This is a genomic window from Streptomyces sp. Y7 (assembly GCF_043195415.1).
Taxonomy (GTDB): Bacteria; Actinomycetota; Actinomycetes; order Streptomycetales; family Streptomycetaceae; genus Streptomyces.
This window is the reverse complement of record NZ_JBIDDQ010000009.1, coordinates 226,414-283,324: the sequence shown is the minus strand read 5'-3', so window position 1 is coordinate 283,324 and position 56,911 is coordinate 226,414. Positions and strand designations below refer to the sequence as shown.

52 protein-coding genes and 3 pseudogenes (1 of these 55 cut by a window edge) are annotated in these 56,911 nt (G+C 69.4%); 27 read left to right on the top strand and 28 right to left on the bottom strand.

Going from position 1 to position 56,911, the window contains the following annotated elements; all coding sequences use genetic code 11:
* From ACGFW6_RS24255 to ACGFW6_RS24245, 3 genes are all read left to right on the top strand, one after another.
* A protein-coding gene (locus tag ACGFW6_RS24255; protein ID WP_393513456.1) for an ABC transporter substrate-binding protein crosses the window boundary here: on the top strand, positions 1-957 show its 3' portion. 624 nt of this gene lie to the left of the window's left edge; the window shows 957 of its 1,581 coding nt (coding positions 625-1,581); its start codon lies beyond the left edge, outside the window; it ends in the stop codon at positions 955-957.
* 141 nt (positions 958-1,098) lie between these two features.
* The gene (gene ung / locus ACGFW6_RS24250; protein WP_393513453.1) at positions 1,099-1,782 is read left to right on the top strand and encodes a uracil-DNA glycosylase; all 684 of its coding nucleotides are present in this window, start codon (positions 1,099-1,101) and stop codon (positions 1,780-1,782) included.
* A 127-nt stretch (positions 1,783-1,909) separates the two neighbouring features.
* Positions 1,910-2,365 (top strand): hypothetical protein, encoded by a 456-nt coding sequence (locus tag ACGFW6_RS24245; protein ID WP_393513450.1) that lies wholly within the window; start codon positions 1,910-1,912, stop codon positions 2,363-2,365.
* A gap of 22 nt (positions 2,366-2,387) precedes the next feature.
* On the opposite strand, the gene ACGFW6_RS24240 is transcribed toward ACGFW6_RS24245, so the two are convergent.
* From ACGFW6_RS24240 to ACGFW6_RS24230, 3 genes are all read right to left on the bottom strand, one after another.
* Complete coding sequence (locus ACGFW6_RS24240; RefSeq protein WP_393513448.1) at positions 2,388-2,897, bottom strand: hypothetical protein; 510 nt, start codon at positions 2,895-2,897, stop codon at positions 2,388-2,390.
* Between the two features lie 112 nt (positions 2,898-3,009).
* Positions 3,010-3,522, bottom strand: coding sequence for a DinB family protein (locus ACGFW6_RS24235; protein WP_393513445.1), 513 nt, complete (start codon positions 3,520-3,522; stop codon positions 3,010-3,012).
* 19 nt (positions 3,523-3,541) lie between these two features.
* Positions 3,542-4,168, bottom strand: a complete 627-nt coding sequence (locus tag ACGFW6_RS24230) for a TetR/AcrR family transcriptional regulator (RefSeq protein ID WP_393513442.1) — start codon at positions 4,166-4,168, stop codon at positions 3,542-3,544.
* 84 nt (positions 4,169-4,252) lie between these two features.
* Here ACGFW6_RS24230 and ACGFW6_RS24225 point away from each other — a divergent pair, with 84 nt between their 5' ends.
* Positions 4,253-5,455 carry an FAD-dependent monooxygenase gene (locus ACGFW6_RS24225; RefSeq protein WP_393513439.1) on the top strand — a complete coding sequence of 401 codons (1,203 nt, stop codon included), beginning with the start codon at positions 4,253-4,255 and terminating at the stop codon, positions 5,453-5,455.
* A gap of 13 nt (positions 5,456-5,468) precedes the next feature.
* Complete coding sequence (locus ACGFW6_RS24220; protein ID WP_393513436.1) at positions 5,469-6,374, top strand: Gfo/Idh/MocA family protein; 906 nt, start codon at positions 5,469-5,471, stop codon at positions 6,372-6,374.
* On the opposite strand, the gene lnt is transcribed toward ACGFW6_RS24220, so the two are convergent.
* The 3 genes from lnt to ACGFW6_RS24205 all read right to left on the bottom strand — a co-directional run bounded on the left by lnt (position 6,298) and on the right by ACGFW6_RS24205 (position 10,037).
* The gene (gene lnt, locus ACGFW6_RS24215; protein WP_393513434.1) at positions 6,298-7,884 is read right to left on the bottom strand and encodes an apolipoprotein N-acyltransferase; all 1,587 of its coding nucleotides are present in this window, start codon (positions 7,882-7,884) and stop codon (positions 6,298-6,300) included. The two genes, ACGFW6_RS24220 and lnt, sit on opposite strands and share 77 nt — an antisense overlap.
* Positions 7,885-7,957: 73 nt before the next feature.
* On the bottom strand, positions 7,958-8,443 hold the full coding sequence (locus ACGFW6_RS24210; protein ID WP_393513431.1) for a nuclear transport factor 2 family protein: 486 nt from the start codon (positions 8,441-8,443) through the stop codon (positions 7,958-7,960).
* A gap of 364 nt (positions 8,444-8,807) precedes the next feature.
* The gene (locus tag ACGFW6_RS24205; RefSeq protein ID WP_393513428.1) at positions 8,808-10,037 is read right to left on the bottom strand and encodes a hypothetical protein; all 1,230 of its coding nucleotides are present in this window, start codon (positions 10,035-10,037) and stop codon (positions 8,808-8,810) included.
* A 286-nt stretch (positions 10,038-10,323) separates the two neighbouring features.
* Here ACGFW6_RS24205 and ACGFW6_RS24200 point away from each other — a divergent pair, with 286 nt between their 5' ends.
* On the top strand, positions 10,324-11,913 hold the full coding sequence (locus tag ACGFW6_RS24200) for a hypothetical protein (protein ID WP_393513425.1): 1,590 nt from the start codon (positions 10,324-10,326) through the stop codon (positions 11,911-11,913).
* A 249-nt stretch (positions 11,914-12,162) separates the two neighbouring features.
* Here the strand turns inward: ACGFW6_RS24200 and ACGFW6_RS24195 are convergent, their stop codons facing one another.
* The 3 genes from ACGFW6_RS24195 to ACGFW6_RS24185 form a co-directional block, all read right to left on the bottom strand.
* A complete protein-coding gene (locus ACGFW6_RS24195; protein ID WP_393513423.1) occupies positions 12,163-12,342 on the bottom strand; it encodes a hypothetical protein in 180 nt (59 codons plus the stop codon).
* A 203-nt stretch (positions 12,343-12,545) separates the two neighbouring features.
* Entirely contained in the window at positions 12,546-13,064 is a 519-nt protein-coding gene (locus ACGFW6_RS24190; protein ID WP_393513420.1) for a DUF1877 family protein, read from the bottom strand.
* A 17-nt stretch (positions 13,065-13,081) separates the two neighbouring features.
* The gene (locus ACGFW6_RS24185) at positions 13,082-13,957 is read right to left on the bottom strand and encodes an undecaprenyl-diphosphate phosphatase (RefSeq protein WP_393513417.1); all 876 of its coding nucleotides are present in this window, start codon (positions 13,955-13,957) and stop codon (positions 13,082-13,084) included.
* 326 nt (positions 13,958-14,283) lie between these two features.
* Here ACGFW6_RS24185 and ACGFW6_RS24180 point away from each other — a divergent pair, with 326 nt between their 5' ends.
* Both ACGFW6_RS24180 and ACGFW6_RS24175 read left to right on the top strand, forming a co-directional pair.
* Positions 14,284-15,489, top strand: coding sequence for a Gfo/Idh/MocA family protein (locus ACGFW6_RS24180; RefSeq protein WP_393513414.1), 1,206 nt, complete (start codon positions 14,284-14,286; stop codon positions 15,487-15,489).
* On the top strand, positions 15,486-16,415 hold the full coding sequence (locus ACGFW6_RS24175; RefSeq protein ID WP_393513411.1) for a PmoA family protein: 930 nt from the start codon (positions 15,486-15,488) through the stop codon (positions 16,413-16,415). The genes ACGFW6_RS24180 and ACGFW6_RS24175 overlap by 4 nt, the downstream gene beginning before the upstream one ends.
* Positions 16,416-16,493: 78 nt before the next feature.
* Here the strand turns inward: ACGFW6_RS24175 and ACGFW6_RS24170 are convergent, their stop codons facing one another.
* Positions 16,494-16,964 (bottom strand): winged helix-turn-helix transcriptional regulator, encoded by a 471-nt coding sequence (locus ACGFW6_RS24170; protein ID WP_393513408.1) that lies wholly within the window; start codon positions 16,962-16,964, stop codon positions 16,494-16,496.
* A 164-nt stretch (positions 16,965-17,128) separates the two neighbouring features.
* On the opposite strand from ACGFW6_RS24170, the gene ACGFW6_RS24165 reads away from it, so the two are divergent.
* Positions 17,129-18,298, top strand: coding sequence for a thiolase family protein (locus ACGFW6_RS24165; RefSeq protein ID WP_393513405.1), 1,170 nt, complete (start codon positions 17,129-17,131; stop codon positions 18,296-18,298).
* Positions 18,299-18,324: 26 nt separating this feature from the next.
* On the opposite strand, the gene ACGFW6_RS24160 is transcribed toward ACGFW6_RS24165, so the two are convergent.
* Positions 18,325-19,107 (bottom strand): TVP38/TMEM64 family protein, encoded by a 783-nt coding sequence (locus ACGFW6_RS24160; RefSeq protein ID WP_393513402.1) that lies wholly within the window; start codon positions 19,105-19,107, stop codon positions 18,325-18,327.
* A gap of 49 nt (positions 19,108-19,156) precedes the next feature.
* Here ACGFW6_RS24160 and ACGFW6_RS24155 point away from each other — a divergent pair, with 49 nt between their 5' ends.
* The 3 genes from ACGFW6_RS24155 (at position 19,157) to ACGFW6_RS24145 (ending at position 22,321) form a co-directional block, all read left to right on the top strand.
* Positions 19,157-19,879, top strand: a complete 723-nt coding sequence (locus tag ACGFW6_RS24155; protein WP_393513399.1) for a DNA alkylation repair protein — start codon at positions 19,157-19,159, stop codon at positions 19,877-19,879.
* A 328-nt stretch (positions 19,880-20,207) separates the two neighbouring features.
* Positions 20,208-21,377: an elongation factor Tu gene (tuf, locus tag ACGFW6_RS24150; RefSeq protein ID WP_393513396.1), complete on the top strand. Its 1,170-nt coding sequence runs from the start codon at positions 20,208-20,210 to the stop codon at positions 21,375-21,377.
* A gap of 98 nt (positions 21,378-21,475) precedes the next feature.
* A complete protein-coding gene (locus ACGFW6_RS24145) occupies positions 21,476-22,321 on the top strand; it encodes a spermidine synthase (protein WP_393513393.1) in 846 nt (281 codons plus the stop codon).
* Here ACGFW6_RS24145 and ACGFW6_RS24140 read toward each other — a convergent pair.
* From ACGFW6_RS24140 to ACGFW6_RS24110, 7 genes and pseudogenes are all read right to left on the bottom strand, one after another.
* Positions 22,283-22,570: pseudogene (locus ACGFW6_RS24140) on the bottom strand (MFS transporter); the annotation flags it as partial. The gene ACGFW6_RS24145 and the pseudogene ACGFW6_RS24140 overlap by 39 nt on opposite strands.
* Positions 22,571-22,612: 42 nt before the next feature.
* Positions 22,613-25,246, bottom strand: a pseudogene (gene rpsA / locus ACGFW6_RS24135) (30S ribosomal protein S1); the annotation flags it as partial.
* A 291-nt stretch (positions 25,247-25,537) separates the two neighbouring features.
* Positions 25,538-27,046: pseudogene (locus tag ACGFW6_RS24130) on the bottom strand (SAV_2336 N-terminal domain-related protein); the annotation flags it as partial.
* A 5-nt stretch (positions 27,047-27,051) separates the two neighbouring features.
* The gene (locus ACGFW6_RS24125) at positions 27,052-28,098 is read right to left on the bottom strand and encodes an AAA family ATPase (protein WP_393513390.1); all 1,047 of its coding nucleotides are present in this window, start codon (positions 28,096-28,098) and stop codon (positions 27,052-27,054) included.
* Positions 28,099-28,109: 11 nt separating this feature from the next.
* On the bottom strand, positions 28,110-29,630 hold the full coding sequence (locus ACGFW6_RS24120; RefSeq protein ID WP_393513387.1) for a hypothetical protein: 1,521 nt from the start codon (positions 29,628-29,630) through the stop codon (positions 28,110-28,112).
* A gap of 1 nt (position 29,631) precedes the next feature.
* Entirely contained in the window at positions 29,632-30,534 is a 903-nt protein-coding gene (locus tag ACGFW6_RS24115; protein ID WP_393513646.1) for a trypsin-like peptidase domain-containing protein, read from the bottom strand.
* Positions 30,535-30,584: 50 nt separating this feature from the next.
* Positions 30,585-30,989: a CU044_2847 family protein gene (locus tag ACGFW6_RS24110; protein ID WP_393513384.1), complete on the bottom strand. Its 405-nt coding sequence runs from the start codon at positions 30,987-30,989 to the stop codon at positions 30,585-30,587.
* A gap of 717 nt (positions 30,990-31,706) precedes the next feature.
* Here ACGFW6_RS24110 and ACGFW6_RS24105 point away from each other — a divergent pair.
* The gene (locus ACGFW6_RS24105; protein WP_393513381.1) at positions 31,707-32,621 is read left to right on the top strand and encodes a phosphotransferase enzyme family protein; all 915 of its coding nucleotides are present in this window, start codon (positions 31,707-31,709) and stop codon (positions 32,619-32,621) included.
* Positions 32,622-32,624: 3 nt separating this feature from the next.
* On the opposite strand, the gene ACGFW6_RS24100 is transcribed toward ACGFW6_RS24105, so the two are convergent.
* The gene (locus ACGFW6_RS24100) at positions 32,625-34,001 is read right to left on the bottom strand and encodes a sporulation protein (RefSeq protein ID WP_393513378.1); all 1,377 of its coding nucleotides are present in this window, start codon (positions 33,999-34,001) and stop codon (positions 32,625-32,627) included.
* Positions 34,002-34,235: 234 nt separating this feature from the next.
* Here ACGFW6_RS24100 and ACGFW6_RS24095 point away from each other — a divergent pair, with 234 nt between their 5' ends.
* Both ACGFW6_RS24095 and ACGFW6_RS24090 read left to right on the top strand, forming a co-directional pair.
* Entirely contained in the window at positions 34,236-34,769 is a 534-nt protein-coding gene (locus tag ACGFW6_RS24095; RefSeq protein WP_393513375.1) for an ATP-binding protein, read from the top strand.
* A gap of 321 nt (positions 34,770-35,090) precedes the next feature.
* On the top strand, positions 35,091-35,387 hold the full coding sequence (locus tag ACGFW6_RS24090) for a hypothetical protein (RefSeq protein WP_393513643.1): 297 nt from the start codon (positions 35,091-35,093) through the stop codon (positions 35,385-35,387).
* Between the two features lie 407 nt (positions 35,388-35,794).
* On the opposite strand, the gene ACGFW6_RS24085 is transcribed toward ACGFW6_RS24090, so the two are convergent.
* Complete coding sequence (locus ACGFW6_RS24085; protein WP_393513372.1) at positions 35,795-36,574, bottom strand: GntR family transcriptional regulator; 780 nt, start codon at positions 36,572-36,574, stop codon at positions 35,795-35,797.
* Between the two features lie 165 nt (positions 36,575-36,739).
* On the opposite strand from ACGFW6_RS24085, the gene ACGFW6_RS24080 reads away from it, so the two are divergent.
* The 4 genes from ACGFW6_RS24080 (at position 36,740) to ACGFW6_RS24065 (ending at position 40,251) form a co-directional block, all read left to right on the top strand.
* A complete protein-coding gene (locus ACGFW6_RS24080; RefSeq protein ID WP_393513369.1) occupies positions 36,740-37,087 on the top strand; it encodes a hypothetical protein in 348 nt (115 codons plus the stop codon).
* Positions 37,087-38,388, top strand: a complete 1,302-nt coding sequence (locus tag ACGFW6_RS24075; protein WP_393513640.1) for an FtsK/SpoIIIE domain-containing protein — start codon at positions 37,087-37,089, stop codon at positions 38,386-38,388. The genes ACGFW6_RS24080 and ACGFW6_RS24075 overlap by 1 nt, the downstream gene beginning before the upstream one ends.
* Positions 38,385-38,582 (top strand): hypothetical protein, encoded by a 198-nt coding sequence (locus tag ACGFW6_RS24070; protein WP_393513366.1) that lies wholly within the window; start codon positions 38,385-38,387, stop codon positions 38,580-38,582. Before ACGFW6_RS24075 ends, ACGFW6_RS24070 begins: the two co-directional genes overlap by 4 nt.
* Positions 38,583-38,877: 295 nt before the next feature.
* Positions 38,878-40,251: a replication initiator gene (locus ACGFW6_RS24065; protein ID WP_393513637.1), complete on the top strand. Its 1,374-nt coding sequence runs from the start codon at positions 38,878-38,880 to the stop codon at positions 40,249-40,251.
* 173 nt (positions 40,252-40,424) lie between these two features.
* Here ACGFW6_RS24065 and ACGFW6_RS24060 read toward each other — a convergent pair whose 3' ends face one another.
* Entirely contained in the window at positions 40,425-42,044 is a 1,620-nt protein-coding gene (locus tag ACGFW6_RS24060) for a recombinase family protein (protein ID WP_393513634.1), read from the bottom strand.
* Entirely contained in the window at positions 41,936-43,102 is a 1,167-nt protein-coding gene (locus ACGFW6_RS24055) for an MFS transporter (RefSeq protein ID WP_393513363.1), read from the bottom strand. The genes ACGFW6_RS24060 and ACGFW6_RS24055 overlap by 109 nt, the downstream gene beginning before the upstream one ends.
* Positions 43,103-43,302: 200 nt before the next feature.
* On the opposite strand from ACGFW6_RS24055, the gene ACGFW6_RS24050 reads away from it, so the two are divergent.
* Positions 43,303-43,740, top strand: a complete 438-nt coding sequence (locus ACGFW6_RS24050) for a DUF4442 domain-containing protein (protein ID WP_393513631.1) — start codon at positions 43,303-43,305, stop codon at positions 43,738-43,740.
* 70 nt (positions 43,741-43,810) lie between these two features.
* On the opposite strand, the gene galU is transcribed toward ACGFW6_RS24050, so the two are convergent.
* Complete coding sequence (gene galU / locus ACGFW6_RS24045) at positions 43,811-44,776, bottom strand: UTP--glucose-1-phosphate uridylyltransferase GalU (protein WP_393513360.1); 966 nt, start codon at positions 44,774-44,776, stop codon at positions 43,811-43,813.
* Positions 44,777-45,138: 362 nt separating this feature from the next.
* On the opposite strand from galU, the gene ACGFW6_RS24040 reads away from it, so the two are divergent.
* From ACGFW6_RS24040 to ACGFW6_RS24030, 3 genes are all read left to right on the top strand, one after another.
* Positions 45,139-47,046: a ricin-type beta-trefoil lectin domain protein gene (locus ACGFW6_RS24040; RefSeq protein ID WP_393513357.1), complete on the top strand. Its 1,908-nt coding sequence runs from the start codon at positions 45,139-45,141 to the stop codon at positions 47,044-47,046.
* A gap of 289 nt (positions 47,047-47,335) precedes the next feature.
* Positions 47,336-48,880: a carboxylesterase/lipase family protein gene (locus ACGFW6_RS24035; protein WP_393513354.1), complete on the top strand. Its 1,545-nt coding sequence runs from the start codon at positions 47,336-47,338 to the stop codon at positions 48,878-48,880.
* A 72-nt stretch (positions 48,881-48,952) separates the two neighbouring features.
* A complete protein-coding gene (locus ACGFW6_RS24030) occupies positions 48,953-49,597 on the top strand; it encodes a DedA family protein (RefSeq protein WP_393513351.1) in 645 nt (214 codons plus the stop codon).
* Between the two features lie 63 nt (positions 49,598-49,660).
* On the opposite strand, the gene ACGFW6_RS24025 is transcribed toward ACGFW6_RS24030, so the two are convergent.
* Positions 49,661-50,191 carry a gamma carbonic anhydrase family protein gene (locus ACGFW6_RS24025; protein WP_393513348.1) on the bottom strand — a complete coding sequence of 177 codons (531 nt, stop codon included), beginning with the start codon at positions 50,189-50,191 and terminating at the stop codon, positions 49,661-49,663.
* Between the two features lie 109 nt (positions 50,192-50,300).
* On the opposite strand from ACGFW6_RS24025, the gene ACGFW6_RS24020 reads away from it, so the two are divergent.
* Entirely contained in the window at positions 50,301-51,122 is an 822-nt protein-coding gene (locus tag ACGFW6_RS24020) for an acyltransferase (RefSeq protein ID WP_393513345.1), read from the top strand.
* 1 nt (position 51,123) lies between these two features.
* Here ACGFW6_RS24020 and ACGFW6_RS24015 read toward each other — a convergent pair whose 3' ends face one another.
* A complete protein-coding gene (locus ACGFW6_RS24015; RefSeq protein ID WP_393513343.1) occupies positions 51,124-51,981 on the bottom strand; it encodes an EamA family transporter in 858 nt (285 codons plus the stop codon).
* Between the two features lie 108 nt (positions 51,982-52,089).
* Between ACGFW6_RS24015 and ACGFW6_RS24010 the strand changes: the two genes are divergently transcribed.
* Complete coding sequence (locus tag ACGFW6_RS24010) at positions 52,090-52,662, top strand: helix-turn-helix domain-containing protein (protein WP_393513340.1); 573 nt, start codon at positions 52,090-52,092, stop codon at positions 52,660-52,662.
* Between the two features lie 43 nt (positions 52,663-52,705).
* Positions 52,706-53,266: a YbaK/EbsC family protein gene (locus ACGFW6_RS24005; protein WP_393513337.1), complete on the top strand. Its 561-nt coding sequence runs from the start codon at positions 52,706-52,708 to the stop codon at positions 53,264-53,266.
* Between the two features lie 4 nt (positions 53,267-53,270).
* On the opposite strand, the gene ACGFW6_RS24000 is transcribed toward ACGFW6_RS24005, so the two are convergent.
* Positions 53,271-54,509, bottom strand: a complete 1,239-nt coding sequence (locus tag ACGFW6_RS24000) for a cation diffusion facilitator family transporter (protein ID WP_393513334.1) — start codon at positions 54,507-54,509, stop codon at positions 53,271-53,273.
* 62 nt (positions 54,510-54,571) lie between these two features.
* Here ACGFW6_RS24000 and ACGFW6_RS23995 point away from each other — a divergent pair, with 62 nt between their 5' ends.
* A complete protein-coding gene (locus ACGFW6_RS23995) occupies positions 54,572-54,973 on the top strand; it encodes an ArsR/SmtB family transcription factor (protein WP_393513331.1) in 402 nt (133 codons plus the stop codon).
* Between the two features lie 29 nt (positions 54,974-55,002).
* On the opposite strand, the gene ACGFW6_RS23990 is transcribed toward ACGFW6_RS23995, so the two are convergent.
* Both ACGFW6_RS23990 and ACGFW6_RS23985 read right to left on the bottom strand, forming a co-directional pair.
* Positions 55,003-56,226: a 4-hydroxybenzoate 3-monooxygenase gene (locus ACGFW6_RS23990; RefSeq protein ID WP_393513328.1), complete on the bottom strand. Its 1,224-nt coding sequence runs from the start codon at positions 56,224-56,226 to the stop codon at positions 55,003-55,005.
* A 68-nt stretch (positions 56,227-56,294) separates the two neighbouring features.
* Positions 56,295-56,702 carry a CoA-binding protein gene (locus ACGFW6_RS23985; protein WP_393513628.1) on the bottom strand — a complete coding sequence of 136 codons (408 nt, stop codon included), beginning with the start codon at positions 56,700-56,702 and terminating at the stop codon, positions 56,295-56,297.
* Between the last annotated feature and the right edge of the window lie 209 nt (positions 56,703-56,911).

The window sequence follows — 56,911 nt, the reverse complement described above, 5'->3', positions numbered from 1 at the left end:
GAACTGGTCAAGAACGACAGCTACAAGGGTGCTGCCGAGCGCAAGAACAGCGCCGTGACCATCCGCTACTACCAGGATTCGGCCACCATGGTCGGCGCGCTGCGCGACAAGAAGCTCGACGTCGCCTTCCGTGGTCTCGCCGCCGACGACATCGTCGAGATCCAGGCCGACGACGATGACGAGCTCCAGATGATCGAGGGCTCCGGCACCGAGATCAACTACCTGGTGTTCAACCCCAAGGACCCGATGGCCGGCAAGGCCGCGGTCCGCAAGGCCGTCGCCCAAGTCGTCGACCGCCCGGCCATCGCGCACAAGGTCTACAAGGACACCGTCGAGCCGCTGTACTCCATGGTCCCCAAGGGCCTGACGGGGCACACCACCGGCTTCTTCGACGACTACGGCGACCCGAGCACGGCCAAGGCCCGCAAGATCCTCACCGAAGCGGGCATCACCACCCCGGTCAAGCTCAACTTCTGGTACACCAGCGACCGCTACGGCTCGGCCACCAAGGCGGAGTTCGAGGAGCTGAAGAGTCAGCTGGAGGAGTCCGGCCTCTTCGAGATCACCCTCAAGAGCCGCCCCTGGAAGGACTACGTCACCGGCTACCAGAAGGGCGAGTACCCGGTGTTCGGGCGTGGCTGGTTCCCCGACTTCCCGGACGCCGACAACTTCATCGCGCCGTTCGTCGGCGAGCAGAACGCCCTCGGCACGCCCTACGTGACGCCCCGCATCACCGAGGACCTGCTGCCCAACTCCCGCGCCCAGAGCGACCGGGCCAACGTCGTCAAGGACTTCGAGGACGCCCAGCGCATCCTCGTCGACGACGCGCGGCTCCTGCCGCTGTGGCAGGGCCGGCAGTACGTGGCCGCGAGCGCCGAGGTCTCCGGTGCGGAGCGCGCCCTGGACCCGTCGACGATCATGTTGATGGGAGAGCTGTACCGCAAGACCAGCTGGTAGGGGAGACCCTCCGGCGGGTGGCGGAGCGGGATGTGCGGTCCACGGCCCGATTGTCAGTGGGCGCCTGTAGGTTCTGATGCCTGGACGCGACCGCTGGTCGTGCACCGCACATCGTCTGCCGTACACCGTGAGGAAGTTGACGTGACCGACATCGCCATGCTGCCCGAATCCTGGCGCGGGGTTCTGGGTGACGAGCTTCAGCAGCCGTACTTCAAGGAGCTGACGGAGTTCGTCGAGGAGGAGCGGGCGAAGGGTCCCGTCTACCCGCCGCGCGAGGAGGTCTTCGCCGCGCTGGACGCGACGCCGTACGACAAGGTGAAGGTCCTGATCCTCGGCCAGGACCCGTACCACGGCGAGGGCCAGGGCCACGGTCTGTGCTTCTCGGTCCGTCCGGGGGTGAAGACCCCGCCCTCGCTGCGCAACATCTACAAGGAGATGCAGCAGGAGCTCGGCCACCCCGTCCCGGACAACGGCTATCTGATGCCGTGGGCCGAGCAGGGCGTCCTGCTGCTCAACGCGGTGCTGACGGTCCGCTCCGGCGAGGCGAACTCGCACAAGGGCAAGGGCTGGGAGAAGTTCACCGACGCGGTGATCAAGGCCGTCGCCGGCCGGCCCGACCCCGCGGTGTTCGTGCTGTGGGGCAACTACGCGCAGAAGAAGCTCCCGCTCATCGACGAGACCCGGCATGTGGTGGTCAAGGGGGCGCACCCCTCGCCGCTGTCGGCGAAGAAGTTCTTCGGCTCCCGCCCGTTCACCCAGATCGACGAGGCGGTGGCCCAGCAGGGTCACGAGCCGATCGACTGGCGCATCCCGAACCTGGGCTGACCGGCCCCGCGCACCGGGCCGGTTCCGCGACGGGCCGGCCCGGCCCCGTACGGAGCCGCCTGACCGGGAATGCCCGTGCGGGCGGTTAGCGTCGGAGGGGACCAGCCGACGAGGGCCGGAGGACGCGGTGGCGGAGCGACAGGGGCAGACGGGGTCGGACGCCGTGCTGACGCGGATCGGGCAGGTCGTGATGCTGCATCACGCCGGGGACCGCGAGGAGGCGCGCCACCGTCTGCTGGATCTGTGGGCGGAGCTCGACGAGGACGCCGACCCGCTGCACCGGTGCGCCCTGGCCCACTATCTGGCCGACACCCAGGACGACCCCACGGACGAGCTGGCCTGGGATCTGCGGGCGTTGGCGGAGGCGGAAGCGGCCGCCGGCGCGGTCGCCGTCCGCGCGCTGTATCCCTCGCTGCACCTGAATCTGGCGGCCGACTATGTGAAGCTCGACCGCACGGAGGCGGCCATCGCCCATCTGCGTCGGGCGCGGGGGGCGGCGGGGGTGCTGCGGGACGACAGCTACGGCGACGGGGTGCGGGCGCAGCTCCTGCGGCTGGAGGGGCGGCTCGGGGAGGGCGACTGAAGCCGCCGGCCCGAGGCCACTCTCAGTGTCCGTACGTCCGGTCGCAGATCTGCGACTCGGGGCTGTCCGGCCGCCAGCCTCCGTACTTCCTGCCCAGGTCGCAGACGTCGCTGTTGCCCTGGGCCTCCTTGGGCAGCGACTGTGACACATCCGGAACCGCCGGGACGTCCTGCTGATGCGCGTGAGCGCCGGAGTGGGGGCGGCCGGGTTCTCGTTCCTCCCGGTGGCCTCCCGAGGAGTGCGAGCGAGTGGGCGGCGGTGTCGGCCGGGCCGGTGGCGGCGGGGGAGACGCGGGGCGTGCGCCGGACGGCGAGGCGGCGGGGCTCCGGGACGGTTCGACGAGAGTCAGGGCCTCCCGGGCCGGCGCCTGCACCACCTTGGGGTCGGTGTGGACGCCCGGCCCGGGAACCTGCGGCCGGGACGGCGCCGTCGGTGCCGGGGAAGCCGGCGGACGCTGGACCGTCGTGCAGCCGCCGAGGGCCGAGACGGCCACGGTGACCAGGAGCGTTGCGGTGGTCGTCGTTCGATGCACGCGCGCAACTCTGCTGGGTCGTCCGCCCGTTGGGACAGCGGACAAGCAGAGGTTGGTCCACACGGGTGATCTCCGGCCCCGTACGGGCGGCCCGGGCCCGCCCCCGCTGACGTCAGTCGCCGGTCGCGCCGTCGACCCGCTCCCGGAGCAGGTCCGCGTGTCCGTTGTGACGGGCGTACTCCTCGATCATGTGCGTGTAGATCCACCGCAGGTTGAACTGCCGGCCGCTGTGCCGGCTCCGGCCCTTGGAGAGATCGTCCAGGCCGAAGCCGGCCGCGTTGCGCCGTGCGATGTCGATCTCGGCCTGCCAGGTCGCGTACGCCTCCTGCCAGGTGTCCGCGTCGGTGAGATGGAACTCTCCGTCCGGGTCCTCCTCGGTGCCGTAGATCGGCCCGGCGTCGTCGGTCACGAGCACCTGCCGGAACCAGCCCCGCTCCACCTCCGCCATGTGCCGCACCAGCCCCATCAGCGACAGCTCGGAAGGCTCCACGGACGCGGTCCTGAGCTGGGCGTCGGTCAGGCCCTCGCACTTCCACGCGAGCGTCTGCCGGTGGTAGTCCAGCCAGCCCTCCAGCATGGTGCGCTCGTCGGCGGTGGTGGCGGGCTCGTTGCGTTCTGTCGTCATGCTGGCATCGTCGCTCAACTCACCCTGACTCACCAGGAGTTTTCCCGGGCGCGGGACCGTCGCCGAACATCCCGCCGAGGAGTTCGCGCAGGCCCGCCCGCACCTCCTCCAGGCTCGGTACCTCCGCGCTGAAGGAACCGGCCACACAGCTGAACATCAGCCCGTCCGCCCACGCGACCAGCGACAGCACGTGCCGGGCCGGGGACGTCGAGCCCAGCGCGGTCACCAGTGCGGCGAGCTGGTCGCGGAAGCGGGCGCCGGTCGCGTCGAAGTAGGCGCGCAGCTCGGGGCGGCGTGTGGCCTCCAGGGCGAGTTCGTAGCGGGCGAGGGTCAGTTCGCGGTTACGGGTCAGCGCGCGGTGCGTGGCCAGGGCCAGTCCGTCGACCAGCGCGTCGAGACCGTCACGCGGGTCCGGCATCTCCTCCAGCGCCAGGACCTTCGCCTCGCGGTCGGCGAGGCGGCGCACCGTCAGCTCCAGGAGTGCCTGGCGGGTGCGTGCCACGTTCGACGTGGAGCCCTGCGGCAGCCCGGCCGTCTCGTCGACCGCCCGGTGGGTGAGCCCGCGCATCCCGCGCTCGGCGAGCAGCGCGAGGGCGGTGTCGGCGACGAGATCGGCGCGGGAGGCGCCGGTGGTGCGTTCGGACATGGAGATCAACCTACCCCGCTCACTACACCTGTAGTACAGTCGGTGCCTGAAGGAACTACACCTGTAGTCAGCTCAGGAGGAGTCATGGCACAGTCGAGGCGGGCCGTCGTCATCGGCGGCGGCATCGGGGGCCTGACCGCGGCGGTCGCCCTGCACGACAGCGGCTGGGACGTCACCGTGCTGGAACGGGCCCCGTCCCTGGAGCCGGTCGGGGCGGCCATCTCCCTCGCGCCGAACTCCCTGCGCGCGCTGGACGTCATCGGCGTCGGCGACGAGATCCGCGACCTCGCGGCCTGGCAGGGCGACGGAGGGCTGCGCACCCCGTCCGGGCGCTGGCTCTCCCGCACGGACGCCGACGCCGTCGCCGCCCGCTTCGGCGGCCCCCTCGTCCTGCTGCACCGGGCCACCCTCGTCAACAGCCTCGCCGCACGCCTCCCCCCGGAGTCCGTCCGCACCGGGACCGCCGCGAGCCTCGCCGACCCGGGCGACGCGAGCCGGCCGGCCCGCGTGAGCACACCGGACGGCGACCTGGAGGCCGACCTGGTGGTGGCCGCCGACGGCATCCGGTCCGCCGTACGGCGGGCGCTGTTCCCGCAGCACCCCGGGGCCGTCTACTCCGGGTTCACCACCTGGCGGGTCGTCATCCCCGTGCCCGGCGCGCGGTTCGCCTCGCACGAGACCTGGGGCCGGGGCCGCATCTGGGGCTCGCACCCGCTCAAGGACGGCCGCGTCTACGCCTACGCGGCGGCCGTCACGCCCGCCGGGGAACACGCCCCCGACGACGAGAAGGCCGAACTGCTGCGCCGCTACGGCGACTGGCACGACCCGATCCCCGCGATCCTCGCCGCCGCCCGCCCCGAGGACGTCCTGCGTCACGACGTCCATCACATCGCCGACCCGCTGCCCGCCCACCACCACGGCCGGGTCGCCCTGATCGGGGACGCCGCGCACGCGATGCCGCCGACCCTGGGACAGGGCGGGAACCAGGCCGTCGAGGACGCGGTCGTCCTGGCGCACCACGGCGACGACCTCGTCGGCTACAGCGCGGCCCGCCTTCCGCGCACGACCGCCGTCGCCCGCCGGGCCGTCCGCGTCGGCCGGCTGAACATGATGACGGGCCGCACCGCGATCGCCGTACGGAACACGGCACTCGCCGCGGTGTCCAAGGCCGCTCCACTGCTGTTCCTGCGCGGCTTCGAGGGCATCGCCGACTGGCGGCCTCCGCAGGCGCCGTATGCTGCCGGGGAGACCCGGCAGGCAACCGCCGGCCCGGCCGGCAACAGCTAGAGGAGACAACCCCGTGAAGGTCGGCTGCATCGGACTCGGTGACATCGCGCAGAAGGCGTACCTGCCGGTGCTCGGAGTACAGCCCGGGGTCGAACTGCATCTCCAGACCCGTACGCCCGCGACGCTCGCCCGGGTCGCCGACGGCCTTCACCTGCCCGCCGGGCAGCGCCACGAGGACCTCGACTCACTGCTCGCCCAGGACCTCGACGCCGCCTTCGTGCACGCGCCCACCGGCGCCCACCCGGAGATCGTGACCCGGCTGCTGGAGGCGGGCGTGGCGACCTACGTCGACAAGCCGCTCGCCTACCGGCTCGCCGACTCCGAGCGGCTGGTGGCGCTCGCCGAGCAGCGGAACGTGAGCCTTGCCGTCGGCTTCAACCGGCGCCACGCCCCCGGCTACGCACAGTGCGCCGACCATCCGCGCGAGCTGATCCTGATGCAGAAGAACCGGATCGGGCTGCCGGAAGAGCCGCGCGCGATGATCCTGGACGACTTCATCCACGTCGTCGACACCCTGCGCTTCCTCGCGCCCGGCCCGATCGACGACGTGACCGTGCGGGCCCGCGTCGTGGACGGGCTGCTGCACCACGTCGTGCTCCAGCTCGCCGGGGACGGCTTCACCGCGCTCGGCGTGATGAACCGGCTCAGCGGCTCCGCCGAGGAGATCCTGGAGGTGTCCGGGCAGGACACCAAGCGTCAGGTCCTCAACCTCGCCGACGTCGTCGACCACAAGGGCCAGCCCAGCGTGCGGCGGCGCGGGGACTGGGTGCCGGTGGCCCGGCAGCGCGGCATCGAGCAGGCGGTGCTCTCCTTCCTCGACGCCGTGCGCGCGGGCAAGGTGCTCAGCGCCCGGGACGCGCTGGCGACTCATGAGCTGTGCGAGCGGGTCGTACGTGCGGTTCAGGAGCGGACCGCCTGATCCGGGGCCGCAGCGTCCGCACGCCCTCGCTCACGCACCAGGCCGCCATGATCAGCAGCGCCATCTGCACCGGCCAGTCGCCGAAGCGGACGTACGGCGTGACACCGCCGGACAGCGGCACCTCGTAGACCGCGCCGGCGCTCGCGCTCGTCCCCAGCCACGGCCCTATGCGCTGCCCGCTCGGTCCGTACACCGCGGAGACGCCGGTCAGCGTCGCGTGCACCATCGGCCTGCCCGTCTCGGCGGCGCGCAGCGCGGCCAGCGAGGCATGCTGCTCCGGCGCCCAGCTCTGCTGGAACGTCGACGTGGCCGACTGGGCGACCAGCACCTCGGCGCCACGGTCCGCGAGGCTGCGGCTCATGTCGGAGAACGCGGACTCGAAGCAGACCATCGGGCCGATCCGCAACCCGTGCCCGACGTCCATCACGACCTGCTGCGTGCCGCGCCTGCGGTCCTCGTCGGCCGCCCGGCCCACGGACGTGGCCCAGCCCAGCATCGAGCGCATCGGTATGTACTCCCCGAAGGGGACCAGGCGCATCTTGTCGTAGCGGGCACCGGTCGGGCCGTCCGGACCGACCAGGATGGAGCTCTTGTAGATGCCGGGCTTGTCGGAGCGGCGCGCGTCCACGTTGACCAGGATGTTCACCCCGGTCTCGCGGGAGAGCGCGGCGAGCCGCCGGGCGAGGTCGGGCCGCTCCCCGAGGTCGAAGCCGACGCTGCTCTCGCCCCACACGATCAGGTCGACGTCCTGGCCGGCCAGCTCACGCGTGAGCTGCTCCTCGCGGTGGAAGCGCCGGTCGGGACCGTCCGGGCCGCCCTGGATGACCCCGGGCTGCACGACCGCTATCCGGACCCGGTCCTGGACGTCGGGGCGCGGGGACCACACCCAGGCGGCCGAGGTGGCCACGGCCGTCGCGGTGAGGCCGGCCACCGCGGGGACGCGGGACGTACGCACCGTCACCAGCACGGCGACCGCGACGTTCACGGTCACCACCAGGTAGCTGATCAGCCACACCCCGCCCACCGAGGCCAGCCGCAGCGCGGGCTCCACCTGCCACTGACTGGAGCCCAGCACGCCCCACGGGCCGCCGAGCCCCTGCCAGGAGCGGACGAGCTCGATCATGAGCCAGCCGGACGGCAGGACGGCGAGTGCCGCTGCCACCCGGCCGGGGGAGGGGCTGGGCGCGCCCAGGAAGCGGCGCACCAGCCAGGCCCAGGGCGCCCACAGGGCGCCGAGCAGGCCGGCGATGACGAACGTGAAGACGTGCAGGTTGGGAAGGAGCCAGTGATGCATGGCCAGCATGAAGCCGAAGCCGCCCCACCAGCCGTCGCGCAGCGCCCGCCTCCCGGTCGGCGCCGTACGGATGAGGGCGATCCACGGGACCAGGGCGACGTAGGCGAACCACCACAGCGACGGCTGGGGGAAGGCGAGCACGGGCAGCGCACCGGCGAGGACGGCGGCGGTGGAGCGCCGCCAGGGTGAGGCGAGCCAGTCGCTGATCGTCTTCATACGGCCTCCCTACCCACCCGGTGGTCCTTCCAGTGTGCTCACAGGCACGGACAGTGGCACAGTGGGCATTCGCTCAGTCGATCACCGCCGGGGCGGTCCGCTCCGGCAGCCGGCGCCACTTCTCCTGGACGACGACCTCGCGCAGCCGCCAGCCGTCGTCCGTGCGCAGCAACGCGAAGGCGTACCGGCCTCCGCACACGAAGTCGGGGGCCGAGGAGCCCTCGCCGTCCGCCGCGAACCGCATCGGGTTGAGGTAGTCGGCCTGCACCCGGGCCGTGTCGCCGGTGTCCTGCTCCAGGATCCCGAAACGGACCCGCCGATTGACGATGAGGTGCTGGCGCATCGAGAACAACCGCAGACTGTCCGCGAGCCACGCGGCGATGCTGCCGGCGTCCCCCTCGATGCCGCCGGCCGAGCGGTAGTCCGCGCGCCCGTCGGGGGTGAACAGGCTCCGGTACGACGACCAGTCGCCGTCGTCCACGGCCACCGCGTAGTCGGTGATCACTTCGTCGACCGCCAACCGGTCCCTCAGGGTGGCGACTTCCGCACGCTGCGTCATCGGCTCAGTGTTGGGCATGAGGTGGACGGTTCCAAGAGGGCGGACGGCGATATTCGGGGGAGGCGGGCCGGTGATGCGCGAACGTACCTGATGCGGGGCAGCACCAAGTCCGTTGGGCGAGCCCGCCGAAGCATGGATCATGGGGGCGTGACGAGGTGGACGAAGAAAGTTGACCCGGTCGGGCAATCGGAGCGTGAGCCCGAGCCCGAGCTCTCGGCGTATCAGCGGGCGATGCGGAACCGGCTGCTCGCGGCCCCGGTGGTGCCGGCGCCCGAGCCCTGGCGGCGCGTTGCCTTCGAACCGGTCGGCGGACTCCTGGGGATCGGCTTCGCGTCGCATCCGGACAGCGGCCGTCGGACGGTCGTCAGGTCAGGCCGCGGCCCCGGCGGCGGCGTACGAGGGCGAGCGTGCCCGCACCCGTGACCACCGCCGCGGCAGCCGCGCACGTGACCGGCAACGGTGAGGACCCGGTCTCTGCCAGGTGGCCGCCGTTCGCCGTGGTCCCGTCGCCGCCGGTTGTTCCGCCGACGGTACCCCCGTTCGATCCCCCGTTCGATCCGCCGGTCAATCCGTCGGCCGTCCCGCCTGCGCCACCGGTCGAGCTGCCCGGTGAGCCGGTCGGCGCTCCGCCTACGACGTCCAGTGTGATGTCGGCCTTGTCGTTGGACTGGTCGGGGTCGGCCGGTCGCGCATCGGTGCTCAGCGCCACCGAGCCCTTCGCGGGAGTCACCCGCTTGTCGATCTTCAGTTGGAAGGTGTAGGTCTCCCGGCCGCCCTCGTCGAGAGCCCGCTGACTCATGCCGCACGCGTACGCGGCACCCTTGGCCTTGCAGAACCCGGGGGCCTTGACGACCGAGGTTCCGGCGGGCGGCGTGACCATGACCCTCGCGGTTCGCTCCCCCACCTCGGCCATGACCCAGGCGGGCCCGGCGTTGCTGAACTCCACTGTCATCGGCACCGTTTCACCGACGCGTCCCTTCAACGCGGCGCCCGTTACCTGGAAATCGGCCGTGTTGACGGAGGTGACGGGCACGATGACGACTCGTGCGGATCCAGCGCCCCCGGCCTGTCCTTCGACCAGTTCCACCGCCGGTGCGGTCCCTGCCACCGGTGGAAAGCCGTTCTCGTCCGCCCCCGGATCGTTTTCGTCGACGCGCAGGAGCAACTCGTCGTTGAACGCGCGGTCCAGGGCTTTGACACGCAGCGGCCTGTCGGGTGTGTAGACGACCCCCGGCTCCACCGCCCGGTCGAACCCGCACACCACGGTCCATCTCTCGGGCATCTCGTCGTAGGACCGGACCTGTTGAGCTCGGCAGTTGGAGGGAACCTCCGCGAAATCGAGTCCCCGCGTGACGGCGTAGGTGACCCACACCTTCTCGGCGGCCTCGGTGCCCTTGTTCGCCACGGTGACCGGAAGATCGAAGGTGCTCCCCGGATGCACTCCGTCGATCGGCTGGATGCCTCCCATGACCAATGCGGGTGCGGCTGCATCGGCGGAGGCGGCGGGAGCCGCGGCCAGCGCGATCAGGCCGGCGGCGCCGAGGGCGGCTACAGCTGCACGGGAGGCGCGACGGTTGTGCGGGGGCATCGGCATGGAGAGAACCTCTGTCGGAACGCGGGTAAAGGGGCGGTGTCTTCCGGGGGAACGGCGCTTCGATCACTAGACTCCTGCCGGTCCCGAACAGTTGCACGTCCGGTGCCGCATCGCCCTGCTGCCTGGACTCGGCACTGACGACAGGTGAGTCCGCGATCCGGCTCGCCTCGGTACGCGCACCTCGTGGATCCGTTCCCGATCACGTCATGGATCAGCCGGTTCCCTCTGAGGGCCACGGGAAAGGGCCGGGCCTGGCAGACTGTGCGCGACCTGGGGGGAGATCGTCGTGCCGGATGAGCTGATCGTCCGCCGGATACTCGGGGACCAGCCGCTCGCCGAGATCGGCCGGCCCGAGTGGGCGGTGACCGACGCGCGTCACGGCTGTGTCATCGCGGCCGGTGACCTCGGACATGTCATGTGGCGCGGTACGGGCCAATGGCTGGGCCACCGGATCGGCGTGTACGAGGCCGGCACCCTCCGTCCGCGCCACGTCGTCGCCTCCCGCTACTCCGTATGCGCCATTGAGCCTCACCCCGAGCTACCGCTCGTCGCCGTCGGCACCGGCCGCTACGACGGCTCGTGGGACTTCGAGGGACAACTGCTCTTGCTGCACCTGGAGACCGGGTGCGTGACGAATCTGCTGAGCAAGAGCCGCCAAGTGCGCCACCTGCGCTGGCTGGAGGACGGCAGGCTCGCGATGCTGCTCTCTCCCGAGGACAAGGACGGCGGCTTCCGCAAGGGCTTCGAGCTGGCTGTCGCGGTGGACGACTGGCTGTCCGCTCCGGCCGGTCTGGTCGACCCCGACGAGGCACGCCATCCGATGGTCGAGAGCGGGCTCCTGTACGACCCCGGTGTACTGGACACCGTCGCGCGGCTGACCGAGGACCGGTGGCGGCGACGGGCGGAGGTGCGTGACCTGGCGGTGCTGGACGACGGCCGGGTGCTCGCCACCGGGCGGCACACGGACCTCGAATGCTGGGATCCGTCGGGCACGCCGAGGTGGACTCTTCCCGCCGACGGGGAGGGGAGCGTCCGGGTGGAGGCGGCGCCTGACGGCGAGTCGGCGTGGGTGACGTACCGGGGCTACCGGCGCGACGAGGTGACGGGACGACTCGTCGACCGCGCGGTCACCGTGCAGCGGATTTCGACGGCGGACGGCGATGTGGTGGACAGCGTGGACGTGCCGGCGGCCCCGGCGCTGTGCGCCGCGGACGAAGGCTGGCTCGCCCTGCGCCCGCAAGGGCGCGACGCGCACGCCACGCTGCTGTTCGCCCCGACGCACCAGGAGGCAGCACGCCTCGACGTCGCTCCCAGTCGCTCCAACTCCCCGGCGCTGCGGGTCAGACACAGCGCCCGTCTGCTGTACGTGGAAGGACCCGGCCCGGACGGCGAGACGCCGTGGATCCACGCGATCGATCCTCCCGGCGCCCACGGCCCCGCCACCCTGCGCCCCCTCTTTCCCCTGCGCTGGGACCCGGCGTCCGCATTCCAGCCCTGGTCCGGCCCCGCCGTAGAGCTGACGCACACCCTCATCCATGCGGGTCGGTCGTACAACCCGGGCGCCACCTACGCGGAAGGCCGCGAGGGCACGTACGTCGTGAGCCGCCGGCTGCCGGACGGAGAGGCACGCTGGGTGCACAGCACCGACAAGCCGCTCGCCGATCTCGACGGCGACGAGCGGAGGATGTACGTCGTGTATCTGACCGGTGAGGTGGAGATCCTGGACACGGCGACGGGCGAGGTGCGAGCCCGGCACATCCTGCGCGCGCACGGCCACCCGGTCACGCCGTCGTCCGCCGCGTTCCGGGCTGATCAACAGCGGCTGGTCGTGGGGACGGTGGACGGGCGGATCCTGGACTGCTCGGTCCCGGGGTGACCGGGCCGGTGGAAACCGCGCCGGTACGAGTGGATCGTGACGCCGCCGGCCACTGAGGTCCGTGCGCGGGTTCGGGCGGGGGAACCGGGGCGGGCGGCCGAGCTGTTGCCGCGAGGGCGGCCGTATCCGGTGGCGGACGAAGTCCTCGCGCACCTGCGGGCCCGAAGGCGGCCCTGCGCCCTTATGCGTGGCTGCTGCGATCGCTGCTGCCCGGCGTCAACTGGGGCTGTCCTTCTCAGGATCCGCTCTTCAAGCGGCTTTGATGACCTCACCGCGGATGGCGGCGGCCCATTCGACCACCAACAGCTCGTACTCCGCGCGCTCCTGGGCGGACAGCGAACCGCCCGCACGCAACCACAGGGCACGAATGGCCTCGTTCACCTCGGTGGCAGACCGCACGGAACCAGGGCCTAAGGAATCGGGGGACATGCCGACAAGCCTAGGGGCAAGAGCTGACGGTCCGCTACCGGACGGCTACGCGCAACGTATGTGATTGGTCACGGATTTCAGGCGGACCCCTATTACTGACCAGTGAGTCAGCAGGTCCGGGGCTCGAAACACGATTCCGGGCCCTGCCGCCGGAAGGCTCGGAACGCGCCCCGGACCGGGGGCTCCGGCCGTGAAACCGGAGCTCAATCCGTCCAGACGATCACGCACTGTCCATGCCGCGCCGCCCCGTCGTAGAACTCCCGCATCGCCGTGAAGTGGTGGACGAGGTAGGCCCGCACATCACCGTTGAAGCCGCGCCCGAACCCGCACGCGGCGGCCGCCTCCCCGGTGGCAGATGGCAGATCCGCGAGGACACCCTGGAGGTCGACGGAGGCCAGGGCGCGAGCGATGTCCGCGACAGCGGCGGCGGTGAGGAGCCGTGGTGGGCCGTCGAAACCGTCGTAGACCTCGACGTGATCGAGGAAGCCGACGTCCCCGCCGCGGTCCCCGGAGATGGCCCGGTCGAACAACGTGACCAGGTCCGCGCCGGCCGCGGTTGCGCGGCAGTACTGGAGGAGGCCCCAGACCGCCCAGTCCGTGTCGAGGTGGTCCTCCGGCGGCGGGTCCCAACCGGGCGCCGCCCCCGGCGAATCCGCCGCCGATACGCGGCACCGCTCAAGGTACTCAGGGGTGATGCGCGCGAACTGCTGGGTGAGGGCCATCGGCGGGACCGGGCTCGTCAGCCCGCCGACTCCGCAGCATGGGGGCTCAGGACGCCCGCCGTCACCAGGACGATGATGACGATGCCGAGGGCGATGCGGTACCAGACGAACGGCATGAAGCTCTTGGTGGAGATGTACTTCATGAACCAGGCGATGACCGCGTAGCCGGTCGCGAAGGCGATGATCGTGGCGAAGATCGTCGGGCCCCAGGAGACGTGGTCGCTCTCCATCGCGTCCTTGAGCTCGAAGAGGCCGGACGCGAGGACGGCCGGGATCGCGAGGAGGAAGGAGTAGCGGGCCGCGGCCTCGCGCTGGTAGCCCATGAAGAGGCCACCGCTGATGGTCGCGCCGGAGCGGGAGACGCCCGGGATGAGGGCCGCGGACTGGCAGAGGCCGAAGACCAGGCCGTCCTTGACGTTCAGGCTCTCCAGGGACTTGCGCTGCTTGGCCGCGCGGTGCCGCCCGCCCGTCTCGTCGCGGGCCGCCAGCCGGTCGGCGATGCCGATGATGATGCCGACGACGATCAGCATGGTCGCGGTGATCCGCAGATCGCGGAACGGTCCCTCGATCTGGTCCTTGAGCGTCAGGCCCAGCACACCGATCGGGATCGAGCCGACGATCACCAGCCAGCCCATCTGGGCGTCGTGGTCCTGGCGCATCTCCTTGTTGGTCAGCGACCGCAGCCACGCCGAGATGATCCGCCCGATGTCCTTGCGGAAGTAGATCAGCACCGCGGCCTCGGTGCCGATCTGAGTGATCGCCGTGAAGGCCGCGCCGGGGTCCTCCCAGCCCGAGAACGCCGCGGTCAGCCGCAGGTGCGCGCTGGAGGACACCGGGAGGAACTCGGTCAGCCCCTGGACGAGCCCGAGGATGAGTGATTCGAACCAAGACATGAAGTTACTGAGTCCAAGTGCTGATCGTGGCAAGGGGCGATGGGGGACACGCGTCGGCGGCGCAGTGATCGCGAGTGTCGAGGGGCAGCGTAGCGTCCCGCGATGACAGCTCCGGCACAGGGGCCGGGGCAGGCGCACGCCACCCATGCGTAAACCGGTGTTGACCTGCTGCGGGGCCGCCGCTTACGTTGCAGCCAGCGGAAAGCGCTTGCTGAACCGCTCTTGCTGCACCCCCTGTCGTATTTCTGCAGCACGCTGTCGTATTTCTGCAGCACGCGAAGCCGGTCACCCGTAGTTCGTCGCCCCGGAGGAGTCCGATCACGCCCATGGCACCATCCGAGACCCCCTCCCCCTCCGCCACCCACCGGCCCCACCCGGCTCCGCTCGCCGGCCGCCGGGTCAGGGTCGCCGTGATCGGCACCGGCGCCATCGCGCGCGACTCGCACCTGCCCGCGCTGGCCCGGCTCGCCGAGGAGGGCGAGAGCGAACTCGTCGCCGCGGTCGACATCGACGCGGCCTCGGTCGAGTCGTTCCGGGCCGTCGCGGGCGGACAGATCCACGGCTACACCGACCTCGACCACATGCTCCGGGAGCAGCGGCCCGACCTGGTCGTCATCTGCACCCCGCCCACACTCCACCGCGCCCAGACCGTCGCCGCCCTGCGCGCCGGCGCCTGGGTGTGGTGCGAGAAGCCTCCGGTGCCGAGCCTCGCCGACTTCGACGCCGTCGAGGCCGAGGAGGGCCCGGACGGCGGCCCGTACGCCTCGATCGTCTTCCAGCACCGCTTCGGATCCGGCGCCCGGCACGTACGGCGCCTGCTGGCCGAACGCGCCATGGGCCGCCCGCTGGTCGCGCACTGCCAGACCACCTGGTACCGCGACACCGCGTACTACGCCGTGCCCTGGCGGGGCCGCTGGGACACCGAGGGCGGGGGGCCCGCGATGGGGCACGGCATCCATCAGATGGATCTGCTGCTCGACCTGCTCGGACCGTGGAGCGAGGTGCGTGCCATGGCCGGCAGGCTCGTGCACGACGTGGAGACGGAGGACGTCTCGACCGCCCTGGTGCGGTTCGCGAACGGTGCGATGGCGACCGTCGTGAACAGTGTGCTGAGCCCCGACGAGGTCAGCCGCATCCGCATCGACTGCGAGCGCGCCACCGTCGAGCTGACCCACCTCTACGGCCACCGCAACGACAGCTGGCGCATCACACCGGCCCGAGGCGTACCGGACGCCGAGGCCGCCACCTGGCAGGACTTCGGCCCGGACGTGCCCAGTTCCCATCTGGAGCAGCTGCGGGAACTGCTCGCGAGCATGCGCGCCGGGCAGCGGCCGCGCAGCAGCGGGGCGGACGGGCGGACGAGCCTGGAGCTGATCGCCGCCCTGTACAAGTCGGCGTTCACGGACGCGACGGTGCGGGCGGGCGAGATCGTCCCCGGCGACCCGTTCCACTCGGCGATGCACGGGGGCGCGCCGGGCTGGGCGCCCACTCCGGACGAGCGGGCCGGCGCCCGCGACGAGGCCGCCGCGTGACCGGGCCGCGCGTCGTCCACTCCTACGGCGACCGCGTCACCGTCACCGATCCCGTCACCGGCGTCGAGCTGCTCGCCTACGTCTACCGTGCGGAGGCCGCCTGGGAGGCGCCGAAGCCGTACGTCCACCCGCTGCGGACCCTGGCCGGCGACGTCGTCACCGACCACCGGCCCAACGACCACCGCTGGCACAAGGGTCTGTCGCTGACCGCGTCGCATCTGTCGGGAGCGAACCTGTGGGGCGGCAACAGCTACGTCCACGGACAGGGGTATCTCGAACTGCCCGAACGCGTCGGGTCGATGGCCCACGCCGGCTTCGACGAGGTCTCCTCGGCGGACGGCCGCGTCGTCATCGCGGAGCGCCTGACCTGGCATCCGCACAGCGGTGAACTGTGGGCCGACGAGCGGCGCCGTATCGAGGTCCACGACATCGAACCGGAGTCCGGCTCATGGGCCCTGACCTGGACGACCGCCGTGACGAACCGGCGTGACGAGCCGCTGCGGTTCGGCAGCCCCACGACCGCGGGGCGGGAGAGGGCCGGTTACACGGGCCTGTTCTGGCGCGGCCCGCGCGCCTTCCGGGGCGGCCGGATCATCGCGCCGGACGGCGAGGGCCCCGGCCTGATGGGCGAGCAGGCGCCCTGGCTCGCGTACTCCGGCGAGCACGACGGCACCGACGGCCACGCGACCCTCGTCTTCGAGCACGCTCCCGAGAACGACCACGCCGGCGACCGGGGCGCCCACCCCGCCCACTGGTTCGTCCGCGACGAGCCCTTCGCCGGTGTGGCCCCGTCCTGGGCGTTCCACGACGAACTCGTGCTGGCGCCGGGCGACACCCTCTCCCGCCGCTATCGGGTCGTCGTGGCCGACGGGGTGTGGGAGCGCGAGGAGATCACCAAGTACCTGGAGACGCACCCCTGGTGCTGAGGCCGGGTGGGGATCCGGCGTACCGACCCGTGGTGCTGATCCTCGTGCCGGGTACGGCCGTCCGGCCCGGCGTTCGTCTCACGCCGCCGTCGGGCCCGAGACCGACCAGCCCGGCACCTGGGGATGAGCCGTGAGGTCCTCGTGGCGCACCGGGTCGCCGCAGGTCCGGCAGGTGACGACCGGGACCAGTTCGTTGCCGCAGACGTGCTCGATCACCATGGGGCGGTCGTCGTCCTGGCGCAGATGCCGGTCGCCCCACGCCATGAGGCTCATCAGGACCGGCTCCAGTTCCAGCCCGGCCTGCGTGGGCCGGTACTCGAATCGCTGCGGGCGCTCGCTGTAGGCCCGTTTCGTGAGGATCCCGGCGTCCACGAGGCGGCGCAGCCGGGTGGCCAGGATGTCGCGCGGGGCGCCGATGTTGCGCACGAGCTGGTCGAAGCGGCCGTTGCCCAGGCACACCTCCCGCAGCACGAGCAGGGAGTACTTCTCGCCGACGAGGGCCAGGGCGTCTGCGATGGAGCAGGGGCGCGGATCTTTGGTGGCGGCCATGCCGCTCAGTCTAGGGGCCTGGTTCGACTCTCCAACCTGATGGGTTTGATTTTCCAACTCGCCGAGCTATGGTGAGTTCGGATTTCCTACTCACCGGTAATCGCGCCGGTCACCACACCGGCCCAAGCGCAGATCACCGCCCGGCGGCCAAGGAGGCCCGCACCATGCGTGACGCAGTCATCGTCGAAGCCGTACGCACTCCGATAGGCAAGGGCAAGCCGAACGGCTCCCTGGCGCACGTCCACCCCGTCCAGCTCCTCGCCCACACCCTGCGCACCCTCGTCGAGCGCACCGGCGTCGACCCGGCGCTGATCGACGACGTCATCGGCGGCACGGTCGACCAGGTCGGCGAGCAGGCCATGAACACCACCCGGTACGCGGCCCTGTCCGCGGGCTTCCCCGAGACCGTGCCGGCGACCACCGTGGACCGCCAGTGCGGCTCCTCCCAGCAGGCCGTGCACTTCGCCGCGCAGGGCGTGATCTCGGGGGCGTACGACATGGTCGTCGCGTGCGGCGTCGAGTCGATGAGCCGGGTTCCCATGTGGTCCAACGTGCCGCCCGGCAAGGACCCCTTCGGCCCCGGCATCGCCGAGCGCTACCCGGAGGGCCTCGTCCCGCAGGGCATCAGCGCGGAGCTGATCTCCGCGAAGTGGTCGATCACCCGCGAGCAGATGGACGAGTTCGCCGTCTCCTCGCACCGGAAGGCGGCCGCCGCCTGGGAGCGCGGTCTGTTCGACGCCGAGGTGGCACCCCTGGACGGCGTCGCACGCGACGAGTGCGTACGACCCGGGAGTACGACCGAGATCCTCGGCGGTCTGAAGCCCGCCTACCACGACCCGGCGTTCGCCGAGCGCTTCCCGCAGATCGAGTGGAACGTCACCGCGGGCAACGCGAGCCCCATCAACGACGGCGCCTCCGCCGTCCTCATCACCTCGAGCGACACCGCGGCCCGGCTCGGTCTGCGCCCCCTCGCCCGGCTGCACAGCTTCGCCGTCACCGGGTCCGACCCGCTGCTGATGCTCACGGGCGTCATCCCGGCTACCGAGAAGGTGCTGCGCAGGGCGTCGCTGTCCCTCGGCGACATCGACCTGTTCGAGGTCAACGAGGCGTTCTCCAGCGTCGTGCTGGCCTGGCAGCAGGAGACCGGAGCCGACCTCGACAAGGTCAACGTCCACGGCGGCGCGATCGCCCTGGGCCATCCGCTCGGCGCGAGCGGCACCCGGCTGACGACGACCCTGGTCCACGCGATGCGCGAGCGCGGCGCCCGCTACGCCCTGCAGACGATGTGCGAGGCCGGCGGGCTCGCCAACGCGATGATCGTCGAATCGGTCTGAGCCACCCGGGCGCGGGCCCGCCCCGCTCAGCGGCGGCGCAGGTGGTGGCGCTTGCGCCAGGCCACCACCGCGCCCGCGAGCGCGGGCAGCGCGATCGCGGCCACCGCGATCAGGAACACCGGGGACGTCGGCTGCGAGGCCCGGGCACCGGCGACGACGTACGCGCCGATGTTGGGGATCGAGCCGAGCGCCGTGGCCAGCAGGAAGGGGAGGTAACCCATCTTGGAGACGGCGGCGGCGTAGTTCGCGGCCCAGAACGGCACACCGGGGAACAGCCGCACCGCCAGCATCGACCGGAAGCCGTGCTTGCTGAACTGGTTGTCCGCCGCCTTCAGCAGCCGGCCGCGCAGCAGCGGGCGCAGCGCGCCCTGGCCGAGCATCCGGCCGAGCGCGAAGGAGATGCCGGCGCCGATCACGGTGCCGGCCATGGCGGCGCCCATGCCCAGTGCCGAGCCGAAGAGCGCGCCCGCCGCGAGGTTCAGCAGCGGCCGCGGCACGAACGCCACCGTGATCAGCCCGTACCCCACGGCGAACAGCACCACCGCGACCGGGCCGCCGACCTGCGGTGGCCAGCCGTGCGCCAGGAGCTTGTGCGGCTCGAAGAGCAGCACGGAAGCGGCGGCGGCGGCGAGCAGCACCAGCAGCAGGGACAGCCGTGACCAGGGCGAGAGCAGCACTCTGCCGCACCGAGCGGCGAAGCCCGCGGGTACGGGCGCCGGAACGGACGCGGTGAGGGCGAGTTCGCCTGCGGCGGGCTGCGGCGAGGCGGTGGCGGTGCCCCCAGAGCGGGTGGTGGCATCGTCGAGCATTCGGCGACAGTAACCGACAAAGATGTGTGATCGCCGTATGGTTCGTCTCATGGGCGTCACAGGAACGGGAACACTGGAAGTTCCGCGCAGCGTCCTGGCCGACACGGTACTGGCGCGGCTCGTCCCCGCGTACGCCGCCGCGGCCGACCCGGAACGCGCCGTGGCCATGCGGGCGTACATGAAGGACGTGGCCCCTTTCCTGGGTCTCACGACCCCGGCGCGCCGCGCCCTGACCCGCACTGTTCTCCAGGGCACACCGCGGCCCGACGAGGCCGACTGCACCGCGGTCGCCCTGCGCTGCTGGGAACTGCCCGAGCGTGAGTACCACTACTTCGCCGTCGACTATCTGCGCCGGCACGTGGGGCGCTGCTCCTCCGGCTTCCTGCCGGTGGCCCGGCAGCTGATCGCGACCGTCTCCTGGTGGGACACCGTCGACCTGCTCGCCGCCCATGTCGTCGGTGGACTCGTCACCGCCGACCCGAAGCTCACGGCGGACATGGACGCCTGGATCGGCGACGAGGACCTGTGGGTCGCCCGGACGGCCCTGCTCCACCAGCTGCGCTACAAGGAGCGCACCGACACCGAGCGCCTCTTCGGCTACTGCCTGCGCCAGTCCGGCCACCCCGACTTCTTCATCCGCAAGGCCATCGGCTGGTGCCTGCGCGAGTACGCCAAGACCGACCCGGAGGCCGTACGGGAGTTCCTGGCGCGGGAACGCGGCCGGTTCGCGCCGCTGTCGGTGCGGGAGGCGCTGAAGAACATCGGCGCCTGAACTCCCGTACGGCGGAACCCATCGGCACCTGAACTCCCGTACCGCGGAACCCATCGGCACCTGAACTCCCGTACCGCGAAAACCATTCGACGTCGGGCGATGCGTCGACGATGATCGACGTCATGTTCCGGCACGCCTTCGTCCTCGCAGCATCCGCAGTCGCGGATGCTCCGAAGGCTGCCGTTCCGGTCCTCCTGACCGCAGCCGACGGCGCCCGAAGCTGACCCTCTCCGGACAGTCCGGCGGACCCCGCAGGGGGAGGGTCGGCAAGTCCTCGGGGTCCCCATCTCCTTCGCAGAGAACTCTGCCGAGACTTCGAGGTACAGCCATGTCCAAGACCGCATACGTGCGCACCAAGCCGCATCTGAACATCGGCACCATGGGTCATGTCGACCACGGCAAGACCACCCTGACCGCCGCCATCACCAAGGTCCTCGCCGAGCGCGGCTCCGGCACCTTCGTGCCCTTCGACCGCATCGACCGGGCGCCGGAGGAGGCCGCGCGCGGCATCACCATCAACATCGCGCACGTCGAGTACGAGACCGACACCCGTCATTACGCGCACGTCGACATGCCGGGCCACGCCGACTACGTCAAGAACATGGTCACCGGCGCCGCGCAGCTGGACGGGGCGATCCTCGTCGTGTCCGCGCTCGACGGGATCATGCCGCAGACCGCCGAACACGTGCTGCTCGCCCGGCAGGTGGGCGTCGACCACATCGTCGTCGCCCTCAACAAGGCCGACGCGGGCGACGAGGAGCTCATCGACCTCGTCGAGCTGGAGGTCCGCGACCTGCTCTCCCAGCACGGCTACGGCGGCGACACCGCGCCCGTCGTACGGGTCTCGGGGCTGAAGGCGCTGGAGGGGGACCCCCAGTGGACGGCGTCGGTCGAGGCGCTGCTCGACGCGGTCGACACCTACGTTCCCATGCCGGAGCGGTATGTGGACGCGCCGTTCCTGCTGTCCGTCGAGAACGTGCTCACCATCACCGGCCGGGGGACCGTGGTCACCGGGGCCGTCGAGCGGGGCACGGTGCGGGTGGGCGACCGGGTCGAAGTGCTCGGCGCCGGGCTGGAGACCGTGGTCACCGGCCTGGAGACCTTCGGCAAGCCGATGGACGACGCGCAGGCCGGGGACAACGTGGCGCTGTTGCTGCGCGGCGTCCCGCGGGACGCCGTCCGGCGGGGGCACGTGGTCGCGGCGCCGGGCAGCGTGACGCCGCGCAGCCGGTTCACCGCGCAGGTCTATGTGCTCTCGGCCCGCGAGGGCGGTCGTACGACCGCTGTCGTCAGTGGCTACCGGCCGCAGTTCTACATCCGCACGGCGGATGTGGTGGGCGACATCGACCTCGGCGAGGCGGGCGTCGCGCGGCCCGGGGAGACGGTCACGATGACCGTCGAGCTGGGGCGGGAGGTCCCCCTGGAGCCGGGGCTCGGGTTCGCCATTCGTGAGGGTGGCCGGACCGTGGGGGCCGGGACCGTGACCGCCGTCTCGTAGAGGCTGGTGCTGGTGCGTGGGGGACTGCGGGCCCGGTGTGACCGGGTCGCGCGGTTCCCCGCGCCCTGAGGTCGGCGGCTCTCACCGACAATGGAGCAGTGAACGACTCGATACCCGTCGCCAGGACCACCGACCGCGGCTTCACCAAGCTCATGCCCGACGTCGATCGGACACGGGCCTGGCTGCTCACCGTCGACGGGGCGCCTCAGTCGTACGTCGATCTTGACGATCCGGAGCACCTGGAGTTCGAGTACGCCCGTCGGCTCGGACACGTCCTGGACACCGTCGCGGAGGCCGGGCGTGCCATGGAAGTGCTGCATCTCGGGGGCGGGGCGCTCACCCTGCCCAGGTATGTGGCGGCCACCCGGCCCGGGTCCCGGCAGGACGTCGTCGAGGCGGATCGGGGGCTGCTGGAGCTGGTCGTCGAGTGTCTGCCGCTGCCCGCGGGGGCCGGGATCGCGCTGCACGCGGCCGACGCCCGGGCCTGGCTGGAAGCGGCCCCCGCGGGCTCGGCGGACGTCGTCGTCGCGGACGTGTTCGGCGGCTCCCGGGTGCCCGCGCATCTGACGTCCGTCGAGTACGCCCGGCAGGCCGCCCGGGTGCTCAGAGGCGGCGGGGTCTACCTCGCCAATCTCGCCGATGCCGCGCCGTTCGCCTTCCTGCGGTCCCAACTCGCCAACTTCGGCGCCGTGTTCGAGGAGCTGGTGCTGATCGCCGAACCGGGAGTGCTGCGCGGGCGGCGCTTCGGGAACGCGGTGCTGATCGCCGCGCACGAGCCCGTCGACACGGCTGCCCTCGCCCGGCTCATGGCCGGTGACGCCTTCCCCGCCCGGGTCGAACACGGCGCCGCCCTACGGGAGTTCATCGGCGGCGCGCGACCCGTGCGGGACGAGGACGCGGTGCCCTCACCCGAGCCCCCCGACGGGGCTTTCAGCATCGGCTGAGCCGACCCGTTCGCTCGAGGACACGTGCTTGGTGCGGCGCCGGAGGTTGCGCACGTCCGGCACGCACAGCACCGCCGCCGTGACGACGACCACCAGCGCGGCGCAGCCCCACAGCGCCGAGGTGCGCCCGAACGCCGCCTCCGCCGGGCCGGCCAGGGCCGTCGCCGCCGGGACCAGGGCAACCGACCCGAACCAGTCGTAGGCGGCGACCCGGGAGAGCTTGTCCTCGGGTATCTCCTGATGGAGCGCGCAACACCTAATCGAATGTACTCACTCTCTCTGCCGCCGCCTTTACATGTTCGCGCGCGGTTCGTTCCGTCTTGCGTCCGTGAGCCGTTCGCGCAGCGCCGTGAGGTTGTGCTGGCGGTTAGTGGTGTCGGGGTGGTCGGGGCCGAGGGCGGTCTCGGTGATCTGCAGCGCCCGCTCCTCTAGCGGCAAGGCGTCAGCGTGACGGCCCAAGTCCGACAGGGTGCTGGCGAGGTTGTCCAGGCGGGTAGCGGTGTCGGGGTGGTCGGGGCCGAGGGCGGTCTCGGTGATCTGCAGCGCCCGCTCCTCAAGCGGCAAGGCGTCAGCGTGACGGCCCAAGTCCGACAGGGTGCTGGCGAGGTTGCCCAGGCGGAGGCCGGTGTCGGGGTGGTCGGGGCCGAGGGCGGTCTCGGTGATCTGCAGCGCCCGCTCCTCAAGCGGCAAGGCGTCAGCGTGACGGCCCAAGTCCGACAGGGTGCTGGCGAGGTTGTCCAGGCGGGTAGCGGTGTCGGGGTGGTCGGGGCCGAGAGCGGCCTCGGTGATCTGCAGCGCCCGCTCGGCCAGCGGCAAAGCGTCAGCGTGACGGCCCAAGTCCGACAGGGTGACGGCAAGGTTGTCCAGGCGGAGGCCGGTGTCGGGGTGGTCGGGGCCGAGGGCGGTCTCGGTGATCTGCAGCGCCCGCTCCTCAAGCGGCAAGGCGTCAGCGTGACGGCCCAGGTTCCACAGCGTGACGGCGAGGGTGCTCAGGCGGAGGCCGGTGTCGGGGTGGTCGGGGCCGAGGGCGGTCTCGGTGATCTGCAGCGCCCGCTCCTCAAGCGGCAAGGCGTCAGCGTAACGGCCCAAGTTCCACAGGGTGACCGCAAGGTTGCCCAAGCGGCTAGCGATGGTGGGGTGGTCGGGGCCGAGGGCGGTCTCGGTGATCTGCAGCGCCCGCTCCTTCAGCGGCAAGGCGTCAGCGTGACGGCCCAAGTTCGACAGGGTGCTGGCGAGGTTGCCCAAGCGGCTAGCGATGGTGGGGTGGTCGGGGCCGAGGGCGGTCTCGGTGATCTGCAGCGCCCGCTCCTTCAGCGGCAAAGCGTCAGCGTGACGGCCCAGGCTCGACAGCGTGACGGCGAGGTTGTCCAGGCGGTTAGCGGTGTCGGGGTGGTCGGGGCCGAGGACGGTCTCGGTGATCTGCAGCGCCCGCTCCTTCAGCGGCAAAGCGTCAGCGTGACGGCCCAAGTCCGACAGGGTGCTGGCGAGGTTGTCCAGGCGGTTAGCGGTGTCGGGGTGGTCGGGGCCGAGGACGGTCTCGGTGATCTGCAGCGCCCGCTCCTTCAGCGGCAAGGCGTCAGCGTGACGGCCCAAGTCCGACAGGGTGCTGGCGAGGTTGTCCAGGCGGTTAGCGGTGTCGGGGTGGTCGGGGCCGAGAGCGGCCTCGGTGATCTGCAGCGCATGCTGCGCCAGTGGCAAGGCCTCAGTGCGACTTCTGCTGACTTGGGCACGGTGCAGTTCAAAGCGGGCCTCTGCCTCGGCGTACTGGCGTTCCCACTCGTGGCGTTGCTTTTCGTAACCCGGCAGCCAGTCGTTGGTCTCCGGGTCAAAGCCCTCGGGGTAGATGTAGTTGCCCTGGTCGTCGTACGACGCGGCCATGCCGTACAGGGTCGGGTCGAACTCGACCGCCATCGGGTCGGCACCGAAGGACTCGTTAGCCTGCTTGAGGGACAGGAAGATTCGGCGACGCTCCAGGTCGATGTCGATGACCTTGACGAAGATCTCGTCGTCGACCTGGACGGCCTGCTCCGGAATCTCAACGTGGCGCTCGGCCAGCTCGGAGTTGGAGACCAAGCCCTCGACGCCCTCGTCCACGCGGACGAACGCACCAAACGGGACCAGCTTCGTGACCTTACCGGGCACGACCTGGCCAATCTGGTGGGTGCGGGCGAAGTGCTGCCACGGGTTTTCCTGGGTCGCCTTCAGCGACAGGGAGACACGCTCGCGGTCCATGTCGACATCCAGGATCTGAACCTTAACGTCCTGGCCGACCTCGACAACCTCAGAGGGGTGGTCGATGTGCTTCCAGGACAGCTCGGAGACATGCACCAGACCCTCGACGCCACCCAGGTCCACGAAGGCACCGAAGTTGATGATCGAGGAGACCACGCCGGAACGGACCTGACCCTTCTGCAAGGTCGTGAGGAACGTCTGGCGGACCTCGGACTGGGTCTGCTCCAGCCAGGCACGACGGGACAGGACCACGTTGTTGCGGTTCTTGTCCAGCTCGATGATCTTGGCCTCGAGCTCCACGCCCACATAGGGCTGGAGGTCGCGGACACGGTGCATCTCGACCAAGGAGGCCGGCAGGAAGCCGCGGAGGCCGATGTCGAGAATGAGACCACCTTTAACGACCTCGATGACGGTACCGGTGACGACCCCGTCCTCTTCCTTGATCCTCTGGAGAGCGCCCCAGGCACGCTCGTACTGAGCGCGCTTCTTCGAGAGGATCAGACGGCCTTCCTGGTCCTCCATCTGCAGGACCAGGGCCTCGATTTCATCGCCCACGGCGACGACCTCGTTCGGGTCGACGTCGTGCTTGACGGACAATTCACGAATTGGGATGTATCCGAGTATTTGATCACCGAGGTCGACGACTACTACGTCCGATGCAACCCTGACCACGGTGCCAACAAGGGTATCCCCGCTCTTAGGCCGGGTTCTGCGCGGCCCTTCGTGAACATGGCGGGACCTTTCCGAATTTAGGAACATGGCAGCAGAGCGAGATCGGTCGCGTACGGCTGCAGCGAGTTGGCGGGCGATTGAAAGATGCTGGCCTCCCGCGCCAGCAAGAACAGTTACAGCAACCTCAGCGAAGGGCAAACTTCGTTCGTCGAGCCGAGTCAGCGGCGCCACGGCCTCAGATTCAGTTACCAGTGAGGCTAGGGCTCTGAAGTCGAGAGTCCCTCCGAAAGTCGCCGCTACTCTACTAGAAACCTTCGGCAAGACTTGCTCAAGGAGACGTACGGACTCCCCTCGGGTGAGTTCAGTCAGCAGCTCTTCTCGGACACCCGTGCGAAAATCATAAATCTCGTCGTCCGGGTCCTCGGCCGCTGGTAGCCCTTTCTTCCTAGTGATTAGACCTGAAACAAACAATTCTGCAAGGTCAGTTTGTTTCGAATTAGGGACGGCAGCCTTCTGTACCAAACGCATGACAGGCAAGCTTAGAGGCGCCGCCGCGAGATAACAGGCCAGTCGATAGGCATCGGGCGAACACCCGCTGCGAAAACGTGCAACTTGCTCAGCAGCAGACGTCTTCTTCAACGAAAATTCCTTGGAGCGCCGTGGAGGGCTCATTCCCTGCACCGGAGCCGCAAGCATCGGGACCCACCCAGCTCTATGTCCTGCAATCTGCTCTACCCAGGGAGCGAGCCAGCCGCCATCAACCTCCATGACCGGAACCCAACGCGCGACCCCCCGATTCGCAACCCCCCGCGCTGCCCGGATATCGCCAGGTGCTCCCGTTCTTGCGCGAACGTTAGGAACGGGACGACGCACGTCAATGACACTAGCCTCTACTGGGGCCGTACGTAGGGCCGTACGGTGCCACAACCGTCGAGGCAAAACTTGCAGCGCTGCCGTCGGGCGGTTGCCGGCAGCCTCACCCAGAAGCGAAGGGAGTTTAGTCCCATACCATGCCGGACCGACAGCATCGGTGAGCACGAACAAGATCCGACGACCTGAGGGGTCTTGGAAAGGCGGGAACCAATGCGGTGAGGAGGCTCGATGCGGCGCACGGTATGAACGCCTGCGGTGAAACGGAGCTAGAAATGGGACTGAAGAGTCCGTATTCATAGCCCAGCAACGTACTCTCGCGAATGCGCCATGCCGTTCTAGTAGGTCGTAAAAATCCACTGCTAGGCCATGCCAGACCGCCATGGTGGCGCCGGTGTCTACCACTAGGTCGACGGAGAAACGCGGCTCCTGGATTGGTTGCCATACGGGGAGTAGCCGACCAGCTTCGCTGCTGGCTTGAGCGGTGGCCTCCTCGTCGAGACAGGACACGCCGCGGGCATCCACTAGTTGCCGAAGAGGGCGCAGTGCCCGTCCTATTGCCAAGGAGCCAGAGAGGTCCGGGGGGCGGGTCACTCGGACGACGTGATCAGAATTACTGCCGGAGTCACTGACTCGGCTACGAGGAAACGATCGGAGCCGCACCTTGGGCTCGCCCTCGGACTGGACGGTGCCGTCAGAGCTCCCTGTATGTGCTTCGTCTGATGTAGATGATCCGTCCTCATTGACGTCACGGGTCTGCCCACCCCTGGACGCCTCATTCCTAGTTGTGCTGGGGCGAGAGGGAGCATCAGCCAGGGGCATCAGTCCGGCAAGTCGTGAGATCCACAAGACGTCGGCGAGGTCGTCAGGAGAGAACTCCCCGTCTTCCGCACCAAGGAGCTGAGCGAGGGCTTCGCGTAGCCCGCATCGTTCGAGTGGCCGTCCAGTCATGCTAATCAACTGTCACCGAGCGAACGCAGCAGCATGTTCTGAATGACGTCACGACCTGACTTGTGGGACCACAGGCCACGCTCGGCCATGAGTAGTGCGTTCAGTAGTTGGTCATTTGCCAGGTTCGCTCCCTCTTCACGTTGGCGACGAAGGAACTCTGTGATCAAGTCAGCACGGGCCGATTCTGCTTCTGGGGCCTCGCCCAAATGGGCTGCAACCATTGCAGCCAATCGCGCGGCATCTGGCGGCTGCACCTCAAGACGTACGCAACGGCGAAGAAACGCCTTAGGGAACTCGCGTTCTGCATTGCTGGTAAGAATTACGAAGGGGAATTCCGCACACCGCACTATACCTCCCTCTACGTTAGCAACCCGGGCCGGATCTGCCGTCATAACCTCCTGGTTGCCTGAGCCGAGCCGGGAGAGCTCTGGAATCTCGAATTCACCCTCCTCGAAAACGTTGAGTAGGTCATTCGGCAGATCGACATCGCTTTTGTCAATCTCATCGATCAACAAGACTCTGGGATGGCGCCACGGCAAAAGGGCAGTACCCAGAGGTCCTAGCCTCAGGTACCGTCCAATCTTAGGCTCTTCCAAACCCTTCGAATCGCCTCTTATCCCGGCATCATGAAGTCGCCCGATTGCATCATAGGCGTATAGGCCGTCACGAAGAGCTGATCGGCTGGTAATCGGCCAACGTAGCACGGGGCCCAAACGCAATTCGTGTGCTACAGCGTAGGCCAGCGTAGATTTCCCCACCCCGGGTTTACCAGTGATCAATAGTGGGCGACGCAGATGAAGTGCGAGATTAACCAACTGCACTTCGGCTTTGTCTGCCTGGTAAGCCGCCGCCTGCCGGACGCGCCCGAGTCGCCGGTTGGTAGCACCGGAAGAGTGCTCCTGGGACGGCAGGGGCAACAATGGCTGGCCTGAGGTATCGCCGAAGGACCGCCAGGCTGGTGGTGCTGGCAGGTCACTAATACCGGAATGAGGGATCCCGGTTCCCCTGTAGATCCACCACTCTTCCTCCTCCGACTCATGACTGATTTCCATGAGGCCACTCCTCACATCATTCCGGCGAAAGGGGTGTCTTGGTCCGGATCGAGGCAGTCCGGGTCGTCCCACAGCAGCGTGATGTTATTACGCACATCATCCGTTCCCGCGGCACGCCCCTTTCGACGGCACAGGTGGACCGTCTCCGGGAGGTCAGCAAGGCAACTAGGCCTGTTCTCTCGTAGTGCTTCCAGCAACTCAGAGGGCGCCCCTTTATCTCTCCGCCATAGCAGCACCGGCATTCCTTCCGTAAATATCGCATCATCCACTGCGTCACGCATGGGGGCGTCAAGCTCGTCGTACGGCACGCTCAACCCGAGGCAGGCGAGTGCGGGCTGGGAGGCTACCCAACGTGTAAGTTCCGTTGCTCGTTCGGAGTCCAACGCGGGCCAGCCAATCAACTCAAGCGCATCTGCCTCTTCCCTTTTTTGTTGAAGGCAGTTCCAGCGCTCCCTCCAAGGGCGAGTGTCCAGCCAAGCATCTATATACCGCTCTAGCGAGCGAACAACCACAGGATGATGTTGCCCTAGGGGACGTCGAGTAGCACCAGTTGACCACAATTCAGCTGGATGACCGAGTAAAGATGTCGGCAGGAGGAACTCAATCCTGACATGACCGCCGGCAGATGCACGTACCTCACGCGCCAAATCAGCCCAGCGAGTTAGGCGGGTACTACCCTCGCCAATCAGCTCATCTTTAAAGAAGGACTCAACTTGCCCGAGGCTGCCAACGCGCTCCAAGCGTCCGCCAGATAACGACTGCCGGTAAAAAGATGCATGCAGTCGATACCGTCCATTTGATACGTGTTCGGCATCTTCAGCCTCAAGCCGAATCTGCACGATTAAGCGGTAACTCTCCGAATTTGCAATGTCATCTACGGTCGCCGCTTTCCCGTCAGACGTCATTTTCGCTAGGATGTCTCGAACTGGCGCGAGCTCCGCATACACAGGGCTTGTCGCGTCAGAACTAAATGCGCGCAGAAAACGGAACATGGCGGTCAGGTTCGGGTCGTCGCGGAGGTCAGCGAGGTGGGACAAAATCTCCGGCAACGTCTCCCTGCCGCGCAGGGTGTGCAGCCCCTTGCTCGATCCGAGCAGATATGTATGCAGTCTATGAGGTCGAGGCTGTGAGGTCAGCCCACGAAGAGATTTAATTAGAGACAGTATGTGTTCGGAAAGTAGTGGCGCGCAGTCCGTCAATGTGAGCACGATTAATTTTAGCCATGGCATTGCACCGTCGTGAGGTGTTTGCGCAGCTAGTGAATCGGTCAGCGATTCTAGGACCCCCAACGGATCTGTACGCGAGGCGGTGACGCCCAGAATTGTCCTGACGTGAATTCTCGGGTCCGAGGATTCGGGAACGTCATGATTAATATCACGTGACCGCTCATCTTTCGCCATTTGATCAAGTAAACTCAGGCGGAACTCAAGGCGCTGCATTTTCTCGAACCTCAGCAGCACATCGCACAAGAGATCTCCTGCCGCTTGAGACCAAGGGCCGGCCTGCATCTCTGGATTCTGCGCAAAGCTCATATCACTGCATACCCTCCCAGTCGCCGATGGTGCGACTGACGACTAAACGAAGACGCTCAAGGGCGGCGTCGTAAGGTACGAGTTCCTCCATCGCTGTGTACATTGCCTGCAGCGCGCTCTGGCCGTCTCGGTAGTGTCTACACCGATGCACCAGGCGATAAAGATGGTCTCTTCGATCGGAACGATCGTCAACTTCAAAGGAATGTGGCAGTCCCAGATGGTTCCCCATTTTCTCGAGCAGATCGTAGCGGCTATCGGGGCGGGCCAAGGCGGGAAAGGCCATCAAAGCTTCCACGATTTCTGCATCAGTCGGCAGACGAGCGACCGTGGCAAGGTTTTGGTGCGGAGAACTGTTCGTGCCAAGAAACGCTGCGAGCGCGGTCACGGGGACAAACCAACCGCCCTGATCGACTGAGTATGAGCGGCTGCCCTTGAGTACGCCGTAGACCAGGCGGTCTGGGCCCAGCAGCATACTGCCGCTGTATCCCTCTTTTACTCCATCCCCCAATACTCGCATGAAACCAGCCGACCTGCCGGCAGAGCGAAGAATAAGCGATTCAGGCTGCACTCCAGGAGTTGGAGTATCGGGGGAGTATCCAAGTGCAATTAATTGCGCTCCAATTTCTGCCTCACTTGGTGCCATATCGGCCACTGGATGTCTTTTCCAATGTGGCACTGAGAGACACGCTAGGTCCGGGTACGGGTAAAACCGGCTTCCATCGTGCCGGGGCGGCTCAGTTCGGATGCACTCCATCGGCACTACATGCGCACCCGACGTATGGTGCACGGTGACTTCTGTGGCTGGCCCATCTGCACCCGTAATAACGTGCGCGGCTGTAATCACCACGCCGGTTGATACGAGGAATCCACTGCCACGGAACTGGCCATCGACGGAAATCCACACTGTGCAATGGCGAGATGTTTCGATTTCGCTCAGGCCTAGCTGCGACACCGTCACTCAACGTCCTGATCGCCTGCGTGGTCGCCTCGACGCGAGGCCAGATCCCAAGAAAGCCGGATAGTTAGCCCTGCCTCGCTGCCAGCCTCAGCTATTACACCAAGCAACTGGCCAGATTTCACTGCTAACTTAAGTCCGAACTCAACCTCGAAGGCGTCCGGTGCTCCCGCGGAGCCCTCGATGATGCTCTGCGCAGCCCACCGGCCTACACCCTGTACGGTGCTACGTACCTGGTCCAGTGTCATAGCTACAGCAGAACCGAGTTGGGCGGCGCGCTGCCCGCTGCGCATCCCAACATCGCCGTAGTCGGCGGTGGGAGGTTGCTGAAAGGGTAAGTCGCCGATGACTTCGGCTGACACGGTGTCACCGTTGCCCAAGTCGATCGTTACTATGTCACTCATACGCCCCCCAAGTTCATGATGTCCGTGACCATGATAGGCGTCTCGCTTCAACTTGGGGCATGACCTGGAAGGTTGGGCCTACCGCACGAGTAGCTTCGATCTTGAGGTGTACACGCCACAGGCACGAATGAAGGGTGTTCTCAGGCCTCGACTCGCTCAAACCTTGCTTGGACAGAGCGGCGAGGCCTCCGTATACCTCGCGCTGGGACGGCCTGCCGCTGGGTAGCGTCGTGGTCGTGTGTCCGGTGCACGATGCGTTGGCCACCCGGGTGTGTGCGGTTGACGCTGCTCGATCGGAAGAGGGGTTCACGTCGGCGAGGGCTACGCGGGCGATAAGTGCCCCGTGCCGGGCTGCGGGGCTCGAGGACAGAGGCACTGAGGTGCCGCCTTGGGGAAATTCCCTGTTACGACTGGCCGCGGTGCCGGTCATAGTCCGGGTTGCCCGGGGTGAACCCTGGTTACCGAAGGCTCGAGTCAAGGTTGCTGTCGCCAGACGGCTTCCGTTGGAGAGGTATCCGGCTTCCCGGCTCTTCGAGAGCCTGGAATAGTCCGTCCTGGTCGACGGTCACCCGGTGACCTTCCGGCGTCTGGCTCGTGCTCCCTCGTGGCGAGCGGGATTCCCTAGGTACCGTCGTGGTCGTGTCCGGCGTACGTCGGGTTGGTCACCCGTAGACGCGCGCCGGTTGATCGCGCGCGACTAAGGGAGCTGGTACGGGCATGGCGGTTGACGCTGCTCGAACGCAAGAGGGGTTCACGTCGGCGAGGGCTGCGCGGGTGATGGCTGCCGCGTGCCGGGCTGCGGGACTCGACGACAGAGGCGCAGAGCTGATCCGTCTCGGGGAGAACGCGTTGTTCCGGCTGGCTTCCGTGCCGGTGATCGTGCGTGTGGCGAGAGGGGAAGAGTGGCTGTCCAAAGCCCGCGTAGAGGTGGATGTGTCGCGGTGGCTGGGGGAGGAAGGCCTTCCGGCTGCTCGGATCGTTGAGGACCTGGAGCAGCCGTTCTTGATCGATGGTCACCCGGTGACGTTCTGGCATCTGATCGTCGAGGGTGACCGTAAGGCGACGTACGGGGAGCTGGGCGGCGTCCTGCGGGATCTGCACTCGCTGACTGTGCCGGACAGGCTATCGCTGCCGTCGTTCAGTCCCTTCGACAAGCAAGAGCTACGAGTCGACCGCGCCGTCATCCCGCACGATGACAAGGTCTTCCTGCGGAAGCGGTGGCATGAGCTACGAGACAAGTACACCGAGCTGCGGTTCGAGACGCCCAAGGGGCCGGTGCACGGGGACGCCCATGTGCAGAACCTCATGGTGGACGATCAGGGGCGCGTCATCCTGATCGACTTCGAAGCCTTCTGCTACGACCATCCTGAGTGGGATCTCATGGTCACGGCCGTGGAACACCACAGCCTTGGGTGGCAGACCGACGTGCAGTATGCCGACTTCGTGGCCGCGTATGGGCGCGATCTGTACGACTGGCCCGGCTACGAGACACTGCGGGGCATCCAAGAGTTCGGTATGACGACCTGGCTCATGCAGAACGTGCAGGAGAACGAGGAAACCGCTGCCGAGTATCGCCGGCGCATCGCCGGTCTGCGGAACGACGACGCGCCTCGGGATTGGCGGCCCTGGTAGCTGCTACTCGTCGTCCTCGTCTAGGCGGGTGAGGGCGTCGTGCACCTTCTCATTGAAGGCGGCCACGGTGGGATTCGCCGCGTGCACACTGACTTCGCTCTGGAAGTCGGTCACGTAGCGCTGGAAGCGATTGGACTGGAGGGAGTCGCCGCCGTCGACTGCGAGGCTTGCGGTGGTGACGGCGGCTTCCAACTCGCCGTTGAGTAGCTGGCTCTGGGCGAGCACCATGCGGCAGAAGCCGAGGGTGCGGGCGTACTTGGGGTCGGTGCTGTCTACGGCGCGTTGGGCTTGTGTGACTGCTTCGCGGCGCATCTTGAGGTCGCGGAAGCAGTGGCAGAGTTCGCCCATGAGTTCCGCTTCGTCGAAGTAGCCCAGCCATGCGGGGTCTTCGCCCGTGTCGGCGCGTTCGAAGTGGCGTTCTGCCTCCCCCATCGCGCGGGCCGCCGCGATGCCGTCGCCGGCGTTGGACAGGGCGCGAGCCTCCATGGCCGAGTAGTTCGATAACGCGCGTGGGGTGGCTCGGCCCTTGGCGCCCTCGACGGCGGCGCGCGCCAGCTGGATGGCCTGGGCGTGGTTGCCGAGGTAGTTGGCCTGGTGGCTGAGGTTGCCGAGGATGCGGGCGCCGAACATGCGGTCATCGATGACCTGGGACAGGCGCAGGGTGGATGTCAGGTAGCGGTGGGCAAGGCGGTGGTTGCCGACGTCGTATGCGGTCCATGCAAGCAACTGGGAGATTTCGGCAGAGGCGCCGAATAATGCGGTGCCGACCTTTTCGCTGTAGCTCGCGTCCAGCAGGGGCAGCACTTCGTGACGGAAGTAGTGGCGTAGGGCTTTGTGGCCGTGGCCTCCGCCGTACTTGAAGTCGAGTTGCATGAACATCCCGGCGGCGTCCCGGATCGCGCGGACGTCACGCATGCCGACGCGTTGGTGAGCGGGCCTGTCGGCCTGGATTCCATCGGGGCGCGCGATCATCCATGAGAGAACGGCGGAGTTGAGGTCTGCGTCCGCGATGATCAGTTGATCCGGCGTGACTGTGTCAGCGCGCTCTTGGGTGACTCCGTCGAGCATGGACAAGAGGTCGGGAACGGTGCTCGGGTAGCCGATAGGCGCAGGTGCTGTCGACTTTGTGTGGTCGAAGAAGCCGAGGTCGCCCGGCGTGATGCGGCGTCCGAGCTTGGCTGACAGCACGTCTGCCATGAGTGCCGCTGTCTGCGGGCGGATGCCGGCGCCTTCGCGCCATCGCTTCACGGCGACGTGCGTTGTTCCCAGGTCCATGCCGCGCTGGGCGGCCTCGTCCGTCATGCGTTTCGCAAGGCCCTTGTTCGAGACCTTTGCCTCACCCATGACGGAGATCAACTGCGCGTTCGGCTCTCGGCTCATGCTCCCCTGCCAACCCGAGAATGACAGCGAGTGTTCATCGTGTCACAGCCGTCGCGGGTTGCGGGGTTCATTGTTGAACCCCCTTTGCCTTTGCTGGTGTTCACGTGAACCCCCTGGTGAACGCTCCCGCTCGCGTCTGTTGCGCCGTGTACTGGCCTGCGTGAAGCAAACGGTGCCGTGAAGGCAGTCGGACGGTTCAGAAGGGGACGTGATGGACGCGGGGAAGCCGAGTACGTGGCGAGGGAGCTGGAGGCGTACGCGCACTGGTTCGTGGCGCCGAATCCGTCCTCCGGTGGGCACTACATGACGGTGACGCTCTTTGCCGAGTGCGGCGACACGGCACGCATCGCGCGCGACACGGCGACCGTGTTCCTCCGGGGCGCGGCTGAGCGGGACCTCGTGTACGACGCCCGGCTGGTTGTGTCAGAGCTGGTCGGGAATGTGGTCAACCATGCCTTGCCGGACGGTCATCTGAGCCGTCCCGGCGGCTGTCGTCGTATCGACGTGACCTACAAGCTGTATCCGAAGTGGCTCTTCATCGGCGTCAGGGATGAGGATTCGACGCCGCCGCTTCTTCCTCAGGGCGACGCCATCTCACCCGAGCTGGTGGGCGAGTTGACGGAGGCGGTCGTGCCCGACAGCGGCCGCGGGTTGATGATCGCTCAGCGGATGGCTGCGGCGGTGTGGTGGACGCCGGAAGAGGGCGGAGGCAAGACGGTCTGGTGTCGCTTCGACCTGGACGGCGGAGCTGAGGAAAGCCCGCATTGATGATCTCCGGGCCATCACCCCTCGACCACTCCTTCGCGATCAGGAGTGGGCGGCGGCCCGGACGGGTCGGAGTCTGACCACTCCGACCGAAGGAGCGCGGCCTCTCTGACATCGGAGTCTCCCCTCCCGAGTGAGGGGCCGCGCTTCATAACCCAATACCGAGACCGGGCCACCCCATCAGCCCTGGAAAGCGAAGGGTGGCCCGGCTGGGAACACGGCGGTTCCCGGTGCCTGATGGTACCGGGGCCGTTGTGCTGCATTTCGGCTCTGGTCACAGGAAGTTGATGATCCGTTACCTAGATCAGGGCAGAGGTGTACAAGGTGACTGGCTCCGGTGAGGGTTGGCTGAGTGACGGTCTCGACATGCCGGGCGCGGACTCCGGTCTCTGGGTATCCGGCGTCGACTACATCGCGGGTTGGCGCGAGGCGCGAGAGGCGGCCGATCGTCTGAACCGGGCGCTCCTGAGTATGGGCTTAGAGCTGTCTGCCGTACGAGCCGTCCCCTCGACGAACGAGAACGGTCGGGGTGTGGTGCGGCTGGCGGGTCGGCCGGGCGCCGTGGACCGGCTTGCCCGGCTCCTGGAGGCGCGGGCGGATGGCGACGGTGGTGCATCATGAGGCGCCTTTTCACTGGTGAGCGGTGCACGTGGGCACGTCGCCGGCCGGAGAGACTTTGGGCTGGAGCTGCCATGGGGCGAGTGAACAGGGGGCCTTACGCTCGCCAGCGGATCGGGCAGTCCTTGGACCTGCCCGCAATAGCCCGATCGGCCCCCTGTTCTTCGAGGCTCGCCCCACGGTGGCTGCCTAAAGTCTCGGAGGCCGTCGACCCCCAGCCCCGTGCGCCCCGGCCTGAGGCGGCCTCTCGACGCCTCGACTTCTCGGGCGTGCTGTGGGTGGGGGCATCGGACGACCGGACGGGATCGGCGGCCACGCCGCACGCCCGGCCGGGGCGGCCGGGCGCCCCGGCGCGCCGCAGGCGCGCCCTTGAGGAAGTGAAGGTTGTTTCGACCGATCGCCGTTGGTGCTCAGGCCCGGGCTCGTCGCGCCGGCTGCTTGTCGGCGGCGATTCGGTAGGCGAGTTCGGCACGGTCCGCGCCGAAGCGGAGCTCTTCGAGGAACAGCGGGTGGTCGTCGGTGTCGTGCGTGATGCGGGCGACGTGCAGGATCGGTGTCGCGTCCGGGAGCTTGAGCGTGGTCCTCTCGTCGGGCAGGGGCATACGGGCGCGCACCGTCTCGGTCCATGTCAGCTTGTGGCCGTCCTCGGTGAGCCATCGGTAGATCGCTGCTGGCCGCTTGCAGGGCTCCTCCGCAAGCATCGGGATGCCGTCCGCGACCTCGAACGGGATCAGCGTGCGGTGCATCGCACGCGTGCCGGTGCCAGGATCGATGAGCAATCGGTCGCACCCGAACAGGGCTTCTTCCTCTTCGAGTTTGAGGAGTCGGCCGGTGTCCTTCGTGGTGTGGGTGCGGTAGGTGCTCGGGTCCTCGGCCTCCTGCCAGGTGTCGCCGTTGGGCATGACGAACTTGCCTTCGGCGGCGCGGCTGATGCGGCGCTCGATGGTGAGCACGGGCTGTCCGCTGGAGCGTACGAAGCTGCCCTTGCCATGGCGGACGTCGATGAGACCTTCCGCGCGCAGCGCCGCGATGGCGTTGCGGACAGTCGGCCGGGAGACGCTGTAGCGGGCCATGAGCTGGGCTTCGGATGGCAACAGGGAGTCGGGCGCGAACTCGCCGGACAGGATCGCTTCTCGGATCGCGGCGGCCACCTGCTGGTAGAGGGATCCGGGGCGCTGGATCTCCGACATCTCGGCATCTCCGGGTTGAGGTCGTAGTCACGTCGCACGCGCGACATCACTCGTCAGCATAAGTAGTTGCACCCCCGCCGCACAGCACTTCATAGTCGTAACTCATTAGGACAAGTGACGTCAGAATGAGAGCTGACGTCTTCGACTGGCCAGGGAGGCCAAGCAATGCAGTCCATTCCCGTGGACACGGCGCGGCTGGGCGTACTGCGGTGCGCCATCGCGCCCGAAGCGAAGATCACCAACTCTGAGACACAGGAGGTGAAGAGGGACCGGGACGGCAATCCGGTCTGGACCGTCGCCGTTACCGTGCGGCAGGACGGACGGCGAATCTCCGTCATCGAGATCGCAGTGAGCGGACAACCGAAGGGCATCGAGGAAGGACAGATCGTCCGGGTCACCGGCCTGACGGCGTTCATGTGGTCGATGGGCGAGCGACACGGAGTCAGCTTCCGCGCTGACGCCATCACGCCCGTGCACGGCACGGCCGCGCAGGGCAAGGGCGGTGACGCGTGATGGGACCGATCCTGCTCGCCTTCGGCTTGGCCATGCTGGCCTGGGTGCTCGTCGTCGGTGACTTGGTGCGCCGGCACCGTCCGGTCTGGCACTGGTACCTCGTCGGCTACCCGGTCACCGTATGCCGGGTACTAGGGACTTGGCGCAATGTCGCAACGCTCAATGACCTCGCCGTCTCCCGTCGTCCTTCGCGCGGACTGCTCGGGGACTTGGTGGTCAAGGGAGATCCGCTGCGGTCGGTGGCTCCCCGGTTCTCGTTCCCGCGCGCCACCCGCATGGGCCTGACGGTGACCGTGCGGCTCCACGCGGGGCAGACTCCGGCAACGTACATGAAGGCGGCCGACGCCCTGGTGCACGCTTGGAAGGTCCACGCGGTCCGCGTCACCTCCCCGGAACGCGGATTCGTGCTGCTGACGGCGACGGACACGGATCCGCTGGAGCGACCCGGCCTCGCTACGGCTCCGGCCGAACTCCTCTCGGCACTCATCGGCGTCCTGGAGAGCGGCGGCGCCTGGGTCATGAACCTGCGGCTCGTGCCGCACTGGCTGATCGCCGGGGCCACCCGCTCCGGCAAGTCCACCCTGCTGGCCCGGCTGATCACCCAACTCTCCGGGCAGCCCGTCGCCCTGGTTGGCATCGACTGCAAGGGCGGCATGGAACTCGGCCTGTTCGCCGAACGGTTGAGCGCACTGGCAACCTGCCGACGGGAAGCGGTCGCGGTGCTGTCCGCGCTCGTGGTCGACATGCAGGACCGGATGAGTACGTGCCGGTCGGCAGGTGTCCGCTCGATCTGGGAACTGCCCGACAAGCTGCGGCCGGTACCCGTCGTCGTGATCGTCGATGAAATCGCGGAACTGTACCTCTCGGACGGCACCCGTGAGGGCAAGGCGGAAGCCGAACAGTGCTCCACCCTCCTCTTACGTCTGGGCCAGCTCGGGGCGGCGCTCGGCCTGCACCTGGTCGTCGCTGGACAAAGGGTCGGCTCAGACCTCGGCCCCGGCGTCACTGCCTTGCGGGCTCAGCTCGCCGGCCGAATCTGCCACCGCGTCAATGATCCCGGCACGGCAGAGATGGCCTTGGGTGACCTCAACAAGGACGCCGTCGCCGTCGCCCAGTCGATCACGGCCGAGGAACGCGGCGTGGCCGTCTGCACCGGCCCGGAGGGCGGCTGGAGCCGCGCTCGTTCCCACCTCACTCCGACCGAGGAAGCCGTGTCGACGGCTCGGAAGCACGCCGCGATGACCCCGGAACTGCCCGTCATAGCCCGCGCCCTGGCGGTGCTGGAAGGAGACGACAAGTGATCAGCGAAGGCACGGCGTTCACGTTCGCGGTGATCTTCGGGATCATCACCGTCCTCCTCGTCCGCTCCCGCGACGTCCGCGCTTGGGAAGCGGTCTGCGTCGGCCTCTTCGGTCTCTACCTCGGCCAGACCCCCGTGGGCCTCACCGCCCACGAACTCGTCACGTGGGTGATCAACGGCTTCTCCCACACCTGAGCAGAAAGGACACACGGCCATGCCCATGCCCCGCGTGAGGTGCCCCCACTGCAAGGGCGACGGAGCACGTAGGACCTGGACCGGACGGCGGCGGCGCTGCCGCGTCTGCCGTGGCACCGGAACCATCCACTGACCCTCTCTACCCGGCCCACACAAGGAAGGTGATCCCCATGACCAACGGCGCACCACCCCCCAACCACCGTGCCGCCTCGGCGGCCCACCCCGGAAGGTCACCACCATCACCGCGGAGTTCAGCCCGGCTGACAGGCGCGCCGTCCTCGACCGCGCGGCGCGCCTGCGTCAGCTCCCCGAAGCAGACCGCGACGCAATCCGCATCGCTCAAGACCCCCAATTCCCGCGCTGGCTGGAGCAGATCACCGCAACCTGCGGCTGCTCCCACCCCGTCCACCTCTCCGGCTCGACCACCACCCTGGACGGCACAACCGGCGAGATCCTCCACGACTACGACACCCGCAACGAACCCGGCGAACGCCTCCTCATCCGGTGCCGCAACCGCCGCGCAACCATCTGCCCGGCCTGCTCCCGCCTCCACGCCGGGGACACCTTCCACCTCGTCCGCGCGGGCCTCCTCGGCGGCAAGAACGTCCCCGGCAGTGTGCGCCACCGGCCCCGGCTCTTCGTCACCCTGACCGCCCCGTCCTTCGGGCCTGTGCACCGTGCCGGGGAGCTCTGTCGCCCCCGCCGCGCCGGCGACCGGTGTGAGCATGGCCGTCCCCTCGGCTGCGACGCCGTCCACGCCCCGGACGCGTCGGTCATCGGTCAACCGCTGTGCGCCGACTGCTACGACTACGCCGCCCACGTGCTGTGGCACGCGCATGCCTCGAAGCTGTGGGACCGGTTCGTCATCGACGTCCGGCGGTGCCTGGCCTCCTCGGTCGGCCTCGTGCAGTCCCATTTCCCCAGGCACGCCCGGCTCTCCTTCGCCCGTGTCGCCGAATACCAGAAGCGGGCGGCCGTCCACGTACACGCCGTCGTCCGCCTCGACGGACCGGACGGATCCGACTGTGAACCCCCGCCCTGGGGCACTGCGGAACGACTCATCGACGCCGTACGCGCCTCCGCTCGGCGGGTCCTCGTCTACACCCCCTACAGCCCGGCCGTGGGGGAGTTGGCCTTGCGCTGGGGTGTCCAGGTCGACGCTCGATCTCTGCGCGTGGAGGGCGACGGGCCGGACGATGATGCCGTGGCCGCGTACATCGCCAAGTACGTCACCAAGGGCGCGAGCGACACAGGCGCCGGCACCGACCATCCACTCACGACCTGGGCAGACATCGAGTCGGCACCCGTGAGCGAACACGTCCGCACCCTCATGCGCACCTGTTGGCGCCTCGGCGGCCTCTCCGAGTACGGCTCCCTGAACCTACGCACCTGGACTCACACGCTCGCGTACCGGGGCCACGTCCTCACCAAGTCGCGGGCCTATTCCACGACATACACGGCACTACGCGCCGAGCGCGCCCAACACATGGGCCACACCGACACTCCCGACACGGTCACCGAACGGCACTGGCGCTACGTCGGCTCCGGCCACACCCCCGGCGCTGCGCTCCTGGCGGCGGGGGTTGCGGAAGACCTTGCCACGAATCGCGAGTTGGCTCGGGAAGTGTGGGGCGCTGAGAGGGGGCGGCTGGGTGCGGCACCCGAGTAGTGCTGATGAAGATCAGGACATGGCTTGGGCACGAGCGCACGCGCGCAAGTCCCCTGGCTGGTCTGATGCTCAGTGGCGCCAGATGAACGCCGCATTGGGCGTGGACGTCTGCACACGCGACAGAGCCCGCCACCATCGCCGTAAGAGGTGACGGGCTCCCGCTCCCCCCGGTGCTACTCCTCTGCCCACACCGGAACCAGACGGTCACGCAAGGGCACTCTGCGCCCGCTCCCCACAGGCAGCACAACCAAGGCTGTCAGCGTTCGCGCGACGTACGAGCGACGCTCGGCAAGGGTGATCCCGCCCCGGTGCCACTCCTCCGCCATGTCCACGAGCTCGCCCTGGTCTGCGAGCTTCCGGCGCTGCCACGCGTTGCGTTCCCTCTTCAGCCGCTGTTCCTCGGCCTCGTACTCGGCAAGATCCGAGTAGTAGCGCTCGGCGCTGATCTTCCGCGCGCGACGGGCCTGCTTGAGATCGGCAATGTCCTCTCGAACGATCTCCAGTTCGGCTTCCTTTGACCACTCTTGCGGCGCCTTTACAGCTTGCCGTTTGCTGGCCTCTTCCTCGTACTTCGCGATTACGAGCATCCTGACCAGGTCGTCCGTCTCCGGCCCTGGGATCTTCACTCCACCGCACCCCTTGCCCGTCGTCTTTGCCGGGCAGACGTAGTAGAAGTACCCCTTGGGCTTGCCCCGGCTCGGCGCTGCCTTCATCGCTCGCAGCGGTGAGCCACAGTCCTCCTTGCCACAGCGGAGGGTGCCGGAGCCTAGATAGACACGAGCGTTGTGGCCACCGCCGCGCATCGGCCCATCTCCGATGATCTCTTGGATTGCCTCCCACTCAGAGACCTTCAAGATCGGCGTCCACTGCCCTTTCACAGGCTTGCCCTCGTCGTCGTGAGCGATCGTGAGGTGCCTGATCTCTCGGCCCGACTCCGGGGCGAACTCGACCACGACATGGGATCGGTACCCGCACAGTCGCGGATTCCGCATCATGTCCCTGAGCGCGATCCACGTCCACGGGTTGCCCTTCGACGTGGTGATCCCCTCACGGTTCCAGTCGGCAACGATCGCGTGCCACTCAGTACCGAGGATGATGCGCTTAGCGGCCTTGCGGATGTGTTCGGCCTCGGCCGGGTTGAGGGTGCGCTTGTCGTCTTGCCACCCAAAGGGGCGGGTTCCGCCCACTGGTATGCCCCGGTCTCGCCGTGCCTTGTGGTTGCGGCGTACCCGGCGGGCTGTGTCGGCGGACTGCTTGTTGGCCATGGCGACGACCACGCGGGCCATGGCGCGCCCGTTGTCGGTCAACAGGTCCAAAGTGCCCGTGATATCGATGATCGGCCGGTGGTGGTGCTCCACGGTTTCGATCGCGTCTTCAAGGTGGCGGGGGTCGCGAGTCAGACGGTCGATGTCGTAGACGATTAGACCGTCAATGCGCTCGCCGTTCGGGGTCTTGCCCTGCTTCAGGTCCTCCAACGCACCCTCGTACACGGGCCGTACGACGCGGTACCCGATGCTCCCGTCCGGCAGACGCACGCGCCGGCGCTTCCATGCCGAAGTGTCGGGCTCCATGTACGTGTACACGTACCGTCCGCCGCGACTCTCGACGAACTGACGGCCGTCCCTCTCCTGCTCCTCGGTGCTCTTGATGTCCCTTCCGGTCATGAACCGGGGCCGGCTGCCATCTAACCTGTCATCAGAAGACAGTTCACCCTCGGCCTCCTCGGTCGACAGGCGGGCCAGTCCAGCCCAGTTCTGCCCTTCGAGGTTCCCCCAGTGCGCTCGCTGTACCAAGTCATCGACCATACAAAGAGGTTACGTTCGCGGGGGTGCTGTGCGGTCATCCAGGAGACGCCGAACACCTCCAGCGTCACGCCCGTCAGGAACATCACCGCGCACAGCAGCGTGATGGGCACCGGTACCGCGAGCGCGGCCGAGGGCAGGGCGAGCGGGAAGACGCACAAGGTGCCGGCGAGCAGGAGGCGGCGCGGCTTCCAGCGGGTCATCAGCAGGGCGCCCGCGACCGTGCCCGCGCCGAAGAAGCCGAGGGCGATGCCCCAGGGAGCCGCGCCGCCCAGATGGTCCCGGGCGACCAGCGGGCCGTAGACGGCGTCGGCCGCGGCCACGACCGCGTTCGCGAGCGAGAACTGGACGACGACGCCCCACAGCCACGGCCGTCCGGCGAACTCCCGCCAGCCCTCGCGCAGGTCGGCGAGCATGCCGCCGCCCGGCACCCGCCGCGGCAGGTGACCGACGTCGAGGAACGCCCGCATCGACCCGGCGACCGCGAAGGCCGCCGCGTCCGCCGCCAGCACCCAGCCGGGCCCGATCGCGGCCACCATGGCACCGCCCAGCGCGGCGCCGCCCACCGCCGCGCCCTGCATCGCCATCCGGAACACCGCGAACGCCCGGCTCGCCTGCTCACCCTGGACCGACGACAGCAGCATGCCCTCGGCCGCCGGGCTGAAGAACGCCTGGCCGGTGCCGCCAAGGGCGGTCAGCAGCATCATCTGCCACAGCTCGGCACTCCCGGACAGGACCAGCACGGCGAAGGCGGCCTGCGAGACGCAGTTGAGGGCGTTGGCCGCGACCATCACCCGGTGCCGGGGAACACGGTCCGCGACGGCGCCGCCGATCAGCAGGAACAGCACCAGCGGCAGGGTGCGGGCGGCGGCCACCAGGCCCACGTCACCACTGTCACCGCCCGCCTCCAGCACCGCGAACGCCGCGGCGATCAGCGCACCGTGGCTGCCGAGGTTCGTGACGAACGCGGCGGCGGTCAGCAGGCTGTAGTTGCGGCCCGCCCAGGCGGGGCGTCGGGAGCGACGGCGGAGGTCGACGGGGGAGGTCACCGGCAGACTATCCCCGCCCGAGCCTCGATCTGCCAACCGGATCGCAGGTCACAGGCCCGATCAGCCCCTGGCGTGCTGTGTCCGCGCGGGTCCGCCCGGCTCCGCGGGGCCCGCCGCGGATACGACGCTCATCACATCGTGCTCAGCCTGTTCCCAAATTCCTACTCATGGGTAACATGGCCCGCATGAGCGCAGACCAGATGTCCATCGGCGAGATGCTCGCCGCCACCGTGCCCATGGCCCGGACCCTGAACCTCCAGTTCCTGGAGACCTCGCCGGACAAGGCCGTCGTGGCTCTGCCGGACCAGAGCGACTACCACAACCACGTGGGCGGGCCGCACGCCGGCGCGATGTTCACGCTCGGCGAGTCCGCCAGCGGCGCGATCGTCCTGGCCGCGTTCGGCGACCAGCTCTCGCGCGCCGTGCCCCTCGCGGTCCGTGCCGACATCGCCTACAAGAAGCTCGCCATGGGCGCCGTCACCGCCACCGCGACGCTGGGCCGCCCGGCCGCCGAGGTCGTCGCGCAGCTGGACGCGGGGGAGCGCCCCGAGTTCCCGGTGACGATCGAGATCCAGCGCGGGGACGGCGCCGTCACCGGCGAGATGACGGTCGTCTGGACCCTGCGCCCGAACAACTGAGTTTCCGGCAGTACGCCGAAGAGCAGGGGCCCCGCACGGGGCCCCTGTCGTTCTCGGTCCGGCGGTTCTCTCAGGCCGCGACCGGCTTCCGGTCGGCCTCGCCGTCCGCCAGGCCCGCCACGAACTCCTTCAGCCAGGCCGTGAACTCCGGTCCCAGGTCCGACCGCTCGCAGGCCAGCCGCACCACCGTGCGCAGGTAGTCGGCCTTGTCGCCGGTGTCGTAGCGCAGGCCGTCGAACACGACCCCGTGGACCGCGCCGGCCGTGGCCAGTTCCTCGAGGGCGTCGGTGAGCTGGATCTCGCCGCCGCGGCCGGGCGGGGTGCGCTCCAGGACGCCGAACACGGCCGGATCGAGGACATAGCGGCCGATGACGGCGTAGTGGCTCGGCGCGTCCTCGCGCGCCGGCTTCTCCACCAGGCCCGTGACGCGGACCACCCCCTCCTCGCCGGACGGTTCCACGGCCGCGCAGCCGTAGAGGTGGATCTGCTCCGGCGGGACCTCCATCAGAGCGATCACGCTGCCCTCGCGGCGGTCGCGCACCTCGAGCATCCGGCTCAGCAGGGTCTCGCGCGGGTCGATGAGGTCGTCGCCCAGCAGGACGGCGAACGGCTGGTCGCCGACGTGATGGCGGGCGCACAGCACGGCGTGGCCGAGGCCGAGGGGCTCGCCCTGGCGGATGTGGTGGATGTCGGCGAGCCGGGCCGGGTCGCGCACCGCGTCCAGCCGTACGGTGTCGCCCTTGGCCGCGAGGGCCTGCTCCAGCTCGAAGGCGTTGTCGAAGTGGTCCTCGATGGCCCGCTTGTGCCGCCCGGTGATCATCAGGACGTCGTCGAGTCCGGCCGCCGCGGCCTCCTCCACGACGTACTGGATGGCCGGCTTGTCGACGACCGGCAGCATCTCCTTGGGCGTCGCCTTCGTCGCGGGCAGGAACCGCGTGCCGAGGCCCGCGGCGGGGACCACCGCCTTGCGGACCGTGCGGGGCGTGTGGACCGTGCGGGGCGAATCGAGGGCGGGTGTCGTGTGGGGGACGATCATGCCGCCCATGCTGCTGCACCGGGATGAGAGCACGCCGAGAGAAACCTCGGAGCTTGCTGTGCGGCATGCGGAGTTGAAGATTGTGTGGACCGATGTTCTTTTGGTGCACACAACTTGACGTCCGAGCCGGCGCCATTTTCGAAAGCCGGTGCGGATACCGGCGGTAACTTATGGGAATAGCCTGCCTCTTGACCGACGGTCACTCGAACTTCTTGTTTCCTGTAGGTCGCTTGTGCGAAAGTGAGCGCCCCCGATAGCCGGTCCGCTGGTGACCTGGCCTAGGTATGCACCAATCAGGCGCCTGCTTTTCCGAAGGACGCGCATTCCCCGTGCCGTCCTGCGGCTGGGAAGGAAATGGTTCAGTGCAATCCCCTTACCCCCCACGACCGCCGTACCCGCCACGGCCCGGGACGAGTCCCGGTGAGTCCGACCGCGATCTCGTCGCGGGCCTGGGCGAGGACGGTTCCGGCCCTCGCGCCGTCGCGCTGCTCATGGCGCGGCACTGGCGTGCCACCCACGACTACGCGGCCATCTGCCTGGCCACCACGGAGAGTTCGGCCGCCATGGTGGCCGCCGCGGCGTTCCAGCGCGTGGTGCGCCGACCGGCCTCCGGCGCGCTGCGCCCCCAACTCCTCGTCGCCGTGCGGGACATGGTGAAGGAGTGGGCGGCCGACGACGCAATTTCGGCCCTGCTGCCGGAACTCGGCAAACCGACCGGCGGGCGCGGGCTACGAGCCGCCCGGCCCACGACGCCCGAAAGGCGGCACATCGCCGAACGCGCCTTCCGGTCCCTTTCGGGCGCTTCGCAATGCCTTCTGTGGCATACCGAGGTCGAAGCGGAACCGATAACCATACCCGCCGGTCTGCTGGGGGTGGACACACCCACCGCGTCGGCAGCGCTGGAAGCAGTGCGCGAACAATTCCGCAGGGGTTGCGTCCGCGCCCACGGCGAACTCGCGCCCAGCCGGGAATGCCGCTACTACAACCGCCTCCTCGACGTCCCCATTCGCCGCGGCGGCGCCCTGCTGCCCGATGTCCAGCACCATCTGATGGAGTGCCGCTACTGCCGGCACGCCGCCGAACAGCTCAGCCATTTCGAGGGCGGCCTCGAAGTGCTGCTCGCCGAGACCGTGCTCGGCTGGGGCGCCCGCCGCTATCTCGACTCCCGGCCCGCGCGGGGCGGCGCCGCACTCACCGCGTGCGACCGCCGCCGACGAGGCGGGCGCCACCGCCCGGAACGGCTCGCCCCGCCCCGCGTACGCGGCAAGGCCGTCGCCGTGGGCGTCGGTCTGACCTCCCTCGCCCTGCTCGTGACCGTGCTCACCGCCAAAGGCTGGTCCGACGAGAACGGCGTGCCCGACGCCCACGCGACCTGGGGCGTGGCCAGCGGCAGGACCGTCGACCCGGGCGGGTCGGCCGAGCCGTCCTTCGGCGGCACCTCGTCCGCCGCCTCGGCCGAGGACCCCGTCCGGATCGCCCAGGGCAGGCTTCGCAACCTCGGCGCCGGACTGTGCCTCGACCTCCGCGCCGGCCAGGTCCGCACCGGAGCCCGGGCCGAACTGGCGGAGTGCTCGGCCGCCGCCTCCCAGCAGTGGTCGTACGGGGCCGACGGCGGCCTGCGCAGCGCCGTCGACCCCACCCTCTGCCTCGACTCCGACCCCGACGAAGGCGTCGTCGTCCTGGTGAACTGCCTCGCCCACGCCGGTGAGACGCGCTACGACCTCACGGTCCACGGCGAGTTGCTGGTGCGCCGGGCCGAGCGACCGGCGGTCGCCGGCGGCAAGGGCGGCAGCGTGGTCGTCGCCGAACGCGACGGCTCCGCGGCCCAGCGCTGGATGCTCGACGGCGGCGCGGCGGATCCCGGAGGAGAGGCGGCGCGAGGCAAGGCGCCCGGGCGGAACGGCGACGAGGAGCGAGGCCGGAAGGAGGATCACCACACCGCGCCCCTCGAACCCGACCGGGGATCCCCGCACGACGCCGTCCCCGAACCGCACGACGCCGTCCCCGAGCCGCGCGACGCCGTCCCCGAACCGCATGGCGCCGAGCCATCGCAAGGCGGGCCGCGCCGGCCGGCTGAGCCCCCGCCGACGCGCTACGAGACGCGGTACGTCCAGGCCGAATCCGGCGACGAGGCCGCCCCCGACGCCCCCGACTCCGCCGACGCCCCCAACGCCCCCGACTCCGTCGAGGCCCTCCCCGCCCAGGTGACGGACACAGCGTCCACGGTCGTCGGCACCGCCGCGACGACGCTCAACTCTCCACTCCCCTAAGGGGAGACGGCACCAGGGGCCACTCCGCCGGGGTGGCCCCGCCTTCGTCCATTCCGCCGGGGTGGCCCTGCCTTCGTCCACCCCGCCGGGGTGGCCCCGCCTTCGTCCATTCCGCCGGGGTGGCCCTGCCTTCGTCCACCCCGCCGGGGTGGCCCTGCCGGCGTTTCCTGACGCCATTCGGCCGTTTCTCGTTCACATCATTGACACGAGTCACCAGGCTTCATAGTTTTCCCGCCGCGCCAGTGCAGTCCCATGCTCACCAAGCGGAGGTGGAACGGTGATACGTCGTATGTCCGTCGCACTGATGGCCCTCGCGGCCGCGCTCGTCACGCCCGTGCCGGCGCAGGCCGCCGGGCCTCCCCTCGTCCGTACCGACGCCGGCTGGGTGCGGGGCGAGAGCACCGCGGAGGGGCGGCAGTTCCTCGGCATCCCCTACGCGCAGCCGCCCGTCGGCGCACTCCGCTGGCGGGAGCCGCGTCCGGTGCGGCCCTGGCAAGGCGTGCGCGGCGCGGGCGACTTCGGCAACACATGTGTGCAGAACGCGAGTTGGGACCCCGGCTACGAACAGCCCAGCCACACCGAGGACTGTCTCGACCTCAACGTGTACGTCCCCGAGGGCGCCGCCCGCCGCGCGGTCCTGGTCTGGTTCCACGGCGGAGGGCTCACCGCCGGAGCGGGGCAGGACGTCGTCCCCGACACCTTCGCGCGGCAGACCGGCACCGTCGTCGTGACCGTCAACTACCGCCTCGGCGCCATGGGCTTCCTCGCCACGGCCGGCCTCGACGACGAGGCCCGCGACGGGGTCTCGGGCAACTTCGGCATGCTCGACCAGCAGACCGCGCTGCGCTGGGTGAGGGCCAACGCCGCACGCTTCGGCGGAGACCCGGGCCGGGTGACGGTCGCGGGCGAGTCGGCGGGCGGCCGCTCGGTCTGCACCCAGCTCGCCTCACCGACGGCGAAGGGTCTCTTCCGCGCCGGGATCATCCAGAGCGGCGCGTACGGCGACTGCGGCGCCCGCACCCACGGGACGGCCGTGACGCAGGGTGCCGCCTTCGCCGAGAAGCTCGGCTGCGCCGACCTGGCGTGTCTGCGCGCGAAGCCGGCCGCCGAGATCCTGGCCGCGCAGAACGGGTTCGACTGGGCTCCGGTGGTCGGCGGAGCCTTCCTGCCGCGCCAGCCGAAGGAGGCGTTCGCGCGAGGAGCCGCAGCCGGTGTGCCGGTGATGAACGGAGCCAACCAGGACGAGGGCCGGCTGTTCGCCTTCGGCCGGTTCGACCTGAACGGCACCCCGCTCACCGCCGACCAGTACCCGGGCGTCATGCGCGCCGACTACGGCGACGAGGCCCTCGCGGCCTACCCGCTCTCCGCCCACCCCTCGCCTACCATCGCCTACGCCACCGCCCAGGGCGACCAGCTCTTCGCCTGCCCGGCGCTCCGGCTCGACGGAACCCTCGCCGGCCGCGGCAAGGTCTACGCGTACGAGTTCGCCGACCGCACCTCGCCGCCCTTCGCCTCGCTGCGCGACCTCGGCACCGACTTCGACTTCGGCGCGACCCATGTGAACGAGGTGCAGTACCTCTTCAAGCACTTCGGCCTGCTCACGCCGCTCGACGCCGAGCAGCGGACGCTCGCCCGGCAGATGGTCCGGTACTGGGGCTCCTTCGTGCGCGACGGAGTGCCGCGCGCTGCGGGACAGCCCGCGATGCCCGCGCAGCCCGGCCGTGTGCTGGCCCTGCGCACCGCGTCCGCCGGCGGGAACGTGGCGAGCACCACTGTGCACCGTGAGCATCGGTGCAACCTGTGGGACGCCGAGACCGTCACACAGAACAGGTAGGCTGCCCCGGCGCACGCTCACGGTGGAGCGTGCGCCGGGAACACAGGGTCCGGCACACGAGAGGAAGCGGCGTTGCACGTCCAGGAATGGCTCGAAACGGTGCCCCCGCTGGCGATCTATCTGCTGGTCGGCCTGGTCATCGGCCTGGAGAGCCTGGGCATCCCGCTCCCCGGCGAGATCATCCTGGTCTCCTCGGCGCTGCTGGCCTCCCAGCACGGTGACATCGACCCGTTCGTGCTCGGCGCCTGCGCCAGCGCGGGCGCGATCATCGGCGACTCCATCGGGTACGCCATCGGCCGCAAGGGCGGACGTCCCCTGCTGGCCTGGCTGGGCTCCAAGTTCCCCAGGCACTTCAGCGAGGCCCACATCGCGACGGCCGAGCGCTCCTTCCAGAAGTGGGGCATGTGGGCCGTCTTCTTCGGCCGCTTCGTCGCCCTGCTGCGCATCTTCGCCGGCCCGCTCGCGGGTGTGCTGCGGATGCCGTACTGGAAGTTCCTGACCGCCAACGTCCTGGGCGGCATCGTCTGGGCGGGCGGCACGACGGCGGTCATCTACTACGTGGGTGTGGTCGCCGAGTCCTGGCTGAAGCGCTTCTCGTGGCTGGGCCTGGTGGCGGCGGTCCTCGTCGGACTGACGTCGATGCTGATCCTCAAGCGCAGGGCGAACAAGGTCCAGTCGGCCCACCACGAGCCGGATCCCGTGGCTGCCGGGGACTGAAGCGCGCGCGACAGGGGGGCCGGTAGCCACGCGATCGGCCCCCGCTCAGCCGCAGTACGACGGCTAGGCCCCGTGCTCTTCGCGGTGAGCCTTCGCCAACTCGGCGTACAAGGTGCCGTTCAGCGTCACACCCTGACGCTCCTCCTCGGTCAGCTCCCGCTTCACCTTCGCCGGCACCCCCGCCACCAGCGACCCCGGTGGCACCTCCATCCCCTGGGGCACCAGAGCCTGAGCGGCGACCAAGGAGCCGGCCCCGATCACGGCACCGTTCAGCACGGTCGCGCCCATCCCGATCAGACAGTCGTCCCCGACGGTCGCCCCGTGCACCACGGCGTTGTGACCGACCGACACCCGCTCCCCGATGCTCACGGGAAAGCCGGGGTCGGCGTGGAGCGTGCAGTTGTCCTGGATGTTCGACTGCGCGCCCACGGAGATCCGCTCCACGTCACCGCGCACGACGGCGCCGTACCAGACGCTCGCGCCCGCCTCCAGGGTCACGTCCCCGATCACCGACGAGGTGGGCGCCACGAACGCGGCCCCGTCGATCTTCGGTTCCCGGCCCCCGATACCCATGACCAGCGCGCTCCGCGTCATCGCCCTCTCCTGTCACCGACGTCGTAGACGAACCGTACGCCACCCGTTGGGGCGAAGATCACAGCCCCTCGAGGTCATCAGGGCGCCGCGCGCTCAGTACGGTGAGCCCGTGCCCAAGCGCAAGAACACGTTCTCATCCTGGCGACGCCGACTGGCGCAGCGCGCCGTCCACGCGGGCTGGGCCTGGGCGCAGCGCACGGGTTCGGTGACGTCCGAGCACCCCGGCCGCTTCCGCTTCGGCGCGATCGGCGAGGCCACCCGCCTGGCCTTCCCGCTGGGCACGGTCTTCGGCGAACCCTGGATCCATCTGGGCTCCCACTGCATCGTCGGCGAGCAGGTGACGCTGACGGCGGGTCTGATGCCGGACCTCGACCTCGGCCCCGAGCCGATCCTGCGCATAGGCAACGGCGTCGTGCTGGGCCGCGGCAGCCACGTCATCGCCGACACGACGGTCACCATCGGCAGCGACTGCTACTTCGGTCCGTACGTCTACGTCACCTCCACGAACCACTCCTACGACGATCCCCACGAGCCCATCGGCAAGCAGTGGCCGCGCATGGAGCCTGTCGAGATCGGCCCCGGGTGCTGGATCGGCACCGGAGCCGTGATCCTCCCGGGCGCGCGGATCGGACGGAACGTCGTCGTGGCGGCCGGCGCGGTGGTGCGCGGCATCGTGCCCGACCACGCCGTCGTCGCCGGGGCGCCCGCCCGGGTTGTACGGCGCTGGACGCCCGACGAGGGCTGGCAGCCGCCGCTGCGCACCCCTGCGCCGCAGCCGATCCCCGACGGGGTCACTCCGGAGCAGCTTCAGGCGCTGGCCGAGCTGGACGAGGAGACCGTGGCGAAGCTGGCGGAGCTGGACGAGAAGGCGGCGGCCGGGCTCGACGGGACCGCGTCCGGCCGGCTCGCCGAGGTGGACGCGGAGTCCTGAGTCAACCGGTCGCCAGCAGCAGCGTGCCCACCAGCGCGAGCCCCGCGCCCGCCGCCTGCACCGCGCGCAGCCGCTCCCGCAGGATCCCGCGCGCGGCCAGGGCGGTCACGACCGGGTAGAGCGAGGCGAGTACGGCGGCCACGGTCACCGGGCCGTGATGGGCGGCGACCACATAGGTGCCGTTCGCCGCGACGTCGGCGAGACCGACGAAGCCGAGCGCCGGCAGCGACCGCCAGGGGAAGCCGTCCTCGGGGAGGGCGGCGACGCCGCGCCGCGAGGAGGCGTAGAGGGCGAGGCCGCCCGCGCCCACGTTCACCACGCGCTGGACGAACAGGGCGAGGAACAGGCCGGTGACGGTGGTGGACGCCTCCGCGATCAGCGCGAACACCGTGCCGAAGCCGAAGGCCGCGACCAGCGTGAGCAGGATCGCCTGCCGCTGCACGGGCGCGCCCCGCAGCTGCGGACCGCCCGCCAGCACGACCCCGAGGACGGCGACCGCGATGCCCGCGACCTGCATGAGCCCCGGCCGCTCGCCGAGGAAGAGGCCCACGCCCACCGGGACGGCGACGCCGACGGTGCCGAGGGGGGAGACGACACCCATCGGGCCGAGCGCGAGCGCCTTGTAGAAGCAGATCAGGGCGACGGGGCCCACCAGTCCGGCGGCCGCCGCGAACCAGAGCTGGTCACCGGCCTCGCTCCAGGCGCCCGTGGCCACCACGATCACGCCGAGCACCACCGCCGCGATGGCCTGCGACACGACCACCACCGTCAGTGCCGGGGTGCGCCGGGTCAGCAGTCCGCCGCCGAAGTCGGCCAAGCCCCACAGGAGGCTGGTGGCCAGGGCGAAGAGTGCTGTCACGGGTGGCCTCGCAGTACAGTTCGGTGCACGATCGGGTGCACCCCACCGTAGTGCAGTGGGATAAACCCTGTCATCCAGAATATTGGACTCCGCAACGTTGGACGGAATGTGTCGGACCTCGACCTGCTGACCCAGTCCCTGGCGCGCAACGTCAAACACTGGCGCTCGGTGCGCGGCTTCACGCTGGACGTGCTCGCCGCCCGGGCGGGTGTCAGCCGCGGCATGCTCATCCAGATCGAGCAGGCCCGCACCAACCCCAGTCTCGGCACGGTGATCAAGATCGGTGACGCGCTCGGGATCAGCATCACCACCCTGCTGGACTACGAGCAGGGGCCGAAGGTGCGGATCGTCCCGGCCGACCAGGTCGTGCGGCTGTGGCACACCGACGCGGGCAGCCACAGCAGGCTCCTCGCCGGGACGGAGGCGCCAGGTCCGCTGGAGATGTGGCACTGGCGGGTGATGCCGGGCGAGAGCAGCACCTCGGATCCGCACCCGGTGGGCACGGTCGAGATCGTCCACGTCACGGCGGGCGAACTGACCCTCACCGTCGACGGCACGGACTACCTCGTCCCCGCAGGCGCGAGCGCCACCTTCGAGGCCGACGCCCCGCACACCTACGGCAATCAGGGCGACGTCCCCACGGAGTGGATGCTCGCCGTCTCGGTGCCGCCCGCCCGCTGAGACGTCGCCCCGACGGCATCGGCGGTTTTGTTAGCGTGCGGCCATGGACGCACCCATCGGACGCTTCGACGACGCCACCGCCGCCCCCGACTGCCTCGACGAGCTCGTCGGCCCGGTCGCCGACGCCGTACGCGACTGGCGCGGCAGCGTCCCCGCCGACCAGATCATCTACGTCGAGACCGACCCGCAGTGGGCCGACACCGCCGTCTTCGTCGAGCACTACGGCCGGGAACTGCTCGAACAGTCCGCGAACTGCGTGGTCGTCGCCGGCAAGCGCGGCGGCGAGACGACACTCGCCGCCTGCGTGGTGCTGTCCACCACCAGGGTCGACGTGAACGGCGTCGTACGGCGTCAACTCGGCGCCCGCAAGGCGTCGTTCGCCTCCATGGACACGGCGACCGGCGAGACCGGCATGGAGTACGGCGGCATCACCCCGCTCGGACTGCCCGACAGCTGGCCGGTGCTGGTCGACTCGGCCGTTCTCGACCTGCCCTACGTCCTGGTCGGCAGCGGACGCCGGCGCGGCAAGCTGCTGGTGCCGGGGAAGGCGTTCGCGGAGATTCCCGGCGCCGTCGTCCTGGAAGGGCTCGGCGTCGCGGTCTGACCTGTCAGGCGGCCGTGTGGTGGGCGAGCGCCAGATGCGGATCCGCCTCGCCCGGCGCCGGTGCCGGGTCGGCGTGCACCAGGGCCGCGGTGAGCCGGGGCACGGCGTGCAGCAGGGCGTGTTCGGCCTCGACGGCGATGGCGTGTGCCTGGCGCACCGTCGCCTCGCCGTCCACGACGACCGCCACCTCGGCGCGCAGCCGGTGCCCGATCCAGCGCAGCCGCAGCTCGCCCACCTCGCGCACACCCTCGACCTCCCGCAACGCCCGCTCGGCGGTGTCCACCAGCGCCGGGTCCACGGCGTCCATCACGCGCCGGAACACCTCGCGCGCCGCGTCCCGCAGCACCAGCGCGATGGCGGCCGTGATGGCCAACCCGACGATCGGGTCGGCGAGTTGCCGGCCCAGTGCCGCACCCGCGGCGCTCAGCAGGACGGCCAGTGAGGTGAATCCGTCGGTACGGGCGTGCAGACCGTCCGCGACCAGGGCCGCCGAGCCGATGTCCCGGCCCACCCGGATCCGGTACCGGGCCACCCACTCGTTCCCCGCGAACCCGACGAGCGCCGCCACGGCCACCGCCGGGATCTGCTGCATGGGCCGCGGGTCGAGCAGCCGGTCAACGGCGGTCCAGGCGGCGAAGGCGGCGGACGCGGCGATCGTCAGGACGATGGCGATGCCCGCGAGGTCCTCGGCCCGTCCGTAGCCGTAGGTGAAGCGCCGCGTCGCCGCGCGCCTGCCCAGCACGAAGGCGATTCCCAGCGGTACGGCGGTCAGCGCGTCCGCCGTGTTGTGCACCGTGTCGCCGAGCAGCGCCACCGACCCCGACGCGACCACCACGACCGCCTGAACGAGCGCCGTCACCCCGAGCACCGCGAGCGACACCCACAGCGCCCGCATGCCACGGGCCGAGGACTCCAGGGCGGAGTCGAGCTTGTCGGCCGTCTCGTGGGAGTGCGGCTTGAGCAGATGGGTGAGGCGGTGGCGGAGACCGCCCGTGGGGGAGTGTGGGTGAGCGTGGTGGTGATCGGTGCGGTGAGTGTGCTGGTGGGGGTGGTGCGCGTCCTGGGGGTGGCCGTGCGGGTCTTGCGTGCCATGGGGATGGCCGTGCTGGTGGTGCTCGCCGTTGGGATGGCCGAGCTCGTGGTGCTCGCCGTTGGGATGGCCGAGCTCGTGGTGCGAGCCGTGCGGGTGTGCGGCGTCGTGTGCGTGCCCGTGGTGGTGCTCGTGCTCGTGCCGGTCGCTCACGGCGGTCCCCTTCCGGTGCGCGGGAGTGGACGTGGACCGCCCACCCCGACCATTATGTGCGTATGAGCGCACGCATGCACCTATCACCTGCGCACCATGCGCATCCGCGCACTCCGGGCGAGGAACAGCCCGCGCACGATGCGCATCCGCGCACCCCCGGCGAGGAACAGTTCGCGCTCGCCGCCGAACTCCTCGCCCTGCTCGGCGACCGCACCCGGCTCACCCTGCTGCACGCCCTGACGGCGGGGGAGGCGGACGTCACGACCCTCACGGAGGCGTGCGGTGCGGCCCGCCCCGCCGTCAGCCAGCACCTGGCGCGGCTGCGGCTCGCCGGTCTGGTGAACACGCGCAAGGAGGGCCGCCGGGTGATCTACTCCCTCGGCGACGGCCATCTGCGCCGCCTCGTCGACGAGGCGCTGAACGTCGCCGACCACCGGCTCACCGATCGGCCGCCGCACGACTGAGCCCGGCGGCCGGTTGCCGGCCTCTCGGCTCAGCCCTCTGTCTGCCTGCCCAGGTACTGCTCCGCGAAGGCCCTCGCGGCCGTCGGGGAGTCGAAGATGCGGCGGAGCCGGGCGAGCGTGGTGCCCGCGCGGTACGGGTCGCCCGACGACGTGCCGTGGTAGACCTCGGAGAGCCAGTGGGAGAACTCCTGGCAGTCCCACACCCGGTTCAGACAGGCCGTCGAATAGCTGTCCAGACCGGTGGCGTCGCCCTTCGTGAGCCGGCCGACGAGAGCGTCGCCGAGCAGGAAGGCGTCGTGCAGGGCGAGGTTCATGCCCTTGGCGGCGATGGGCGCGGTCAGATGGGCGGCGTCGCCGGCCAGGAAGAGGCGGCCGAACACCATGGGCTCGACGACGTAGTTGTGCATGTCGAGGACGCGCTTCTCGATCAGCCGCCCCTCCGTCAGCGGCGGCGCGCCCTTCGCTCCGAGCCGCTCCTGCAACTCCGTCCACACCCGGTCCTCCGACCAGTTCTCCGGGTCGTCGCCGGGCGGGCACTCGAGGTAGTAGCGGGTCACCTCGGCACTGCGCGGCATGTGTCCGGCGAACCCGCGCGGATGCATGCCGAACAGGACGCAGTCGGAGGACGGAGGCGCCTCCGCGAGCAGCGCCAGCCAGCCGATGCCGTAGTCGCTGCGGGCGACGCGGGCACGGTCGGCGGGCAGTGCCGCGCGCGTGGCGCCCCGCGCACCGTCGCAGCCCGCCACGAAGTCACAGGTCACGACCTGCCGTTGCCCGGTGTCGGGGCAGGTGTACGACACCGAGGGGTGGTCGGTGTCGAGGCCGTGCAGCTCCACGTCCCGGACGCCGAAGCGTATGGCTCCGCCGCGCACGTCCGCGTACTCGCGCACCAGGTCCGTCACCAGCAACTGCTGCGGATAGACCCAGTGGTGAACCCCCGTCAGCTCCGCGTACTCGAACCGGTAGCGCTCCCCGTCGAACCGGAACTCGCACTCGGTGTGCCGCTGTGCCCGCGCCAGCAGATTGTCGGCGAGGCCGCGCCGCTGGAGACCGCGTACCGCTCCCTCCTCCAGCACTCCGGCGCGTGGGCGCTGCTCGATGAACGCGCGTGTCTCGGTCTCCAGGACCAGACAGTCGACGGACGCCGCCCGCAGGATGTTGCCGATGGTGAGGCCGGCCGGTCCGGCGCCCACGACGACGACCGGAAAGCGCTGCGCGGGGCGGGAGTTGGGGTGGGGGGAGCTGGAAGTCACCCGAGCATTATGCGGGCGCCCGACCCGGCGGGGGAGGGATCCGGGACCGGACGCGTGGGGCGGCCCGGCTAGCCGAGGCGGGGTATCTCGATCGCCGGGCAGCGGTCCATGACCATCTCCAGACCTGCCGCGCGCGTGCGGTCGTAGGCCGCCTCGTCGATGACGTCCAGCTGGAACCAGACCGCCTTGGCGCCCTTGGTGACCGCCTCGTCGGCGACCGCGCCCGCGAGATCGCTGTTCACGAAGACGTCGACCACGTCCACCTCGAACGGGATGTCCGCGAGGGAGGCGTAGCCCGGCTCGCCGTGGACGGTCTCGGCCTTCGGGTGGACCGGGACGATGCGCTTGCCGTAGCGCTGGAGCACGTCGGCGACCCCGTAGGCCGCACGGCGCTGGTTCGACGACAGGCCCACGATCGCCCAGGTGTCGCCCAGCTCGGTGAGGATCTTGCGGACCGCCGCCTCGTCGCCGTACACCACGGGCCTCCTCGCGCTTCGTAGAAGCGTTGTCGTTCGTTCTCGTGTCGTCCGTATCTCGTGAGCCACAACGGACGACGGGCCACGAGGATTCCCGGCCGCGCGATGATCCGGTCCTCCCCGGCGTTTCCGCGTCACCGTGGACCGAACTGCTGTCCGGTCGGGCCGGTGCGCAGTACCGTGCGGGCAGTGCGCACCGCAGGGGGTGG

Bases quoted from the DNA above. Each gene is read 5' to 3' on its own strand.
- ACGFW6_RS24235 (WP_393513445.1), bottom strand. From the start codon at position 3,522: ATGACGACAGAACGCAACGAGCCCGCCACCACCGCCGACGAGCGCACC.
- ACGFW6_RS24230 (WP_393513442.1), bottom strand. From the start codon at position 4,168: ATGTCCGAACGCACCACCGGCGCCTCCCGCGCCGATCTCGTCGCCGAC.
- ACGFW6_RS24225 (WP_393513439.1), top strand. From the start codon at position 4,253: ATGGCACAGTCGAGGCGGGCCGTCGTCATCGGCGGCGGCATCGGGGGC.
- lnt (WP_393513434.1), bottom strand. From the start codon at position 7,884: ATGAAGACGATCAGCGACTGGCTCGCCTCACCCTGGCGGCGCTCCACC.
- ACGFW6_RS24210 (WP_393513431.1), bottom strand. From the start codon at position 8,443: ATGACGCAGCGTGCGGAAGTCGCCACCCTGAGGGACCGGTTGGCGGTC.
- ACGFW6_RS24205 (WP_393513428.1), bottom strand. From the start codon at position 10,037: ATGCCGATGCCCCCGCACAACCGTCGCGCCTCCCGTGCAGCTGTAGCC.
- ACGFW6_RS24195 (WP_393513423.1), bottom strand. From the start codon at position 12,342: ATGTCCCCCGATTCCTTAGGCCCTGGTTCCGTGCGGTCTGCCACCGAG.
- ACGFW6_RS24190 (WP_393513420.1), bottom strand. From the start codon at position 13,064: ATGGCCCTCACCCAGCAGTTCGCGCGCATCACCCCTGAGTACCTTGAG.
- ACGFW6_RS24185 (WP_393513417.1), bottom strand. From the start codon at position 13,957: ATGTCTTGGTTCGAATCACTCATCCTCGGGCTCGTCCAGGGGCTGACC.
- ACGFW6_RS24180 (WP_393513414.1), top strand. From the start codon at position 14,284: ATGGCACCATCCGAGACCCCCTCCCCCTCCGCCACCCACCGGCCCCAC.
- ACGFW6_RS24170 (WP_393513408.1), bottom strand. From the start codon at position 16,964: ATGGCCGCCACCAAAGATCCGCGCCCCTGCTCCATCGCAGACGCCCTG.
- ACGFW6_RS24165 (WP_393513405.1), top strand. From the start codon at position 17,129: ATGCGTGACGCAGTCATCGTCGAAGCCGTACGCACTCCGATAGGCAAG.
- ACGFW6_RS24160 (WP_393513402.1), bottom strand. From the start codon at position 19,107: ATGCTCGACGATGCCACCACCCGCTCTGGGGGCACCGCCACCGCCTCG.
- ACGFW6_RS24155 (WP_393513399.1), top strand. From the start codon at position 19,157: ATGGGCGTCACAGGAACGGGAACACTGGAAGTTCCGCGCAGCGTCCTG.
- tuf (WP_393513396.1), top strand. From the start codon at position 20,208: ATGTCCAAGACCGCATACGTGCGCACCAAGCCGCATCTGAACATCGGC.
- ACGFW6_RS24125 (WP_393513390.1), bottom strand. From the start codon at position 28,098: ATGGAAATCAGTCATGAGTCGGAGGAGGAAGAGTGGTGGATCTACAGG.
- ACGFW6_RS24120 (WP_393513387.1), bottom strand. From the start codon at position 29,630: ATGAGCTTTGCGCAGAATCCAGAGATGCAGGCCGGCCCTTGGTCTCAA.
- ACGFW6_RS24110 (WP_393513384.1), bottom strand. From the start codon at position 30,989: ATGAGTGACATAGTAACGATCGACTTGGGCAACGGTGACACCGTGTCA.
- ACGFW6_RS24105 (WP_393513381.1), top strand. From the start codon at position 31,707: ATGGCGGTTGACGCTGCTCGAACGCAAGAGGGGTTCACGTCGGCGAGG.
- ACGFW6_RS24100 (WP_393513378.1), bottom strand. From the start codon at position 34,001: ATGAGCCGAGAGCCGAACGCGCAGTTGATCTCCGTCATGGGTGAGGCA.
- ACGFW6_RS24085 (WP_393513372.1), bottom strand. From the start codon at position 36,574: ATGTCGGAGATCCAGCGCCCCGGATCCCTCTACCAGCAGGTGGCCGCC.
- ACGFW6_RS24080 (WP_393513369.1), top strand. From the start codon at position 36,740: ATGCAGTCCATTCCCGTGGACACGGCGCGGCTGGGCGTACTGCGGTGC.
- ACGFW6_RS24075 (WP_393513640.1), top strand. From the start codon at position 37,087: ATGGGACCGATCCTGCTCGCCTTCGGCTTGGCCATGCTGGCCTGGGTG.
- ACGFW6_RS24050 (WP_393513631.1), top strand. From the start codon at position 43,303: ATGTCCATCGGCGAGATGCTCGCCGCCACCGTGCCCATGGCCCGGACC.
- galU (WP_393513360.1), bottom strand. From the start codon at position 44,776: ATGATCGTCCCCCACACGACACCCGCCCTCGATTCGCCCCGCACGGTC.
- ACGFW6_RS24035 (WP_393513354.1), top strand. From the start codon at position 47,336: ATGTCCGTCGCACTGATGGCCCTCGCGGCCGCGCTCGTCACGCCCGTG.
- ACGFW6_RS24025 (WP_393513348.1), bottom strand. From the start codon at position 50,191: ATGACGCGGAGCGCGCTGGTCATGGGTATCGGGGGCCGGGAACCGAAG.
- ACGFW6_RS24005 (WP_393513337.1), top strand. From the start codon at position 52,706: ATGGACGCACCCATCGGACGCTTCGACGACGCCACCGCCGCCCCCGAC.
- ACGFW6_RS23995 (WP_393513331.1), top strand. From the start codon at position 54,572: ATGAGCGCACGCATGCACCTATCACCTGCGCACCATGCGCATCCGCGC.